This is a genomic window from Paenibacillus sp. sgz302115 (assembly GCF_056120445.1).
Window position 1 is genome coordinate 230685 of the sequence record NZ_JBVYOK010000005.1, and the last position, 56346, is coordinate 287030.

At 49.2% G+C, this 56346-nt stretch carries 58 protein-coding genes (2 of these 58 running past the window's edge); 27 read left to right on the forward strand and 31 right to left on the reverse strand.

Going from position 1 to position 56346, the window contains the following annotated elements; all coding sequences use genetic code 11:
- The 3 genes from AC0LWN_RS13025 to AC0LWN_RS13035 all read left to right on the forward strand — a co-directional run.
- Window positions 1-168: the 3' portion of a helix-turn-helix domain-containing protein gene (locus tag AC0LWN_RS13025; protein ID WP_474665886.1), read on the forward strand. 183 nt of this gene lie to the left of the window's left edge; 168 of the gene's 351 nt are visible here — the last part of the coding sequence; its start codon lies off the left edge, out of view; the stop codon is at window positions 166-168.
- 14 nt (window positions 169-182) lie between these two features.
- On the forward strand, window positions 183-542 hold the full coding sequence (locus AC0LWN_RS13030; protein ID WP_474665888.1) for a helix-turn-helix domain-containing protein: 360 nt from the start codon (window positions 183-185) through the stop codon (window positions 540-542).
- 102 nt (window positions 543-644) lie between these two features.
- Window positions 645-1124: a helix-turn-helix domain-containing protein gene (locus AC0LWN_RS13035; protein WP_474665890.1), complete on the forward strand. Its 480-nt coding sequence runs from the start codon at window positions 645-647 to the stop codon at window positions 1122-1124.
- Window positions 1125-1945: 821 nt separating this feature from the next.
- On the opposite strand, the gene AC0LWN_RS13040 is transcribed toward AC0LWN_RS13035, so the two are convergent.
- Complete coding sequence (locus tag AC0LWN_RS13040) at window positions 1946-2698, reverse strand: alpha/beta hydrolase family protein (protein ID WP_474665892.1); 753 nt, start codon at window positions 2696-2698, stop codon at window positions 1946-1948.
- Between the two features lie 290 nt (window positions 2699-2988).
- Here AC0LWN_RS13040 and AC0LWN_RS13045 point away from each other — a divergent pair, with 290 nt between their 5' ends.
- Window positions 2989-3252, forward strand: coding sequence for a BrnT family toxin (locus tag AC0LWN_RS13045; protein ID WP_474665894.1), 264 nt, complete (start codon window positions 2989-2991; stop codon window positions 3250-3252).
- Between the two features lies 1 nt (window position 3253).
- Window positions 3254-3610, forward strand: coding sequence for a CopG family antitoxin (locus AC0LWN_RS13050; RefSeq protein WP_474665896.1), 357 nt, complete (start codon window positions 3254-3256; stop codon window positions 3608-3610).
- Between the two features lie 130 nt (window positions 3611-3740).
- Here the strand turns inward: AC0LWN_RS13050 and AC0LWN_RS13055 are convergent, their stop codons facing one another.
- From AC0LWN_RS13055 to AC0LWN_RS13085, 7 genes are all read right to left on the reverse strand, one after another.
- Window positions 3741-4451, reverse strand: a complete 711-nt coding sequence (locus AC0LWN_RS13055; protein ID WP_474665898.1) for a DUF421 domain-containing protein — start codon at window positions 4449-4451, stop codon at window positions 3741-3743.
- 84 nt (window positions 4452-4535) lie between these two features.
- Complete coding sequence (locus AC0LWN_RS13060; RefSeq protein WP_474665900.1) at window positions 4536-5222, reverse strand: hypothetical protein; 687 nt, start codon at window positions 5220-5222, stop codon at window positions 4536-4538.
- Between the two features lie 92 nt (window positions 5223-5314).
- The gene (locus tag AC0LWN_RS13065; protein WP_474665902.1) at window positions 5315-5482 is read right to left on the reverse strand and encodes a hypothetical protein; all 168 of its coding nucleotides are present in this window, start codon (window positions 5480-5482) and stop codon (window positions 5315-5317) included.
- A 13-nt stretch (window positions 5483-5495) separates the two neighbouring features.
- Window positions 5496-6140, reverse strand: a complete 645-nt coding sequence (locus tag AC0LWN_RS13070) for a hypothetical protein (RefSeq protein WP_474665904.1) — start codon at window positions 6138-6140, stop codon at window positions 5496-5498.
- Between the two features lie 226 nt (window positions 6141-6366).
- On the reverse strand, window positions 6367-7740 hold the full coding sequence (locus AC0LWN_RS13075; RefSeq protein ID WP_474665906.1) for a sensor histidine kinase: 1374 nt from the start codon (window positions 7738-7740) through the stop codon (window positions 6367-6369).
- Between the two features lie 10 nt (window positions 7741-7750).
- Complete coding sequence (locus tag AC0LWN_RS13080) at window positions 7751-8428, reverse strand: response regulator transcription factor (RefSeq protein ID WP_474665908.1); 678 nt, start codon at window positions 8426-8428, stop codon at window positions 7751-7753.
- A gap of 26 nt (window positions 8429-8454) precedes the next feature.
- Window positions 8455-9507, reverse strand: coding sequence for a DUF4097 family beta strand repeat-containing protein (locus AC0LWN_RS13085; RefSeq protein ID WP_474665910.1), 1053 nt, complete (start codon window positions 9505-9507; stop codon window positions 8455-8457).
- A gap of 180 nt (window positions 9508-9687) precedes the next feature.
- On the opposite strand from AC0LWN_RS13085, the gene AC0LWN_RS13090 reads away from it, so the two are divergent.
- The 3 genes from AC0LWN_RS13090 to AC0LWN_RS13100 are packed head-to-tail and all read left to right on the forward strand — an operon-like array spanning window position 9688 to window position 12327.
- On the forward strand, window positions 9688-10062 hold the full coding sequence (locus AC0LWN_RS13090; protein WP_474665912.1) for a BlaI/MecI/CopY family transcriptional regulator: 375 nt from the start codon (window positions 9688-9690) through the stop codon (window positions 10060-10062).
- Between the two features lie 20 nt (window positions 10063-10082).
- Window positions 10083-11708: a M56 family metallopeptidase gene (locus AC0LWN_RS13095; RefSeq protein ID WP_474665914.1), complete on the forward strand. Its 1626-nt coding sequence runs from the start codon at window positions 10083-10085 to the stop codon at window positions 11706-11708.
- 40 nt (window positions 11709-11748) lie between these two features.
- Window positions 11749-12327: a class I SAM-dependent methyltransferase gene (locus AC0LWN_RS13100; protein WP_474665916.1), complete on the forward strand. Its 579-nt coding sequence runs from the start codon at window positions 11749-11751 to the stop codon at window positions 12325-12327.
- 100 nt (window positions 12328-12427) lie between these two features.
- Here the strand turns inward: AC0LWN_RS13100 and AC0LWN_RS13105 are convergent, their stop codons facing one another.
- The 6 genes from AC0LWN_RS13105 to AC0LWN_RS13130 all read right to left on the reverse strand — a co-directional run bounded on the left by AC0LWN_RS13105 (window position 12428) and on the right by AC0LWN_RS13130 (window position 17512).
- A complete protein-coding gene (locus AC0LWN_RS13105; protein ID WP_474665918.1) occupies window positions 12428-12937 on the reverse strand; it encodes an SRPBCC domain-containing protein in 510 nt (169 codons plus the stop codon).
- Window positions 12938-12963: 26 nt separating this feature from the next.
- Complete coding sequence (locus tag AC0LWN_RS13110; RefSeq protein WP_474665920.1) at window positions 12964-13287, reverse strand: ArsR/SmtB family transcription factor; 324 nt, start codon at window positions 13285-13287, stop codon at window positions 12964-12966.
- Window positions 13288-13448: 161 nt separating this feature from the next.
- Window positions 13449-14417 (reverse strand): mannonate dehydratase, encoded by a 969-nt coding sequence (locus AC0LWN_RS13115; protein WP_474665922.1) that lies wholly within the window; start codon window positions 14415-14417, stop codon window positions 13449-13451.
- A 34-nt stretch (window positions 14418-14451) separates the two neighbouring features.
- On the reverse strand, window positions 14452-15762 hold the full coding sequence (locus tag AC0LWN_RS13120; protein WP_474665924.1) for an ABC transporter substrate-binding protein: 1311 nt from the start codon (window positions 15760-15762) through the stop codon (window positions 14452-14454).
- A 23-nt stretch (window positions 15763-15785) separates the two neighbouring features.
- Window positions 15786-16628, reverse strand: coding sequence for a carbohydrate ABC transporter permease (locus AC0LWN_RS13125; protein ID WP_474665926.1), 843 nt, complete (start codon window positions 16626-16628; stop codon window positions 15786-15788).
- Window positions 16625-17512 (reverse strand): carbohydrate ABC transporter permease, encoded by an 888-nt coding sequence (locus AC0LWN_RS13130; protein ID WP_474665928.1) that lies wholly within the window; start codon window positions 17510-17512, stop codon window positions 16625-16627. Before AC0LWN_RS13130 ends, AC0LWN_RS13125 begins: the two co-directional genes overlap by 4 nt.
- Window positions 17513-17824: 312 nt before the next feature.
- Between AC0LWN_RS13130 and AC0LWN_RS13135 the strand changes: the two genes are divergently transcribed.
- Window positions 17825-18727 carry an RraA family protein gene (locus AC0LWN_RS13135; protein ID WP_474665930.1) on the forward strand — a complete coding sequence of 301 codons (903 nt, stop codon included), beginning with the start codon at window positions 17825-17827 and terminating at the stop codon, window positions 18725-18727.
- A 12-nt stretch (window positions 18728-18739) separates the two neighbouring features.
- Here AC0LWN_RS13135 and AC0LWN_RS13140 read toward each other — a convergent pair whose 3' ends face one another.
- Both AC0LWN_RS13140 and AC0LWN_RS13145 read right to left on the reverse strand, forming a co-directional pair.
- Entirely contained in the window at window positions 18740-19936 is a 1197-nt protein-coding gene (locus AC0LWN_RS13140; protein ID WP_474665932.1) for a helix-turn-helix domain-containing protein, read from the reverse strand.
- Between the two features lie 37 nt (window positions 19937-19973).
- Window positions 19974-20618 (reverse strand): GntR family transcriptional regulator, encoded by a 645-nt coding sequence (locus tag AC0LWN_RS13145; protein ID WP_474665934.1) that lies wholly within the window; start codon window positions 20616-20618, stop codon window positions 19974-19976.
- 157 nt (window positions 20619-20775) lie between these two features.
- Here AC0LWN_RS13145 and AC0LWN_RS13150 point away from each other — a divergent pair, with 157 nt between their 5' ends.
- Entirely contained in the window at window positions 20776-22164 is a 1389-nt protein-coding gene (locus AC0LWN_RS13150; RefSeq protein ID WP_474665936.1) for a DUF2252 domain-containing protein, read from the forward strand.
- Here AC0LWN_RS13150 and AC0LWN_RS13155 read toward each other — a convergent pair.
- Together AC0LWN_RS13155 and AC0LWN_RS13160 are read right to left on the reverse strand one after the other, a co-directional pair.
- A complete protein-coding gene (locus AC0LWN_RS13155) occupies window positions 22126-23841 on the reverse strand; it encodes an Imm51 family immunity protein (RefSeq protein WP_474665938.1) in 1716 nt (571 codons plus the stop codon). The genes AC0LWN_RS13150 and AC0LWN_RS13155 overlap by 39 nt on opposite strands.
- 109 nt (window positions 23842-23950) lie before the next feature.
- Complete coding sequence (locus AC0LWN_RS13160; RefSeq protein ID WP_474665940.1) at window positions 23951-24409, reverse strand: Lrp/AsnC family transcriptional regulator; 459 nt, start codon at window positions 24407-24409, stop codon at window positions 23951-23953.
- Window positions 24410-24580: 171 nt separating this feature from the next.
- Here AC0LWN_RS13160 and AC0LWN_RS13165 point away from each other — a divergent pair, with 171 nt between their 5' ends.
- Both AC0LWN_RS13165 and AC0LWN_RS13170 read left to right on the forward strand, forming a co-directional pair.
- On the forward strand, window positions 24581-25753 hold the full coding sequence (locus AC0LWN_RS13165; RefSeq protein WP_474665942.1) for a serine hydrolase domain-containing protein: 1173 nt from the start codon (window positions 24581-24583) through the stop codon (window positions 25751-25753).
- 23 nt (window positions 25754-25776) lie between these two features.
- Complete coding sequence (locus AC0LWN_RS13170) at window positions 25777-26982, forward strand: MFS transporter (protein ID WP_474665944.1); 1206 nt, start codon at window positions 25777-25779, stop codon at window positions 26980-26982.
- A gap of 146 nt (window positions 26983-27128) precedes the next feature.
- Here the strand turns inward: AC0LWN_RS13170 and AC0LWN_RS13175 are convergent, their stop codons facing one another.
- The 4 genes from AC0LWN_RS13175 to AC0LWN_RS13190 form a co-directional block, all read right to left on the reverse strand.
- Window positions 27129-27539, reverse strand: a complete 411-nt coding sequence (locus tag AC0LWN_RS13175; protein ID WP_474666078.1) for a tetratricopeptide repeat protein — start codon at window positions 27537-27539, stop codon at window positions 27129-27131.
- A 175-nt stretch (window positions 27540-27714) separates the two neighbouring features.
- The gene (locus AC0LWN_RS13180; protein WP_474665946.1) at window positions 27715-27999 is read right to left on the reverse strand and encodes a DUF4183 domain-containing protein; all 285 of its coding nucleotides are present in this window, start codon (window positions 27997-27999) and stop codon (window positions 27715-27717) included.
- A gap of 67 nt (window positions 28000-28066) precedes the next feature.
- Window positions 28067-29215, reverse strand: coding sequence for a DUF4183 domain-containing protein (locus AC0LWN_RS13185; protein WP_474665948.1), 1149 nt, complete (start codon window positions 29213-29215; stop codon window positions 28067-28069).
- A 346-nt stretch (window positions 29216-29561) separates the two neighbouring features.
- The gene (locus AC0LWN_RS13190; protein WP_474665950.1) at window positions 29562-30800 is read right to left on the reverse strand and encodes an ATP-binding protein; all 1239 of its coding nucleotides are present in this window, start codon (window positions 30798-30800) and stop codon (window positions 29562-29564) included.
- A 206-nt stretch (window positions 30801-31006) separates the two neighbouring features.
- Here AC0LWN_RS13190 and AC0LWN_RS13195 point away from each other — a divergent pair, with 206 nt between their 5' ends.
- Window positions 31007-31774, forward strand: a complete 768-nt coding sequence (locus AC0LWN_RS13195; protein ID WP_474665952.1) for a DODA-type extradiol aromatic ring-opening family dioxygenase — start codon at window positions 31007-31009, stop codon at window positions 31772-31774.
- Window positions 31775-31852: 78 nt separating this feature from the next.
- Here the strand turns inward: AC0LWN_RS13195 and AC0LWN_RS13200 are convergent, their stop codons facing one another.
- The gene (locus tag AC0LWN_RS13200; protein ID WP_474665954.1) at window positions 31853-32338 is read right to left on the reverse strand and encodes a GyrI-like domain-containing protein; all 486 of its coding nucleotides are present in this window, start codon (window positions 32336-32338) and stop codon (window positions 31853-31855) included.
- A 100-nt stretch (window positions 32339-32438) separates the two neighbouring features.
- Window positions 32439-32723, reverse strand: a complete 285-nt coding sequence (locus tag AC0LWN_RS13205) for an alpha/beta-type small acid-soluble spore protein (RefSeq protein WP_474666080.1) — start codon at window positions 32721-32723, stop codon at window positions 32439-32441.
- Between the two features lie 226 nt (window positions 32724-32949).
- On the opposite strand from AC0LWN_RS13205, the gene AC0LWN_RS13210 reads away from it, so the two are divergent.
- Both AC0LWN_RS13210 and AC0LWN_RS13215 read left to right on the forward strand, forming a co-directional pair.
- Window positions 32950-33522, forward strand: coding sequence for a hypothetical protein (locus AC0LWN_RS13210; RefSeq protein WP_474665956.1), 573 nt, complete (start codon window positions 32950-32952; stop codon window positions 33520-33522).
- 170 nt (window positions 33523-33692) lie between these two features.
- Window positions 33693-34232, forward strand: coding sequence for a hypothetical protein (locus AC0LWN_RS13215; protein WP_474665958.1), 540 nt, complete (start codon window positions 33693-33695; stop codon window positions 34230-34232).
- Between the two features lie 69 nt (window positions 34233-34301).
- On the opposite strand, the gene AC0LWN_RS13220 is transcribed toward AC0LWN_RS13215, so the two are convergent.
- Both AC0LWN_RS13220 and AC0LWN_RS13225 read right to left on the reverse strand, forming a co-directional pair.
- The gene (locus AC0LWN_RS13220; protein ID WP_474665960.1) at window positions 34302-35273 is read right to left on the reverse strand and encodes a hypothetical protein; all 972 of its coding nucleotides are present in this window, start codon (window positions 35271-35273) and stop codon (window positions 34302-34304) included.
- A complete protein-coding gene (locus AC0LWN_RS13225) occupies window positions 35263-35841 on the reverse strand; it encodes a sigma-70 family RNA polymerase sigma factor (RefSeq protein WP_474665962.1) in 579 nt (192 codons plus the stop codon). The genes AC0LWN_RS13220 and AC0LWN_RS13225 overlap by 11 nt, the downstream gene beginning before the upstream one ends.
- A gap of 205 nt (window positions 35842-36046) precedes the next feature.
- On the opposite strand from AC0LWN_RS13225, the gene AC0LWN_RS13230 reads away from it, so the two are divergent.
- From AC0LWN_RS13230 to AC0LWN_RS13265, 8 genes are all read left to right on the forward strand, one after another.
- Window positions 36047-38611, forward strand: coding sequence for a hypothetical protein (locus AC0LWN_RS13230; protein WP_474665964.1), 2565 nt, complete (start codon window positions 36047-36049; stop codon window positions 38609-38611).
- On the forward strand, window positions 38608-39783 hold the full coding sequence (locus tag AC0LWN_RS13235; RefSeq protein ID WP_474665966.1) for an efflux RND transporter periplasmic adaptor subunit: 1176 nt from the start codon (window positions 38608-38610) through the stop codon (window positions 39781-39783). The genes AC0LWN_RS13230 and AC0LWN_RS13235 overlap by 4 nt, the downstream gene beginning before the upstream one ends.
- Entirely contained in the window at window positions 39780-40475 is a 696-nt protein-coding gene (locus AC0LWN_RS13240) for an ABC transporter ATP-binding protein (RefSeq protein ID WP_474665968.1), read from the forward strand. The genes AC0LWN_RS13235 and AC0LWN_RS13240 overlap by 4 nt, the downstream gene beginning before the upstream one ends.
- Complete coding sequence (locus AC0LWN_RS13245; RefSeq protein WP_474665970.1) at window positions 40472-41644, forward strand: ABC transporter permease; 1173 nt, start codon at window positions 40472-40474, stop codon at window positions 41642-41644. Before AC0LWN_RS13240 ends, AC0LWN_RS13245 begins: the two co-directional genes overlap by 4 nt.
- Before the next feature lie 66 nt (window positions 41645-41710).
- Entirely contained in the window at window positions 41711-43159 is a 1449-nt protein-coding gene (locus AC0LWN_RS13250; protein WP_474665972.1) for a sensor histidine kinase, read from the forward strand.
- Window positions 43156-43851 carry a response regulator transcription factor gene (locus tag AC0LWN_RS13255; protein WP_458965017.1) on the forward strand — a complete coding sequence of 232 codons (696 nt, stop codon included), beginning with the start codon at window positions 43156-43158 and terminating at the stop codon, window positions 43849-43851. Before AC0LWN_RS13250 ends, AC0LWN_RS13255 begins: the two co-directional genes overlap by 4 nt.
- A gap of 228 nt (window positions 43852-44079) precedes the next feature.
- Window positions 44080-45288 carry an AAA family ATPase gene (locus AC0LWN_RS13260; RefSeq protein ID WP_474665975.1) on the forward strand — a complete coding sequence of 403 codons (1209 nt, stop codon included), beginning with the start codon at window positions 44080-44082 and terminating at the stop codon, window positions 45286-45288.
- A 38-nt stretch (window positions 45289-45326) separates the two neighbouring features.
- Window positions 45327-46106 carry a PD-(D/E)XK nuclease domain-containing protein gene (locus tag AC0LWN_RS13265; RefSeq protein ID WP_474665977.1) on the forward strand — a complete coding sequence of 260 codons (780 nt, stop codon included), beginning with the start codon at window positions 45327-45329 and terminating at the stop codon, window positions 46104-46106.
- Between the two features lie 62 nt (window positions 46107-46168).
- On the opposite strand, the gene dhaK is transcribed toward AC0LWN_RS13265, so the two are convergent.
- Both dhaK and AC0LWN_RS13275 read right to left on the reverse strand, forming a co-directional pair.
- Complete coding sequence (dhaK, locus tag AC0LWN_RS13270) at window positions 46169-47929, reverse strand: dihydroxyacetone kinase subunit DhaK (RefSeq protein ID WP_474665979.1); 1761 nt, start codon at window positions 47927-47929, stop codon at window positions 46169-46171.
- A gap of 1 nt (window position 47930) precedes the next feature.
- A complete protein-coding gene (locus AC0LWN_RS13275; protein ID WP_474665981.1) occupies window positions 47931-49067 on the reverse strand; it encodes a glycerol dehydrogenase in 1137 nt (378 codons plus the stop codon).
- A gap of 171 nt (window positions 49068-49238) precedes the next feature.
- Here AC0LWN_RS13275 and AC0LWN_RS13280 point away from each other — a divergent pair, with 171 nt between their 5' ends.
- A complete protein-coding gene (locus tag AC0LWN_RS13280) occupies window positions 49239-50249 on the forward strand; it encodes a PocR ligand-binding domain-containing protein (protein ID WP_474665983.1) in 1011 nt (336 codons plus the stop codon).
- Here the strand turns inward: AC0LWN_RS13280 and AC0LWN_RS13285 are convergent.
- Window positions 50244-50873, reverse strand: a complete 630-nt coding sequence (locus tag AC0LWN_RS13285) for a hypothetical protein (protein WP_474665985.1) — start codon at window positions 50871-50873, stop codon at window positions 50244-50246. The genes AC0LWN_RS13280 and AC0LWN_RS13285 overlap by 6 nt on opposite strands.
- Window positions 50874-50997: 124 nt before the next feature.
- On the opposite strand from AC0LWN_RS13285, the gene AC0LWN_RS13290 reads away from it, so the two are divergent.
- Together AC0LWN_RS13290 and AC0LWN_RS13295 are read left to right on the forward strand one after the other, a co-directional pair.
- A complete protein-coding gene (locus AC0LWN_RS13290) occupies window positions 50998-51852 on the forward strand; it encodes a response regulator (RefSeq protein ID WP_474665987.1) in 855 nt (284 codons plus the stop codon).
- Between the two features lie 10 nt (window positions 51853-51862).
- Window positions 51863-52774, forward strand: coding sequence for a class I SAM-dependent methyltransferase (locus AC0LWN_RS13295; RefSeq protein ID WP_474665989.1), 912 nt, complete (start codon window positions 51863-51865; stop codon window positions 52772-52774).
- A 34-nt stretch (window positions 52775-52808) separates the two neighbouring features.
- Here the strand turns inward: AC0LWN_RS13295 and AC0LWN_RS13300 are convergent, their stop codons facing one another.
- Both AC0LWN_RS13300 and AC0LWN_RS13305 read right to left on the reverse strand, forming a co-directional pair.
- Complete coding sequence (locus tag AC0LWN_RS13300) at window positions 52809-54083, reverse strand: glycosyltransferase family 8 protein (protein WP_474665991.1); 1275 nt, start codon at window positions 54081-54083, stop codon at window positions 52809-52811.
- A gap of 124 nt (window positions 54084-54207) precedes the next feature.
- Window positions 54208-55245: a sugar phosphate nucleotidyltransferase gene (locus AC0LWN_RS13305; protein WP_474665993.1), complete on the reverse strand. Its 1038-nt coding sequence runs from the start codon at window positions 55243-55245 to the stop codon at window positions 54208-54210.
- Window positions 55246-55419: 174 nt separating this feature from the next.
- Here AC0LWN_RS13305 and AC0LWN_RS13310 point away from each other — a divergent pair, with 174 nt between their 5' ends.
- Window positions 55420-56346, forward strand: partial view of an erythromycin esterase family protein gene (locus AC0LWN_RS13310; RefSeq protein ID WP_474665995.1) — the 5' portion only. It continues 441 nt past the right edge of the window; only the first 927 of its 1368 coding nucleotides appear in the window; the start codon lies at window positions 55420-55422; the stop codon falls past the right edge of the window.

Sequence of the window (56346 nt, forward strand, 5' to 3'; positions counted from 1 at the left end):
GCTGTTGAAATTTTTCGTTTTGAGGATGAAACCGACCGCCGCAAAGCATTGGATGAGCATATGACTTTGATCAGTGATAGGAGTACAGAGGAAATAACAGCAATCACTAGAATTAATCGGGAAGTGATCGCTTCTCTGGATATGTCTGGAGACAGAGGCACTAAATAATGAGGTGAGCCAAGATGCTAGATGAATCCAAGTCAGAGCTTGTAAAAAGAATCGGAGAACGCATTCGAAGATTACGTAAAGAAATGAACCTATCGCAAGAGCAACTCGCAGAACGTTCAGGTTTACATACAAATTATGTGGGACAAGTCGAACGTGGAGAAAAGAACCTAACGCTTGAGACCTTGGAGAAAGTAGTTGGAGGTCTAGACGTATCGTTAGAGGAGCTATTCAGATACTTAGGGCCAATGGAGAAACAAGATGCTCTTGGACAAATTGTAGAGCTGCTTGTTGAACGTCCGTCAGAGGATCAGAAGATGGCGCTTAGTGTGTTGAAGTCAGTTATGGAGTGGGAAGAGAAGAAGCATAACCTTTAGAAAATACTGCAAAGACTATATTCCCCGTTTAATATTGAAATTGGCTTACCCTCGCCGCTAGTAATGCTAATGCCCTCGTAACCTTTGGAAAAGGTGATTATCATGACAGACTTACGGAATACAGTCGGAGACAGAATTCGGGCTATTAGAAAAGCAAAGGGATTAACACAACAACAGTTAGCGGAACTATCCAACTTGGATGATGCATACATAGGTGCAGTAGAACGTGGAGAACGGAATTTCTCTATTGATACATTGGAGAAAATAGTAGTCGCTCTGAAAATTCAACCAACAGAATTATTTCAAAATCATGATGATCTGAGTGAGGTTGAAGCCACACAGCAAACAGCAATTGATCAATATGCGGCGGCTGTTAGTGAGCTGAGTATTAAACATATTGAAACTTTGATGAGAATTGTTAGTGAGGCTGTTGAAATTTTTCGTTTTGAGGATGATACCGACCGCCGTAAGGCGCTAGATGAGCATATGACTTTGATTAGTGGCAGGATGAGTGCTGAACCCTTAAGCTTACCCAAAATATTGGTAACCGAATACGAGAGCCGAGAGCTCGACATTGGTTGAACACATAAGCTCTGGTGAAAATTAGCAGAACACGATAGAATGCTTCTTAGGTGGCGAGGCAACGGGCTCACTTTCGAGGTCAATAAATGAAAAGAATGAAAAAGCTGATTAGATGGATTAAAACAAGAATAGCCACCCTTACACCGATCTTTAAGACGATTGGAGTTTGGGCGGCAATTCTTGGTCCCGTATTTTACGCTTTATATTGGGGTATCCGTCTAATAGCGATGTTAATTGGAAACCCCTTTAGTTAGTTAGGCAATAAAAGACGGTGTATGGTGGTTAAGCTTAAACTCCGCGGAAGGCAATCTTACTTGGCGGTTAGAACCTTCCGCAGCCCCGCAAATTCTATTAGGTGAGCCCGTTGCTATAGATACACCACCAGAAGCCGTCTCCTTTACCTAACTATATTCTCGCCAAAATGAAAAAGACTCATGCACAGCAAAAAGACCCTTACTTGGCGGTTAGGGTCTCCTTGCACTCGAGGTCTTACATGAAAAAAATATATGTGTCTCGGTCACCCGAGTATTACCAAATTCTGAAGAAAACTAACTCAATAGCTATCTACTTCTATGATAAGTAGAACAATTATTTGTGTCAAGTAAAAAGAAAATTATTTAACTGCGGGATATACCGTAGCTTCGATAGGTCTAACCTGAATGATGGACCCGGGATTATTTGGCCCAGAGCCAGGCAAGAACCGAGAAAGGCATTCACATTGCCCGATCATGTTTCTAAATTCATAGGGCTACAAAAAGGGGCTGTACCAAACTCCACAGAATGGATGTTTGAAACAGCCCCATTAACCAATGAAGCCTTCCTTATAAATATCTATGCAGCCACGCAACAACAGCTTCGAACATTTCCGGGGGTACGATGTGCCCGGTTCCTTCATATTCAATGTATTGATAATCCTCTTTATCTGGCGCGATCCTGCGGATTTTGGCGTCCAACTCCCTCGCACCCCGGATGGAGATCACCTCGTCCTCCACACCGTTCTGGACCAGCAGCGCTTTAGGTAGTAGACGCTCCAGATGGAGCAGAGCATCTATTTCGCGTAGCCTCGAGTTGAACTCAGAGTCTTCCTGCAAAGCCGCGCTCGAAGGAAGTACGTCCCAGGTTGGGGAGGCGATCATAGGGGCCAGAACTTTAATCCGGTCATCCTGAAGCGCTAGCATGAAGCTGGTGAAGCCACCCATGGAGACCCCTGTAATGCCGGTCCGCTGTGTATCCACTCTGGGATCGCCCTGCAAATCGTCAATAATCGCCCGGATATCCTCAACATTGCCGCATACCATGTCTAAGCAGGTTTTTTTGAAGGCATCCTGACCCCCAAATAAGGCTTCAAAATCCGCCGGTTTCCGCTCCCCATGCAACCGCGCATCAATCAATACCGTGAAAAAACCCTCCTCCGCCAGCCGGACCCCGTAAGCGATATCGCCCATCTTCGATCCGGTGTAGCCGTGCATAAAGAACACCAGCGGAGCCTGGACCAGCCCTGGCTGATACAGCATGACAGCGGGGACACCCTTGTCGGTTACACGATCATGCTCAATAATTACCGTCTTCTTCATCTCATTTCCTCCTTGTTAGCAGAACTGTTTCCTCACAAGACACAGCGCACTGTTGGTATAAATTTCATCATAGTTTATAACTCTCGTATTGTCGATGAAATTAGATCTCTCCTATATTAAGATTTCCTTCTCCGCCTCTTTAGGAGAAGCTTGTATTACCGCAAACACTGTTCTCTCGGCCATAATTTCAACAGATTTTCTGAATAATTTATTAGAAATTAATCTTCGATGAATAAAATGTGCTACAATTGTATATACAATAAAATATACACGATTGAGGGGAAGCCTTAGTGGTATTCAGTTGGGACGAAGAAAACATAGAACACATTGCTCTTCATAACGTTGAACCATTCGAAGCTGAAGATGCTTTAATGGACCCACAAAGGGTAAAATTTTTTGCGCATAGTGGAAATTCAGGGGTTATTGGTGCAACTGAGGACGGAAGACGGTTGGTCGTGATTTATGTAAAAAAAGTAAGAGGAGTAATAAGAATCATAACTGCACGTGATGCTACTGAATCTGAGACTAAAATATACAATAGGAGGAATCGCTAGTATGAAAATAATTACTTCCAGAGATGAGATTCCAGAAAATATGAGTGAGCAAGAAGCAGCCGGATTTTGGTCGACTCACACAATGAGCGAGGAGTTATTGGAGGCTTCCATCATAGAAGACGAAGACTACGATTTGCCAAAAAGGAAATCTGTATCTATTTCTATTCGCATCGATGAAGACTTACTTGTCCGAATTCGTTCCATAGCCAGACAAAGAAAAAAAGGTTATCAAACCCTTATCAAAGAATTTTTGATTGAACGAACGTATGAAGAGGAAAAAAAAATGTCCCTTTTAGAAAGGGATAATTTCGCATTCAATGAACTCGCTTTTAAGGAAGTAGCAGCAACAAAATTATAAGCAATCGGCTGCTTGCCTAGATTATATCTGCTCCCCCTCAGCGATTTTTGTGAGGGGGAGCTTTGTCTTTCAGACTAATTAGCTCCATCAGTCACCGAGCAATCCGCCAATTCCCCCCAACCTCTCACTGCTACTCCCGATCCACCGGCTGCTGTATCCCGTCCTCATAGAAATCGAACACGAGCTGCTGGTGCGTGCCTTTTACCGCATAGAACACATCTGCCAGCATTTTTCCCTTATGCTTCTTCCGCAGCTCATTCTCCAGCCACTCCCGGGTCAGTCCGTGCGGCTTCAGATTGTCCTCCACCAGTTTGCCATCCATAATCAGCTCCACAGGGAAAGCCTGCGCACGCAGAAGAAGCCCCATATACTGCTTGGTTACGGGCTGGTAAGCTTCCTTCCTTAGAACAGAAACCCGACCGTTATCTTCAAGCACAGCATATTCGACCTCTTCGATATTAAAAATCTCCCTCTCCCTCAGCGCCTGATCGAGCGAATCCAGCGTATAGTGAATCTTCCGCATGTTGGCTTCCATGATTTTGCCTTCTTCGATCAGGATAGTGGGGGAGCCGGAGATCCAGCTACGCATTTTACGGCTTTTGAGTGCAATGAAGGAGAGCAGGAATGAGGTGGCCGTGATTACAACAATGGACAGGACAAGATAAGACGATCTCAGGCTGATATTAAACGCCAGATTCGCCGCCAGGGAGCCCATCGTAATACTGGTTACAAAATCATTGGATGTCATGTTCGACAGAGTTTGCTTGCCTAATATTCTGGGAATAAGCAGCAAAAGTCCCACTGCTACAATTGTCCGGATCAGAATTTCTACATAGTTCATGTTCAAGCCTCCTCCCCCCATTATTTCCAAACCGCTTCAAAAGAAACAGCAGGGCGTGGGAATCCGGGGAGGAAGGTCCGTAGATTATGGTATAGCTTCCATTACATGCTTGCTGAAATCAGGCTTGAACTTTTGTTCAAACACAGCCTCATTGCCAGCGCCACCACCTTGTTGAACCAATAACAGGCCGTTCTCAACCTTTAATTCGGTTTTCGGCAAAAAATAGGACTGGTCAGAAGTACCTTCCCGGGTAAGGAACTGTAATGGAAAAGCCCCTTCTTTAGATACATCGATCAGATAAAAAGATATCCCATGACAATCCTTATAGTTCGGCGCTATCACGAAGACGTCATGCTCAGGAAACGCCAGCTTTTTCAATTGAATGGTCTCATTCCGTGGTTGAATGAAGCTGGTCAATGAGGATAACGTCAGCTCAGTAACTTTATTAGCTGTATCTGTGAACTGTACCTTATACGTACCGCTAATCTTGTAATCTTCTGCGGTACCATAGCAGCTTGGAGCACCTAGTTTTTCAACCTTCTCCGGGCCAGTAGACTGGATTTCCAATTTCCCGTACTGGGATTCCCCGGCTGCTCTTACTTGTGGAGTAGTTGCTGGAGATGGGGAAGGACTGGAAGAGGATTCTGCCATTGCCGCCGCAGTATGCGGGGTAGCGCTAACGCTATTTTGTTGCTGCTCAGATTTGGTGCATGCCGTGGCAAAAACAAGCAAAGACACTCCTAAAACAGACAGTAAAATACGCTTTAACATAAATTTTCACCCTAGACAAATATATCATTTTTTCCATTTACTATGCAATCAAAGAAAAAAGAAGCGGGAGGTTGTCCCACTTCTTTTAACAGTTATAGCTTTTCAATAACTTCTGCCTGGAAAACATTTCGAATTAATTGACCTGCACCTTCTACAATGAGGTCGAAGCTTCTGGCTTTACGCAGCAGCTCCACATACTGATCCTTGGGTATCGTCACCTGCAGGTCTTTGTTCTCTTTTTCACATCCGCAATCAGCCATACATGTCATCCCCTCAAAATGAAATATTGGTAAATTTATAGAGGTTCGGGTCACTGCTTTGGATATAGTTGTATACATTTAGACAAGTGTTATTGCTGCCGTTGATCGTAACGTACAAGCCACTGTACCCTGCGGTTGCCCATATTCTTTTGGTAGAAGATGAATTTTCAGCATAGGTGTTGCTGGAGCAATATGAAGAACTGGTTGTGTTATCCACATCGTAACCCGCTGAAAGGGCATTGCATGCTTTGGTAAGTCCGGCCGATGTAGCTATGCCGCCATGTGAATAAGCCGATTGAACACAAGGATAACCCGCTATGAGCAGATGGGCATAAGCCGTAACCCCTTCAATGAGGTCGGCAAATTTATATCGTTTTCCAGGAGTGGATACTCCCGGAATGGTAGAACCTTTATAACCACAAGTAGAATCCATATTGCCGGGGTTATTTCGTGCAGCAAATTCACTCAGACTCCAGCCCATTTCAAACCCCCATTGCCCGAGTATGATGCTGATAGGCAACGCTCCGTAATAGGGACTCAAATAGGATTGATAGGAAACCCATTTCGCAAGATCCAGAACTGCAAAGTTATGCGTGAATGAATCGGTGTAGGGTACTGTTCCAGTGACAAAGGTGTTGATATTCGATGCACAAGGCATTCTATATTCCTCCTATTATTGTATTCTTCCGGAAGGTAATAACATTTATATGCCACTCTATCTTTTTTGCTATCAAAATTATAGATTCGGGCTGGAAGATAAGTAGAATTCCTATATAACAAAAAGAGGCTATCCCGGCCAACGCAATGGCTTGTGGGACAGCCCCCAATAATCTTATGCTCTTGTCTATTGAACCTAAGCTGCAAATGCTCTGCGAGGGTCTCAGCTATCCCCCAATGAACCGCAGCGTTACTGTCGTACCTTGCCCTGGCGTGCTGCCGATGGCGATAGAGCCTCCGTGCCGCTCCATGATGGCCTTGGCAATGGCGAGTCCCAGGCCAGAACCGCCCTGGGTCCGGCTCCGCGAGGCATCCGCGCGGTAGAAGCGGTCGAAGATATGCGGAAGCTGCTCGGGAGATATCCCGATTCCTGTATCAGCCACGCTTAAGATAACCTGCCCATCCGCTGCCAGGTGCCTGATTGTTACCGTTCCGCCTTCGGGCGTATACTTCAGTGCATTCTCGACAATATTGCGCAGCACCTGATAGCCCGCACCTCCGGGCATGCGGATCAGCAGCGCCTGTCCGTCCGGCAGCCCGTCGTAATCAAGCTGCACTCCGGGATTGACATGCACCGTCTGAGGCAGCAGCTCGCGCAGAGTCTCCCGAAGGTCACAGCGCTCCTCTCCACCGTCCATAAGCGGCGCTTCTGCTTCGGCGAGCAGCAGGAGCTGAGCAATCAGCTCCTTCATTCTCCGGGTCTCATCCATCATGAAGGCGAGCGATTCGTCCAGCACCTCCGGCGATTGCTTGCCCCAGCGCTGAATCATGTGCGTATGTCCCTCGATGATCGCGAGCGGGGTCTTCAGCTCATGCGAGGCATCCGCGATGAAGCGGCGCTGCTGGTCGAAGGAGCCCTCCAGCCTATGCAGAAGCCCATTGAAGGTCTCCCCGAGCTGGTGCAGCTCATCCTCCGCAGCAGGCACATGCAGCCGCCGGGACAAGCTGTTCGTCCCGATGCTCCGCACCTCGCCGATCATGCTACGGATCGGCTTCAGCGCCGAGCGGGCGACGACTCCTCCGGCTATGACGGCCATGCCTGCGGCCAGGAGCAGGCCGAGCAGAAGCAGTCTGCCGACCTCCCGCTCTGCCGTCGCACTCCGTGAATGTCCGCTGTCCGTAAGCCGGAGGCGGACGGTACCGTATACGAGCAGTGAGAGCTCCTTCTCCGCCTTGTAATTCACGGTGGCATCCTCTGCTCCGCCTGTTCCCGCCTCTGCAAGCACCCTTCCGCTTGAATCGAGTATCTGCAGCAGTTGCCCCTCATCCAAGTCTGAGGCGAATGACGATAAATCCGGCTTCAGTACCGCCGCTGCTCCACTTCCTCTACCAAGGCCCGGCTTAAGCAGGGAAGGCAGGAACTCCACCTCGCCGATCTGAAGCTCGAACTGCTTCAGCTTGGCATCCAGCAGTTCGGCCTCCTGGGTCTCTGTCCAGTGCTTGAAGGTAATGTAGACAAATCCACTGACAAAACCCGCGATAAGAAGAGCTGCCAGCGCAATGGATGCACTGACTTTGCGCGAGAACGTCCATGCCTTCATTCGCTCACCTTCAGTCTCTTAGAATATAGCCGCTGCCACGGACGGTATGGATCAGCTTGTCTTCGAACCCTTCATCTACCTTCATGCGCACGTACCGGATGTAGACATCCACAACATTCGTTTCACCCTCATAGGAATAACCCCATACGAGATTCAGCAGCGCTTCACGGTTCATCAGCCGGTTCTTATGCGCAAGCAGACAATGCAGCAGCTCGAACTCGCGCTGCGAGCATTCGATCTCTATTCCCGCACGGGTGACGCGGTGCGAAGCCACGTCGAGCATCAGATCTTTCGCATACAGCACTTCTTCCCCGGCTTCCGCCACATGGAGCCTGCGCTGCAAGGAACGCATGCGCGCAAGAAGCTCTTCAATCGCGAACGGCTTCGGCACATAATCATCCGCTCCGGTATCCAGCCCCCGTACCCTGTCGCTGACCGTATCCCGGGCAGTCAGCATAATAATCGGCGTCTGTTTGACCGCCCGTACACGCTTGCAGACTTCAATTCCATTAATCCCGGGCAGGTTCAAATCAAGCAGAATCAAGTCAAAATGCTCCTTCAGCGCTTTATCCGCCCCCGTAAAGCCATCGCCCGCGACTGTGATGTCATAGCCTTCATAGGAGAGCTCCAGCTCCAGCAGGCGGATCATGGCGATTTCATCCTCGATGATCAAGACACGTTCCTTCAATCTCTTTGTCCACCTCTTTGCACTAATCAGTTCTTCTTCAATAACGACAGCTCCGCCATAGACTCCACATCAATCCGGTACGTGCCCTTACCGATCCTCCCGGTTGCCTTGTGATTCTTCACGGTCAGCGGGAAGTCCGTCTCGATCTCACCGAAGGAGGATTTCGCATCCACCTGCACGTCTGCGCTGCCGGGCCAGGCCAGCTCCACATTACCGAACATCGTGGACACCTTCCAATTGCCGCCGACCTTTTTGCTGGCTATGTCAATACTTCCGTTTGTGGCGGTAGCTTCTATAGTGGAGAGCGCATTCCGGGCAGTCAGGTCGCCATTCGTTATCTTCATCTCCAGGGGACCCGAGATCTGATCGGCCTCGACATTTCCATTGGTCAGTGAGATGGTCACGCTTGCTGCAGCATCGGACACATCCACGCTTCCATTTACCAAATGAAGAGAGATATCGCTCTCAATGCTGGAGGCCTCGATGTCACCGTTCACAGTAGATAATTTGATTTTACCTGTGTTAGAAAGTTTTGACAAAGTAAGATTGCCGTTCTCCTCCTTCACCTCCAGATCAGCCTTCAGCTTCTGCGGCAGGGTAACCGTCAAATTAATGCCGGGATAATGCATATTTCCATAAGATTCACTATAGGTCTTGATCTCCAGCTTCGCGCCTTTGCTCACCCGCATGCCTGTCTTGTCTGCCGCCCGCTTCGCTTCCTCTTTGGAAGCCTGATCTACATCCACGGTCATATGAATTTCAATGTCCTTGACATTGCCCTCCTGGATATCAATCGTTCCATTGGTATTCGCGATAGAGACACTTTGTGTGCTGGACGGCACATTGACGCGGGTGGTGCCTTTGTCAAAAGAATACCCTCCTAGCGAAGTCCTCGTCACTGCCTGTGAAGATACCGTAACCGCAGCGGCGGTGGGAAGCGGCTTAGAAGCCGGTACTGGGGCTGAAGATTCGAAGACTGACTCAACCACTTGCCGTGATTCGGCCGCCCCATTTCCTATATAGAATACTACCGCGGCCACAGCAGCCCCTGTCAGCAGCAATTTCCATGTGTTTTTCATATTCCGTTCTCCTCCATTCATTGTAATTACCTTTAGAGTAAGGCATGAAGGATGAGAAAGACTTTGCAGGCAGATTAGAATTTGATGAGAGGATTTCCAGGGCAGTTGACAAGGGTGGATTACAAGTGTAATATCTGATTTGTGATTACAAGTGTAATCAATTAAGCGAGGAGGGTTAGTATGAGCAATGTTCCCCGGATATCCGATGCGGAGTGGGAGGTGATGAAGATTCTATGGACCCACAGCCCGCGAACGGCAAATGAGGTCATTGAGGCTTTGGAGCAGACCACGGATTGGAAACCGAAGACCATAAGAACACTGATCACGCGGCTGGTACAGAAGCAGGCGATTTCCTATTCACAAGAAAACCGGGTGTATTCCTATTTTCCGCTCGTTACTGAAGACGAGTGTGTGAAGTCGGAAACCGATTCGTTCCTCAAAAGAATCTATGGCGGCGCCTTCAAGCCGCTGCTGGTCAACTTTCTGAAGGAAGAGAAGCTGTCCGCAGAAGATATTAAAGAGCTGAAAAATATCCTCGACGGCAAAAACAAATAATATTCAAGGGAAGGATGTATGTGAACCGAATCAGCGAAGCGCTCTTGGCTCTCTTCCATCAGGTGTGGACAACGTCCGCTATGGCCGTTGTACTGGTGCTCTTGATTGCCGTGCTGCTGGGTGTGCTTAAGCATCATTTGAAGCCGCGCTGGCATTACCTGATGTGGCTGCTCGTCATTGTGCGGCTCATTCTGCCCTGGGGACCGGAGAGTGAATTCAGTATTTATAATTGGATCGGAAACTCTGCGCCTGCCCCCGTGCAGACGGGACCGGCTGCATTGCAGCCCACGGCTGCCGTGCACGAGACGATCACTCAATTCATCTACCCGTATTTATGTATTGTGTGGCTGGCCGGAGCAGGCTTGCTGGGCGTCTATTCCATTACAGTTAATCTGAGGTTCGCCCGCAAGACCAGGAAGGAGATCACCAGGGTGACCGATGCACGGCTGCTGCGGATTTTTAACGAATGCAAGCAAATGATGGCTACCGAAAAATCGATCACCCTTGCGGAATCCCCAAGTGCAGCCACTCCATCCTTATACGGATTCCTGCGCCCGCAGCTCATTCTGCCACAGGAAATCGCCAAAGGGCTGAATGACACTGAGCTGCGCCATGTTTTCCTCCATGAATGGGCCCATAGGAGACGAAATGACATCTGGGTCAACGGCTGTATGCATCTGTTATTGATTGTGCATTGGTTCAATCCGTTCCTCTGGTATGCAGCCAGCCGGATGCGTGAGGAACAGGAGATCGCCAGCGATGCGCTTGCACTCGACTGCCTTGCGCCTGATCAGCGCCTGGGCTACGGACATACTCTGATTAAGCTGCTGGAGAACCTCTCTCAGCCCCTTCAGCTTGCGGGAAATGTAAATCTCGCCGGCAACAAAAAACAATTGCAGAGGAGAATTCAAATGATCGCACGCTTCAAATCGAACTCTTACCACTGGTCGGCTCTTGGAATCGCAACGCTGATATTCATAAGCGGGTGTACCCTGACGAATCCCAAGGACAGCGAATCCGCTTCACAAGCTCCCGATTATGCACTGTCGGATAAGCAGTCTGCCACTGTCCCGCCCGCACAATCCAGCCCAAGTGCAACGGCCGCTCCAACAAGTAAAGCTGATACGACCGGTGACGTTACTGGAAATGCTTCAGGCAATGCTTCTGGCGATGCTTCGGCAAAAGCTTCCGGTGACAAACAGCCCCAGGTAACTGCAGCACCGGCGGCTTCTGAGGAGGCCGTTCTGTCTCCCGCTCCCGTAGCGCGAGGTGAAGGCACTAAAGCAGCGGCTCAGGCTAAAGCGGATCAGAAGCCTATGGTTGTACCGGCGAATCCAAAGGAACGCTCCCGCAGCGCAGCTTCCGTTCCAGCAGAGCTGAGAGCTGTTGCAGGTGCGAGAAGCTCAAGCATTTCTGCTCCCGCTGAAACAGAGCCGAGAGCCGTCGCGGGCACGAGAAGCTCAAGCACTTCGGTTCCCGCTGAAGCAGAACCGAGAGCGGCCACAGGTGCGAGAAGCTCAAGCACCTCTACCTCCCTTGAAGCTGAGCCGAGAGCCGCCACAGGCACGAGAAGCTCAAGCACTTCGGCCGCCGCAGAAGCCACAGCACCGGCGCTTCGTCCAAGTGCTGCGGCCAAATCGCATTAATTCAAGTCCACTGGTATTATAGATAGGAAAGGAGGCAGGTATGCCTATCGTAGACATCATTCCATGGCTCCTTGCGATTGGAGTCCTGCTGTCCGTACTATCTATTGTGCTGCAGAGCTGGCGCAACGGGATATCCCCCATGCCCGCTTCCGGGACGGTAAGACAGGCCGTAGCCGGAGAAGTGAGCCGGATTCCGGGGTATGCCAATATCGTAGAGGCCGGCTCCGGCTGGGGTACGCTGGGTCTGGAGGTTATTCGCCGTTGTCCCGGCAAGCGGCTGACCGGCATTGAGAATTCAAGCATTCCTTTATGGGCTTCCCGGCTGCTGGCCGGGATAGCTGTGCGTACGCTGCCTGCTTCCGGTGCCGGAGAACAGCTTCATGGAAGGCTGCGCTATGTCCGGGGAGATATTTACCGCAGCTCCTATAAGCATGCCGATATTGTCCTCTGCTACTTGTTCCCCGGCGCGATGGCGCGGCTGGCGGACAAGTTCAGACAGGAGCTGCCTCCCGGCGCGGTCGTGATCAGCGTGTGCTTCGCCCTGCCGGGCAAGCAGCCGGTCCGCACGGTAACCTGCGGAGATGCACTGCGGACCAAGGTGTACGTGTACACTTTTTAATCAGCTCACCAATAAGTTATCGCAATTCCCGCCACAAAAATGTCCTTCAGGAGAAATTCTCCCAAAGGACATTTGCGTACTATTTAAAGGTTTCTTAGATTTATTGAACCGACTGCAAATGCTCGGCAAGGCGGTCCCAGGTTTCGGTAATGCCTTGTTCCATACCCATATCCATGACTGTTTTGAGCGCTTCGGCGGAAGCGTATTTCGACCGGCTGATAAGCTTTGTTTTACCGTCAAATTCTTCGAAGAGCATCGTAACCAGCGTGGAAGGCATGTCTGCATTTTCGTTGCCTTCGGCATCCGAGAAGTAATCGACGTAGACGATTTTCTCCCCCGCAATAATTTCCTGGTATACCCCTTTGCCCCAGGATTCCATTCCGAAGAAATCCCCTTGCTGCTCGTCAATACATTTCATACAGTAATGCCAAACGCCGCCCGGACGAAAATCAACCGTGCACACCGGAAGTGTCCAGCCGCGCGGCCCCCACCAGTGTTTCAGATGCTCCGCCTCGGAGAAGGCTTTGAATACAAGCTCACGCGGCGCGTCAAACACACGCTCCAGAATCAGTTCCTGACCTTCCACCTTGGAAATCATTTTGTTCGACATTCAAAATCCCTCCTGAAATCATTTTGTTATTTGTTTTCTTCGGATTGCAGTTTCTGCAGGTAATTCTCCAGGTTGTCGAAGCGTTCATTCCAGACCTTGCGATAGGCCGCGAGCCAGACATCGAGTTCCTGCAGCGGCTCCATCCGCAGCCGATAGTTCCGGCGATTGGCTACAGCCTCCACCTCCACCAGCCCAGCCTCCAGCAGGACACGCAGATGCTTCGAGGCCTGGGGCTGCCGGACTCCGAGATGCTCAGCGATATCGCCTACAGTCATGGGACCGTCCTTCAGAAGCTCCACTATCCGCATACGGGTGGGTTCGGCCAGTGCGCTAAACGTCATTATTTCCATAATTCTGATGTTCCTTCAGTAAATAAGTTTTTACTTGTGGTACGTCTATAATATACTCGATAAGGAATATTCCGGTCAAGGAATATTTAAATTTTTTTCTATTTCAAAAAAAGAAGGACCCCCGGTACGAGCGGAGTCCCTGCAATGAATTCAGATCGTATTTAATGCTTGTACCCGACAGCTTCCATCAAACCGATGATATAGCCGTTGCCGAACAAACGGCCCAATACCTCATAGCCTGAATTAGTATTCGGCTCACCGGCCATGGTCGGTACATGATCTGCACGAATGGGACCGTCGAAGCCGACCTCACGGTATGTTTTCATAGCCTCGTACATATCGGTTTTGCCATTGTCGTGGAAGGTCTCGTGGAAACGCTCAGCCGTACCGGAGACGTCGCGGAAATGGACGAAGTTAATTTTATTCTGCTTCCCGAACTGCCGGATCACGGACGGAATATCCTCCCCGGCTGCCGCAAGTGTTCCCTGGCACATGGTAATCCCGTTGTTCGGACTCGGCACCAGGTCGATGGCCCGCTGAAGGGCTTCCGCGCTGCGCAGGATGCGGGCAATACCGCGTATGGGCGAAACGGGTGGATCATCTGGATGCAGAGCCAGCTTGACGCCCGCTTTCTCGGCAACCGGAACGATTCTTTCCATAAAGTATTTAAGGTTATCCCATAGCTGATCTTCTGTCACGACACCAAATTCCGTCAGCGGCACATCCCGCATGGCCTCATGATCGTAACCGGAGACAAGTGCTCCGCCGCGGGTCTTCATCTCGGTCGAGGTGCGGAACCAGCCGAACCCGGCCATGAAGTTGTAGCAGTACACAGGAATGCCTAACTTGCCCATATTGGTAATCAGTTCTTTGAACCCCTCTATTTCCTCATCCCGGCCGGGAAGCCCGAACTTGATCTTATTGCTGGGCGGCATGCTCTCAATGACCTTGACAGCCAGGCCGTGGTCCGCATACTTCTTCTGAACCTGAGCCAGAAAATCATATTCGGTCAGCCGGTAGCCCGGCTGCTCATGCAGAGATATTACGGCATCATGAATTCCGAGCTGCTTGGCCAGCGACCAGAAATCACTGGGATCATCGTGAAAAAAGTAGGCTTCTGCCAGTTTCATTGCTATACCTCCAAACGTTTATTTTGCAGTCAGTTTAAGAAGCGCTCAAGCTGGATTCCGTATCTTTTCCGGCCTTCTCAATAATATCATAAGCTTTTTCCAGACTGGTCTGGCCGAACATTACCTGCTCCATCGTGTCTTTGTAGGTTTTGACGAAATCGGCCCATCCCGGAGGCGCCGGGTAGAACGGGAGCGCTTTATCAACGGCCTTGTTATAGAGATCGACACCCATTTTATCTCCGGCCGACAAGGTCGGTTCAATGGCCTCGAAGACTTTCTTATTGATTGGAATACCGCGGGTTGTGCCGAGAATCTTGCCTGCTTCCGCATCGCTGATGAACCATTTCAGGAACGCTTTGGCTTGCTCCTTATTGTCCGATTTGCTGCTGATGGTCAGATAAATCGTAGACTGGGCCCAGCCGCCGCCGGCAGAACCTACCGGATTGTTCACGGTGTCCAGTTGACCCGGCATCATGCTGTCCAGTGCGCCAATGGCGCCGACCGGAACGCCGCGGGTCATGATCGCGCCTGAGGTAAGCGGGTCATTCTTCAGATCATTTTCGACAAAAGAGAACATCGTCTGCGCATCAGGCACAACGCCTTCTTTCCGGAAATCGGCATACGTCTGATTGAACTTGAACCACAGCTCTTTATCGAGACTGAACTTTACCCCATCCACAAACATCGGGCCTTTACCCATCGAGGTCTGATAGCCCTGATACCAATCCCAAATGTTGCTGTAATCGCCAATTGCATATTTGCCCTTCGGCAGCTTCTCGCGCCCTTCTTTCGCAAAGGCAAAGAAGTCATCCCACGTCCAATCCTTGACCGGCAGCTTGATGCCTGCGGCCTCTAGTGCCGGTTTGTTGAAGGCGATGCCTGTACCGTTGTAGCTGATAGGAACGCCGTACAGCTTTCCGCCAATCTTCGATTTTTCCAGCACCGCAGGGTCAATAAACTCTTCCAGCTTCATATCGTCCAGCGGCTCCAGCGTTCCCCGCTTGACATAATCCTGGATATAAGCCGCATCCATCTGCAAAATATCCGGCAGCGAATTAGAAGCCGCAAGTGTAGGCAGCTTCTTCCAGTATCCGTCCCAATCGGCATACTGGTTGCTGAAGGTGATGTTCGGATTCTTCTGGGTATATAGCTCGGTCGCCTTCGTGGTTGCGTCATGGCGGGTCTGTGAGCCCCACCAGAAGAAGCCGAGCTTGGCGCTTTTGTTAGGTGAATTGTCCGATCCGGCGGCGGAATTATCCCCGGTGTTCGAACCACCGCAGGCGGTAAGGGCCAATGTCAATGACAGCGGAAGTGCAAGGCGGGCTAATAGGCTTCTTTTGTTCATGGTTACTTCCTCCTTAAGATGTATTATCCTTTAATGCCTGTAGTTGCAATGCCTTCTACGAAGTAGCGCTGTGCGAGCAGGAACAGCAAGGTTGATGGCAGTACGGACAGCAGCGACATGGCGAGCAGTTGTCCCCACTGTATATCGAATTGGTCGATGAACATCCGCAGGGCCAGGCCGACGGTATATTTATCAATCGTGCTCAAGTAAAGAACCTGTCCGAAGAAATCATCCCAGCTCCAGATAAAGGTGAAAATCGCTACAGTCACCAGGGAAGGAACGATTAATGGAAGGATGATGCGGAAATAGATTCCATACACAGATGTGCCGTCAATGGTGGCTGCCTCATCCAGCTCGCGCGGAATCCCCCGGATGAACTGGACAAGCAGGAAGATAAAGAATGCGCCGCCGCCGAAGAAATGCGGCAGAACAAGCGGGATATAGCTGTTCACAAACCCCAGGTTATTGAACATGATGTACTGGGGAATGATGGTGACCTGATACGGCAGCATCATGGTCAGCAGCATAATCGCGAACCAGAATTTATTTAAAGTAAAATTAATCCGTGCAAAGCCGTACGCGACCAGAGAACTCGTTAATACAGCACCTAGCACGTTCCACAGCTCCATCACCAAGGTATTTCTGAAGAAGGTGGCAAAGCTGTAATCCCGCGAGAAATTCCAGCCTTTGGTGAAGTTCTCCCATACCGGATTTTTGGGCCAGAGCGTAGGCTGCGTCAGCTCCGCAGTGTCTTTCAGCGATGCGCCAATCCACCAAATCACCGGGTACAGCATTAGAATGGAGGCAAGGATCAGCCCGCAGTGGATTAGCAGATTGTTGCGCCGTTCGGCAGCTTCCAGGTTCATTTATTTGCCCCCTCTTCGTAGAATACCCACCGCTTGGAAACGACGAAGTTGATTGCCGTGAAGATACCGATGATCACAAGCAGTATCCAGGCCAGAGCAGAGGCATAACCCATCTGGAAATTACTGAAAGCCTTTTCATATAAGAACAGCGAGTAAGTGTAGGTTGCGTTCGCCGGCCCGCCCTTTGTAATAATGAAGGCTGAGGTGAACATTTGGAATGAGCCGATAATGCCGAGAATCAGGTTGAAGAACATGACCGGCGAGATCAGCGGCAAGGTAATGCTGAAGAACTTGCGGAATACGCCTGCCCCGTCAACACCGGCTGATTCATACAGCTCTTGCGGGATCTGCTTCAGCCCGGCCAGAAAAATAATCATGGTTGAGCCGAATTGCCACGTATTCAGCAGAATCAGGGTACCCAGTGCCGTGCTGGGATTGGAAATCCACGCCGGACCCTGTATGCCGATCAGGCTTAGCATCTGGTTGATGTATCCCTCCAGGCCGAACATGTTGCGCCAAAGGACGGAAACCGCAATGCTTGCACCAATCAGTGAAGGAAAGTAAAAAGCCGTTCGATAAAAGTTGATGCCGCGAATTTTCCGGTTCAGCATGATTGCAATTAGTAAAGAGAATGAAAGCTTCAGCGGAACTGAGATAAATACAAATATAAAGGTTACCGTCAACGACTTGCGGAACACGGCATCATTCGTGAAGATATGCTTGTAATTATCCAATCCTACCCATTGTGGAGCATCAAGCAAGGAATAATTCGTAAACGATAAATAAAGCGATTGCAAAATGGGCCATAGCGACAGCAGCAAAAACCCGATTAACCAAGGAGAGATAAACAGATAACCGGCCAGGTTGTTGCGATAACGTCTCACCCCAATTGAAAACACCCCTTTTCTTTTGTGTAATCCTTCCTCTGTGGTTCGCCTTCCCGTTCAATATAGCATTCCAATTTCACCCCGAGTAGCAGTGAAACTTATGATGGAAGAGAGAGAATTTTACGCATTTTGTATATAAAACGGGGGCCTTCCGGCTATATTTCCAATTCCGAAACTCCGGCCATAATTAACCGGGAGAAATCTACGATTTGAATGCAGAAGTGTGTAACTTTAGCGGATAGACGCTCTATAGGGGGGACGGTATCATAGGAAACGGAAAGAGAACTATACGGGAGAGGCGGAGCTGAAATGTTCGATCGAGCGGAGGATATTCTGAAATGGACCGAGAAGTGGGAAGGAGAGCGCTACGAAAACGGAAGGCCCAAGGTACCCGATGACATCTTGCGGCGTATGCGAAAAATTACGCTGGAGGAAGCATGGGGGCCGCTGTGGAACAACGGATATAAATTTCAATTTGAAGGCGGCTTCAAAATCGTCCACCCAGGCCGGGTAATGGTGGGAAGAGCCGTAACAGCCGTCATGGTTCCTACCCGTCCCGATTTGCATGAAACGCTGACGGCAGTTGGTGAAAAAGAGGGATACAGCGGCTTCTATAACCAATGGGTCATTGATTCCCTTGGCGACAGTGATGTGGTAGTGGTGGATATGTTCGACAAGGTTCACCTTGGCACCTATGTGGGCGGCAACCTCTCAACAGCGATCTCCACCCGCACCCATACCGGCGGCGCCGTCATTTGGGGCGGAATCCGCGACAACCAGCAGGTGGTGCAGATTCCAGATATCAACGTATTCTACCGGGGATCTGATCCAACAGCAATCGCCGATGTCGTGATGGTGGGAATGAATGTCCCTTGCCGGATTGGCCAAGCCATCTGCCTGCCGGGAGATATTGTATTCGGCACACCAGACGGCGTGATCTTTATTCCGCCTCACATGGCGGAGATTACGGTGGTACAAGCGGAGAAAGCCCAGGTTCGGGACATCTTCGGCTTCTGCCGCCTTCGTGAAGGCGTCTACACAACAGCGCAGATTGATTCACCTTGGACGACTCCAATCTGGAGTGACTTCATCGCATGGTTCGGGCAGGATGAGAGCGCAGCCGATTACCGCCATCTGAATTGGGACGAAGAGCTTGCTGAGGTTCGTGACAGGGAACAGAGAGGGGATGCGGGACCACAGGTGCGGCTGTAAGCCGCCCTGTTTCTATGTCAGGCGGTTAATCTTGAATGTTATCGGCAGGGGCAGACGGTTGACCGAATCCCGGTATTCACTCGGGGTGAGGCCAACCTTTTGTTTGAACAGCTTGCTGAAATAACGGGGGTCCTGATAGCCGATGCTCTCGCATATTTCGTAATTTCGAAGATCGGTCTGTTCAATCATCGTTTTGGCTTTTTCGATACGGATATCCGTCAAAGTTTCAATGAAGGTTTTGCCTGTACGGGTCTTAAATAGCATGCTCAAGTAGTTGGGCGTTACAAATACCCGGTCGGCAAGGCTCTGTAGGGTGACATCCCGGCAGTGCTGGGTCATAAATTCAATAGACAGCTCTATCAGAGAGCAGTCCTGATTTTTGTGCAGCTCCTTGAACTTCAAAATATCCAAAATCATCTTCAATGTGAATTCCTTAAGCGAAGCAAGCGTATCACAGCGGGTTAACTGCAGCAGCGGCAGATCAAGCGTGTGCACTGACAGGTCCTTGCGGGCAATCAGATTCTCAAGCTTAACTACCAGCCTCATGGAGGCGGAGTAAAAGACTTGGTGGTCCGCCGGTCTGCCAACGGCAAGCTGGCTGTACAACTGGTCCAGCAATGCGCCCAGCAGAGCGCCATCCCCCTCATTGCAGGCATGTTCAATAACGGCTTCCTCTTCAGAGCAAGGATAATCCGTGCGGGGAGCATCAGCTTTCTTGGAGGTATACAGGTAAATGCCGGGGCCCTGGTAAAATTTCTCGTTCAATGCGGAAACCGCTTGGCCTAGAGACTTATGAAGACTTCGCAAATCAGGACAAGGAAGGCCGACACCTGCGGAAAAAGAGACGGAAGACACTCCAGCAGCAAGACTCTGCAGCTCGGTCAGAAATGGCCGGTCCTGCCATGAGAACAAGCAGGCGATCTTATGCTTATCCATGGACAAAAACACCATTCTGTCGCCATAAGTACGGTCGAGCTGGTCCAAGACAGCATTTCTGCTGATACCCGTCTCTTCAGCAGAGCCTGAGAGGACAACCTCAAATAAAGCAATCGCACCATTCGTACGGCACGGTTCGGGGAACAGCGCTATTTCCATTGCTCCCAGCCGTAGTGACGGTGCTTCAACCTCATTCAGCAGAGAGGCAAAAAGGCGGTCACGCTGCATTCTTTGTATGGCCTGGCCGAATTCATTCAGTAACCCGATATGCATTAATAACATCCCCTTGCTTCTGATATCCTGCTTCTAGTCAGAAAGAAATGATCTTATAAGCATGCATGTGTTCCAGGAAGCGGGCCTCTGCAGCAGAAACGTCTCCATTCCTAAGCATCTGGAGCAGGATATGATGCTCCTCCACCAACAAATCGGTTGTATGGAACTTGTTCGAAATGGCCATGAACCGCATCATCTTCGACTTAATCCGTTCCCACGCTTCAAGAACTGCACTGTTGCCGCACAGCTCATACAGATAACCGTGAAACTCCATATCCCATTCCAGAATTTTAAGCATATCTCCTTGTTTCACCGACTCATCCATACAGCGGATGATTTTCTCCATATGCTCATAATCGTCCGCCCCCATTAGCGGCATTGATTTTCTTACTGCATAGCCTTCAATCATCTCCCGCAGCTCGAAAATATCATAAATCTCTTTGCTGGTGATGGAAGCCACCACAGAACCTTTATTGGGTGTTCCTATAATCAGTTCCTCAAATTTCAGACGCTCCAGAGCTTCCCGGACCGGGGCTTGACTGACTTCGAACCGCTTAGCCAAATCCAGCACGAGCAGCCGTTCACCTGGTGAATATTCGCCGGAGAGGATATCGCTCTTGATTCTGAGATAGATCTGGTTACTGATTGAGGTATTAAGTAGAACCGGCTTAATCTGCTTCATTTTGTCCTCCGCTAATCACATTATCGTTTATCGATAATATGATTATAACAAGTGACAGCGGTTACATCAAGAGCCAAATCTATTAGGCAAAAATTGCGAAAAAAGAAGATTCAGTCTATGATTATTTCAATTATTTATAGCCAAAGGAGCGCCAATCATGATCGACAAGTCCATAACCGAAGGAGTCATTCGCACACGCATGAAGCTCCGCAAGGATCTACTAATTTCCATCTTTGATGAATTTGACGGCAGCATTATGGGACTGAATACGGAGAAGAGAGCGGAGAAGTATTTGAAAATGTCACAGAACGCTTTTTCCTTTTACCGGGGCAGCGCGTATTTGTTCTATTTCGATACGACCCGGCAATACTTTCCCTATCATACGGCAGAAGACCGGCCTACCTGGATTCAGGGAGACCTGCACTTTGAGAACTTCGGCGCGATCCGCAGCGAAGACGGAGATATCGTCTATGACGTCAATGATTTTGATGAGGGATACGTCGGTTCCTATCTGTACGACCTTCTGCGCATGGCAAGCAGCATCGCCCTTGTAGGCAGACAGTTCGGGTATGGCAGGGAAGAGCAGCTAAGCTTCATCGCAAGCTATGTTCATGCGTATTTCAAGCAGATCCGCCGTTTCGCCCAAGGCAAGGACAACCCCGAGACCTTCATTATGGATGAAGACTCGGCCAAAGGCCCCGTGAAGAAGCTCCTGCGCAAGCTGGAGAAACGCAGACGGGCTCATTTTCTGGAAAAGGTTACGGCCCAGATGCAGTCCGGCAGAGTGTTTCTGGAGAATTCCGAGCTGGCTGTCCCTGGAGCAGCGGAGCAAGCACTTCTGGAGAAGGCCTGGCCCTCCTATATTGAGACCGTTAACGCCCGCAGCCTGAACGGGGAGCATTACCGGATGAAAGACATCGCCATTAAGCACGGGTCGGGAACCGCGTCTATCGGGCTGGACCGTTATTATATCCTCATTGAGGGTGAGCAGGAAAAATTGGATACCGACGACACTATACTCGAAGTAAAAGAGGTTCGTGTGCCGGTTCCGGCTTATTTCATACCTTATTCCGAAGCCTTCTGGAATTCCTTCGAGCATCAGGGCAAACGTGTAACAGCTACGCAACAGGCGATGCACCATAAGGCAGACCCTTATCTGGGCTATCTGACCTTGGAGGAACGGCACTTTTATTTAAGAGAACGCTCCCCTTATAAAAAAAGACTGAAGCCAAAAGATATCAAAACTGCGGAGGATATGATTCGGGTGCTTGAGGTGATGGGCTGCTTAACCGCAAAAATGCATGCCCGGGCCGATGCCGATGTGAACCAAGGCATTCTGACCTATCATAGTGAGCAGGAAATCGCCAAGGCTATGGGACCGGACCCGGATGCTTTTGCCTCTTATCTGTCGCATTGGGCTTACGCTTATGCTAATCAGGTGGAGAAGGACTATGTTATGTTCACGGAATGGTTCCAGGAACGATTCCCCGCGAACGCAGTGGAGCCGTCAGTCCAGCTCGGCACGGGAGAACAGGTCCTGAATTAGCGCCTCATTCTCGCAAGCCTTTTTGAACCCGGCGGCAAAGCTAAGAATAGCTTCCTTATTGCTGGAATATGCACAGAACATATCAGCTTCCGGGTCAAAATGGATGGAGTCCGCCAGCTCCGGCATTTGCTCCTGCAAGAACACCTCCGCGAGGGAAGCCCAGTCATAGCCGCTGCCTTCGAAGCCTTCGTCTGCCCGCATGCCGAACAGCCAGGATTTGTACGAGCCGGCATTTAGAATGACCGACATCCCGCCGTGTTCCTGCTCAACCAGGATGAACGGGGTTACGCTTACGGCCGCAGGCACGGCTATGCTGTTCAGCTTGTGCAGCAAGTCCTCTCTCGCCTCATCCGTGAAGGCAAGCGCACCACCGAGTTCGACAATCCTTGCTTCGCGAACCTGCTCGTCCAGCCAATCCGAAATGAACGAAGGCGCGTAGCCCCCTGTTCCGAATTCGCCGCCGAACGCGATCATTTTCGAATACACCTCCAGGTAGTCTACCCGGTTCGTGTCCGGGTAGGCTCTGGTATAGAGCCAGAACTGCACAGCGTACATCAAGGTGGACCGCTCATCGGCATGAAGAGAAAAATGCCCTTTTTCTTCTACAATCTCCGTACAGAGCGTACGGATTACACCCTCTATATCGTCTACCTCCGTAACACTGCCACACAGCTCCGCTAGCAGGGGTGAAAAGGCTCCCCTCGCAACCTTCCGCAGAGCCTCTTCCTTATCCGCTTCGGACGTATCGTAGACCTCCTCATTTACAAGTCCGCGCACAAAGCTCTCGAAGTCCTTTGCCAGAAAGGTAATCTCGTAGTCCGCTTCCTGATCCACATGAATCACCGCCGGTTCGCCGTCTCTGCCGCAGGCCCGGTAATCGAGCATGATCACATCATGCCCGGCGGAAGGACAATCCCCGAAGACCACACCAATATCGGGATAACCCCACTCCTCGATCATGAAGCGGCTGCCTAAGTCTCCGCACAGGGAATAGCGCTTCTCCCGTCCGATACCCATAATTCCTGTAATCGCCACATGGTCTTCTGCCCAGGAGGTCGCTTCCTCGGTAGGGAAGCAGGTGTTGTTGGGAACCCCGCCATTATGCTGCTTCATCATCCCGATATAAAAGGCCGGCAGCTTATAGCCCAGCTCCTGCTCAACCGATGCAATCAGCTCATCCGTAGGCGGCTCGGACACATAGGATTTCAAGGCATAGGCGCTATCCTCCCAAAAGTCCGCGAATTCCTGCGGATCAAAGCGGCCCCCGCCCGAAGGTCCGCTACCTGTCTGTGCTGCAGCAAAACGCTGCCGCTCCCGCATCTCCCGCTTGGCCGCACTCCGGCTCCAGTCAAGCAGATCCAGGATATCTTCATCGCCGGGTTCAAGCTCGTCGGCCCGCTCGAATGCCTGTACCGCTTGCTCATATTGTTTCAGGTAGTAGTAGGAATACCCTGCGCGGTAATGCCACACCGGGTCCTGCTTGCCGGGACCGGCAATGCTCAGCAGTTGCTCCAGCGCCTCCTCATACCGTTCCAGATTGTTGAGCGCTCTGGCTAATAAGCCGACTAGCGTGTAATCTCTCTCCGGTTCAGGAATGTCCGTGATCGTCTTGACGATGCTGGAATGTTCATCTTCTTCATGCCACGCCGCGAGCTGATCTAGTAAATTTTTTTCCATAATGTATGTACCTCCTCTGCCGTTTTTATCTATTCCCCACTAAAAACAGGAGCTAAACAATCTTACATAATGACCTCGCATTGGGTACAATACAGCCCCCTAGCTGCTGCTAATCCAGTAAATTTACGTTTGTCTCATCAGGCGAAGGAATTAGAAACTTAGGCTCAATAGGTGATGACATTACGATCAGGGTCGTATACGTGCCGTATTTATCAGATTCGATCCCGAACGCCTCAAGCCCCTGCGTGGAGTCAGACATCACCTTTAACAGATAATTGTGTTCTCCACTGATGCGGTAGCATTCGACGACATCGGGATGGTCACGGCAGAAATCAAGGAAGCCATAACAATCTCTTGTACGAAAAAGCATATAGGCAGCAGATGACCTTCCGATTTTCTCAGGGGAAATAATGGTCCGGTACTCGCTTATAATTCCTTTTTCCTCCATGCGCTTAACTCTTTCCGTTACTGCGGGTTGCGACAGTCCAACACTCTTCCCCAGCTCCGTCATGGAAATTCTCGCCTGGCCTTGAAGATGAAACAGGATTTGCTTATCAATAGAGTCCATATTTGACCACTCCTTTAATATTAAGGTTTGCCATCTGAAACTCCGTTCTTTTTAACGTTTTATGTGGATTTTATCTTTATTGGCTTATGTAATCAAGTCTGCTGATTTTATATAATGTGCTTACAATAGTAAAGCGGCCACCACTTTAACTATAGCGAAAGGATGTTGAATATGCACTATTCGAACATAATTAACCCTGACCGGCTCCCGGAACGCATCAATCAAGTAGTTGACAAGACGTTAACCGATAAGCGCCTGGCCGGTGCTGTCATCAAGGTAGCGATGGATGGGAAGGTCGTATACAGCCGGGCCGCCGGCTTTGCCGACCGTGAGCTGAACCTGGCTATGCGGGAGGACGCCTTGTTCCGGCTCGCATCGGTTTCCAAACCCATTACCTCTACGGCTGCTCTGGTGCTGGTTGCCCAAGGCCGGCTGAGCCTTGATGAACGCGTGGACCGCTGGCTGCCGGAATTTCAGCCACGCCTTACGAACGGTGAAGCCGCGGCAGTGACGATCCGCCACTTAATGACACACACCGCTGGATTAACCTACCGCTTCTTTCAGGAAGAGGGTGGTTCCTATGAGCAGGCCGGTGTATCCGATGGCATGGATCAGCCCGGTATCACGCTCGAAGAGAACCTGCGGCGTATTGCTTCTGTCCCGCTCTTATATACGCCAGGCACGAAGTGGAGATATTCTATCGCAACAGATGTGCTGGGGGCTGTGATTGCCAGAGTCACCGGTTCCACACTCAGTGAAGCCATCCATTCACTCGTGACCCGGCCGCTCGGCATGAACGACACCGGTTTTGTTGCAATCGACCCGCAGCGGCTGACCACGGCTTATGCCGATGACGTTCCGGGGCTGCGGCCTTTAGCTAGTCCAGACAGCCTTGCCTTTGTAGATGGCACGGCGGGCTTCAGGCTCGCCCCAGGCCGGGCGCTTGACTCTGCCGCCTTTCCTTCCGGGGGGGCCGGCATGGTCGGCAGCGCCGGGGATTTTCTGCAGCTGCTGGAAACCTTGCGCAAGGGTGGGGCGCCCCTGCTGCCAGAGTCCCTGGTTCACGAAATGACCACCAATCAGATTGGTGATCTGCCTATGCCCTACTGGCCAGGGAGAGGTTTTGGCTTGGGGATTACAGTGCTTAAAGACCCTATTGCCGCAGACACTGCGGAATCCCCTGGCACATGGCGCATGGGCGGCACCTATGGCCATTCGTGGTTCGTTGATCCTAAGCAGCGGCTAAGCGTGGTAGCCTTCACCAATACCGCACTGGAGGGCATGTCTGGCCCGTTTACAGTTGACCTATGCAATGCCGTCTACGGCAGATTAAATAATGAATGAACAACACAAGAGAGGGGTGCGAAATGAGCAGCGGATTAGCTTCATCCTCACAGCAAGTCTCCAGTCCGGCCGTTTCTGAGCGTCTCCCCTGGACTGGGCTGCTCGCCCTGGCTATGGCAGGGTTTATCTGTATACTAACTGAAACGATTCCCGCCGGATTATTGCTCCAGATCAGTAACGGGCTTGGAGTGACGGAGGCCATGGCAGGTCAACTGGTTACCCTGTACGCCCTGGGCTCGCTGCTTGCTGCAATTCCTTTGACTACCGCAACACGCGGATGGAGACGGCGGCCCTTGCTGTTGACATGTATCCTTGGTTTCCTTGTATTCAACACCGTTACTACGTTCTCTTCGAGCTATCCCCTGACGCTTGTGGCCCGTTTCCTAGCAGGTGTATCCGCTGGTGTCCTATGGGGAATGGTCGCAGGCTATGCCCGGCGCATGGTACCGGAGCAGCTCAAAGGCCGGGCTATGGCCGTTGCTATGACAGGAACGCCGCTTGCTCTGGCGCTCGGTGTCCCTCTCGGAACCTGGATAGGTGATCTTGCTGGCTGGCGCAATGTCTTCGGCATCCTGTCACTGCTCGCGCTGCTGCTGACCGTTTGGGTGCTCTGGAAGCTGCCGGACTATCCGGGAGAGGCCGCAGACAAGCGGCTCCCTCTCCACAGGATTTTCACTGCCCCAGGAGTACGGCCGATATTGTTTGTCGTGCTGGCCTGGGTCCTGGCCCACAATATCCTGTATACCTATATAGCTCCTTACCTTACTCAGGCCGGGCTTACCGGGCAAGTAGACTTGGTGCTGCTTATTTTCGGCATTACAGCGCTTCTTGGCATCTGGATGACCGGGATCTGGATCGACCGCCACCTGAGACTGCTGGTTCTGATCAGCATCGCTGCATTTGCCTTGGCGTCTATCCTGCTTGGTATGGGCGGCAGCCAGCCTCTCGTGATTTATCTGGCGGTTGCCGTATGGGGGTTAACATTTGGGGGAGCGGCGACGCTGCTGCAGACAGCAATTGCTATAGCTGGCGGGAAAAGTGCAGATGTGGCTCAATCAATGCTCGTGACAGCATGGAATCTGGCCATTGGAGGCGGTGGTGTGGCCGGTGGTATTCTGCTCGAAACAACGGGAGTTACTTCTTTCCCTTGGGCGTTGTTTGTCCTGCTAACCCTTGCACTTCTGGTTGCCTGGCGCAGCAGAGCATACGGATTTCCTTCCGGAAGGTGAACATGACAAGAAGAAGCGGCTTTGCCGCTCTCTGAAAGAGGGGGCGTCCCGTTGATGGGACAGCCCCACATTTGAGTTCCGGGAGCGGCCGGACCGCCTGTCCCGCAAACCCTGGCACTCGCCCGCCCCCTATTATTCCCCTCAATCTACTCCTCTTCCTCGGCAGCATCGGAGTTCGCTGCAGTGGCAGCCTCGTTCCGGCTCCATTCGAGAAACTGTATGGTATCCTCGTCCTCAGGGTCCAGCTTATGCGCAATCTCAAATTCCCTGATTGCATCCTCAAGCTGATCCAAATAATAGTGGGCATAACCTACGCGGAAATGCCATAGCGGGTCCTTTTTCCCCTGTTCGGCAGTTTTCATGAACCACTTCAGCGCTTCCTTGTAACGTCCCAGATTATTCAGCGCTCTCCCCAAATGAGTGGCCAGCTCGTCATCAATCAATATCGTAGGGGTTTCTTTGATCCGGTCTACGATTTCTTGATACTTGTCCTCCTCATGCCAAGCATTTAGTTGCGCGATAAGTTCATCTCTCATTGCTATGCCTCCTGGTAAGATTTCCTGATAATTTTCTGCTCAAGAAATACTTTACCATTTCCTTAGGGACTTTCCCATTGCAGCCGTCAACTGACTTCCATATAATCAAAAAGCTATCCCCTGGCATCTTGCGACGCTGTAGGGGATAGCCTCTTGAGAGATTAAAGATTTGTGAAGATAGAAATACAGTTAGTGATTAGTTGATAGTGAACTCAATAACCACGGGAGTCCCTGGATTGAGTGTATCGCCATTTGGAATGGTGATTGCAGTAGTGGTAACTGATGAAGTATCACCCGTCTGAATCTGTCCATTGAGGTACAGATTGTAAAACGCTGGTGCTGTCGGGAATGCAGTCGCAGCCGCGCCGGCATCATTCGTTGTGGCAGTAGCAAGAATGTTGAACGTAGCGCCTGTGCCTGTGCCACTTGCGATAGTGGCAGAGAATCTACTAACTGTTAAAAATGGTTTTACGAAAGCCATGTTCTTCACCTCCTCTACTCTATCTTATGGTAGTAGAAGAGGAAAGTGAGGGCGAAGCAGTGTCCAATTACGAAACCAGCGCAAGGAACCGCAGAAATTGTAAAATAATTGGCGTACCTGCATAGATCACGCCACTACCCGGGTTGAAATTTAAGGCAGTTGTACTCACGCTGTATGTGCCGCCTTCTTGTAATATCCCATTGACGAAAAGATCGTTATATCCATTTACACCTACAGCAGGAAAAGAAACAACCGGATTACCATTATCATTAGTAAACTGATTAGCTGGAATAACTACAGGATCAGTCAGTACTAAATCCTCGCTTGGTATAAATAGGTATCTATTTACAGAAGGTACGATAGTGACCCCGGGGAGGGGGCCAAGCGGTCCTTGGGGACCCTGAGCTCCCGCTGTCCCTTGCTCTCCCTGCGGGCCTTGGGTTCCGGGCGCTCCCGTTGTTCCCTGCGGACCTTGGGTTCCGGGCGCTCCCGCTGTCCCCTGCGGGCCTTGGGTTCCGGGCGCTCCCGCTATTCCTTGCGGGCCCTGGGTTCCAGGCGCTCCCGCTGTCCCCTGCGGACCTTGAGCCCCGGGCGCTCCTGCTGTTCCTTGCGGGCCTTGAGCTCCGGGCGCTCCCGCTGTCCCTTGCGGGCCCTGGGCTCCAGGCGCTCCCGCTGTTCCTTGCGGGCCCTGGGTTCCGGGCGCTCCCGCTGTTCCCTGCGGGCCTTGGGTTCCGGGCGCTCCCGCCGTCCCCTGCGGGCCTTGGGTTCCGGGCGCTCCCGCCGTCCCCTGCGGGCCTTGGGTTCCGGGCGCTCCCGCTGTCCCCTGCGGGCCTTGAGCCCCGGACGCTCCCGCTGTTCCCTGCGGGCCTTGGGTTCCGGGCGCTCCCGCTGTCCCCTGCGGACCTTGAGCCCCGGGTGCTCCCGCTGTTCCTTGCGGGCCCTGGGCTCCGGGTGCTCCCGCTGTCCCTTGCGGATCTTGAGCTCCGTATTCTCCCGATGCTCCTCGCTCTCCCTGCGGACCTTGGGCCCCGGGCGCTCCTGCTGCTCCCTGCTCTCCCTGCCGACCTTGAGCTCCAGGCTCTCCTGCTGTTCCTTGCTCTCCCTTCTGACCTTGGGCTCCGGGCGCTCCCGCTGCTCCTTGCTCTCCCTGCGGGCCCTGAGCCCCGGGCGCTCCCGCTGGTCCCCGTTCTCCTTGATACCCCCGTGGCCCTCGCAAACGCCGGGGGACATAAACATAAATTTTCGTTCGTCCACATCTCTTCCTTCGGATTAATTTCCTTTTCGGAGTACAGTGCTTTGATTTTTTTCTGTTGATGATTAGTTTTTTTCTTTTATATTGGAGAGATTTTTTCCGTACGGTCTTATGAAGCTTGGAGCACTTCACATAGAAACACCTCCGATTTATTTGGCGTTCTACTCAAAGAATTACAATAAGGTACAAAAAACCATTCCTCTTATGCCTATACTATGTCATCGACCAGTTCCAGGAATGGACTTCTGTCCAATCAGCAGTAGGCTGAAATCCAATTCTTAGTAAATAGGCCCTGAGCGCCCGGTCATCTTTAGGTCGGGATTGTAATGAGGAAGGTCGTGCCTTTGCCTTTCTCACTCTCAACCTCAATGACCCCTTTAACTTTATCAATTGTACTGTAGACCATGAGCATGCCCAGACCGGTTCCTTCTTCCTTGGTAGAATAATATGGCTTGCCCAGACGCGATATTTCCTCCTTCGTCATTCCAATTCCGGTGTCCTGGATACTGATGATGATATTGTGCTTTTTTTCGGATATATCAATGAAAAGCGTGCCGCCTTCCTTCTCTTTCATCGCTTCAATTCCATTTTTATATAAGTTGATCAAGCATTGCTGAATCTGGTTCCTGTCATAGCTTTTAATTAACGTATTATTGAAACTGAACTGGACGTCCACTTTGTGTATGGTGGCATAGGGCATAATGATATTTTTGGTATACTCCGCCTCCGCCTTCATGTTGGATTGAACCATGTTCTCCGATTGCGGCTTGGCAAAAGAGAGGTAGTCGCTGACGATTTTTTCCGCGCGGTTCAGCTCTTGCAGAGATAGCTCCACATAACCTTGTTGCTCTTGGGTCAGGTTTGTTGATTTATTTAATAGCTGCAAAAACCCGCTCGTAACTGTAAGCGGATTCCTTATTTCATGCGAAACACTAGCCGCCAGCTCACTGACGACATTCAGTCTTTCCGACTGCAGAATCCGGTCACGGTTCTTAAGATTGGTAATGATCCGCTCCAGTAAAATCATCAGGATGCACATCACCACAACATGAGTTGCTACCGCATCAAGAGTAAGGATCCAGAATTGATGGTCTAAGGTCTCCACAAGCATGCTTAAAACAACCAGGTAACATCCCATCGTAAAAAAAGAAATGACAGTTGCCCAAATAATCCGGGCTTTAGAGCTTAGCTTGAGGAACTTGCTACTAAATGCAGGCACCAGAATCAAAACGGCTGTTGAAAACAGAAAGGAATGGATCGTTCCCTCTCCGCCTATATAGAAACGGTAAATATTTAATATCAGATATAACGGAAGAACATTCCTGTACCCGCCAAATAGAGCTACGATAATAAACGGAATATACCGCAGATCAAAAATAAACCCCATTTCCAGTTGAATCGGCTTGGCAATACAGAGAAGCATCGTCACTGCCGACAGCAAAACAATAATCTTTCGACTATAGGAATAGGGTCTATTTTCAAAGAAAATCAGAACAAACAATACCGGAAACAGCAAAAACAAGAAATTCAGCAGCAGGGTCTCTAACAAGGGGTAACTTCCTTTCGGCTGGTGTTAACACTTATTCATTATTATAAGTAAATTTTCTGTTATTCCCAATAAAATCTATGGAAAATTATTCTTCACATAAATAAATCACTTTACGAAATCAAGTATGTATTATATATTATATTACATATAGTAAGTAAGTGAATTTACCGAAAGTAACCACACTTTAATCTAAAGGAGAATTTACAATGATATCCCCGCTCTTTGTAGGACACGGTTCACCGATGATGGCCATACAGAACACACCTTGCACGGATTTTCTTCTCTCATACGGCCAGTCGCTGAAGCCCAAAGCCATTGTTATTTTCACTGCCCACTGGGAAACCGAGGTGCTTACCATTTCATCTACGGATGATGTGTATGAGATGATCTATGATTTTGGCGGCTTCCCGAATCAATTGTATCAGATCAAATACCCTGCCAAAGGCTCGACTGCCCTGGCCCAATCCCTTGCTGAACGCTTCAGCGCGAAAGACATTCCTGTTCAGTTCGATACCAAGCGGGGACTGGATCACGGGTCCTGGGTTCCGCTCTCCCGGATGTTCCCGGTCCCTGATTGCCCGGTGGTTCAAATATCTGTGAATCCCTACTTGCCGCCTGCTCAGCAGTACCTTATTGGCGAAGCCCTTCGCGGACTGGATGAAGAAGATATCCTGATTGTTGGCAGCGGCGCAACCGTGCATAATTTCCGCACCATGAACCCGGATGCCACGGCCCCCGACCCTCAGGCTGTCGCCTTCGATGATTGGCTGATCGAGCATATGCGCAAGCAGGATTTGGACAGCTTGTTCAACTATATGTCGCTAGCTCCAAATGCCCGACTGGCCGTGCCTAGACCTGAGCATTTCGTTCCCCTCTACATCGTGATGGGCAGCGGCAATCCGGACCGTCAGCCCCAAGAGGTTCACCGGAGCTATGAAATGGGCTCGCTCAGCTATTTCTCGGTTGCATTTTAAGTGAAGGCAGCACATAGAAAAAGCAAAAAAAGACACTGGGATGAAATTCACCCTAGTGTCTTTTTGTATGGATCAAGCTTATTTTACCGCAATATAAACCTGCACTTCGTTAGCGCCGGGGTCAAGATTCCGGGACGGATAGAGTTCAAAATCGCCTGTGTACGTTCTTAACTCCGGCGATTTCTCGAAATATGCCCAGATCTCTCTCCACACCTTAGGAACCACTTCATTCATCGGGCCTTTTTCCGCCGTAAATACGAGATACTTGCTTGCCGGAATCACTACATAACTGAGCTTATCGTCCGGCTGAGACGCTGCTTCTTCACTAGCTTCATGTCCAATAACCACTGTATAAGCACCGCTTGCGTCACTTTCATAATCCGTATACAAGGAATAGAGAGGTTCGGAGCTGCCCATCCCCGCCCGTGATGCCAGGCTGCTGGTAAAATAGGTGTCCCATAGTCCCGGTAACAGCCCATTCGGCCCTGCTTCCACCTGATTTGTAGTGCGTGTGCTAACGCCAAGCAGTCTGATTTCCGGCTTTTCAACTGTATAAATAGACATCGTTCATCCCCTTATCCTTGTTATAAGGCCATTATAGCCGGGAGAAGTGGACAACATTATGTCATATTCTTGGTTATCGGGTTTCGATTATTAACGATTTTTATGATTTCTCCTTGTTCGCTAACTGCTCTTGGGCGAGCCGGATCATTTCCCGAACCATGGACCCGCCGATTTTGCCGCCAATCTGGCCCGCTGATTCTGTAGTCAGACTGCCATTGTTGCCTGGCTGCAGCGGTACACCCAGCTCTTTTGCCACCTCATATTTCACATCGTCCGGCCGGCTCAGGTCAACATTATAGCCTTCCTGCTTCATCACATTTGCTTTAAATGTCTGCATCCCCTGTTCTGCCCCCGGCACCACATATCTCCTGTTTCTACGGGCCATGCTAACCACTCCCTTTAGCTCTTTCCCCTTAACTTGCCCCGGGGCAGAAGTTTTCATCCCGCTTCCTCCGCGAACTTTATAGTTAACGCAAGTTGTAAATACAAAGTAATTTTTACTTTTATAGTAAGATCGAAGAAAACAACAACAACGATTTAGGGAATGGATCAGTTGTTGTTTTTCATTCCCTTCGTTTCTTCCAAAATTCATTTTCAAGGAGACCAAATCTATGCCACATAAACTGTCGTCAACACATCTGATTAACCAAGCTGATACTTCGATTTACTATCCGAACACTTCAACTTCTGCTTTTACTGACACAAGCTTTTACTCAAAGTGCGGTAAAACGAGTGCAACCGGAACAATTAAGCAATATGGATGTGCCATTTGTTCTTTAGGCATGTACATCTTATACAAAGGCGGTTTGTCCAACGCAACAAAATCCAATGTCTATTATGCCGTTGTGGAAGCAACCTCAAAAGGCACAAACATCGCCGCTGATTTTACGGCAAGCAGCTTTACAGCAAAAATCGGCAGCCAGAGCATCGGAGTCACCATTACCAAAATAACCGACGTTTCCGAAGAAGCAGAGAACGGCAACATCTGTATGGTAAGACTTAAGGAAGGAAGTAACTCGCATTATGTAATCGTGGACGGGTTCAATACCGCAGCTTCGGGTTTTGAGAGATATCTTGTTGCCGACCCAGACGGCGGCACTCAGAAAACGCTGGCTGACACCATGAGAAAAAGAGGCTTCACCGTCGCTGCTTCAGTCATCACTGAGAAATATAAGCTTAGCTAAACACGTTAGCCGTGGGCATGGATATCCTGCCCCCGGCTTCCTTTACCTATAAAAATGCTCGTAATAACACTTTGTTTAGCGAATGAGCACTTCCTTTGTCACCCGTGCAGGTAGCCGCTGCCAAAGAGCGAATTACTCATACCAACACTACCTGAACTGGAGGAATCGAAATGGAAATTCTGAAAACAAAGGATGCCGCAGAGCTGCTGTCCGTTAGCCAGACAACGATCAAACGCTGGGCTGCCATGTTCCCTGATTTCTTTCCAAAGGACCGGTTTGGACATTACATTTTCTCAGAGCAGGAAATCAGCCTGCTAGGGTCTATTAAAGACCGCATTACTCACGGGGAAGCCCTGGAACGCATCCATCTAACCCCCGTGAATGACGGGCAACAGCCCAAGTTGCTGCAAGAGAGCCGGGTCTCGCACACGCAGGATAAGCCAATGGAGGATATGCTGTCCCGGATCAATGATATCGAACGCTCACTCGACCATAAAGCGGACGAAGTCGTCTCGTTTCAATTGCTTCAGCAGCGCGAGGAGCTTGAGGACCTGCGGCAAATGATCAAGCAATTGGCGGTATCCCTGGAAACGATCCAGAATGGCCAATCCCCCTCTCCGTATGCAGAGCTCCACCCCGTTGCAGCCGTGAAGCTCTCGACCCCGCCAAGGAAGCGCGGCTTGCTGCGTTCCTTTTTCTCATTTCTGTAGTTTTGGATTTAACAACAAAGAACGGTTGACCCCATTATTCATGGAATCAACCGTTCAATTTTTGTCTATTTAGAACAAGCTCTTAGCGGCTTCAATCAATTGTTCCTTGGTCATCGTCTGGGAATCGGTCTGTACGTGATAGGCCACGGTTTTGCCGCCAGCTTCACTCAGCCACGTTACATCCTGATGCTTAGGACTCTCCCCGAGCAGGGATTGATCGTCCATCAGATAATGTGCGGTTAGATCTCCTATTTTGATCTCCTCGTACACTGTATTGGGCGGAACCAATTGAAGCGCCTTGGCTCCGGGAGCACCGTCTGCAATTTGCCAGGTCAGATAGAGCGACTCATTGGCCGCATTGCGGTATACAGAAGTGTAGGTCTTAATAAAATCTTGGGACGCATCGGTCTTACGCCACAGCATCCCACTCCCCGACTTCTTGCTTTCAGCCTTCATCTCATCCAGAAGCTTATAGGCATCCACGCCGAAACTGAATTGGTATGGCGAGGTTTCCATGCCTTCCACGAGCTTGAAGGTTCCCAGAAATGTGTCAGGAAGCTTCTCCCCGATACTGCGCTCCTGCAAAGCTGCCTTCCATGTGTCTAATGGAAGGACGGCTGGTTGATTAATACCGTATACAATGGGAGTTCCCTGAATCTCGCGGTCATAGTCTTTAAGATATACAACCGCTGTTTCTCCGGTATTTAATTGTGCCTTCACTTCCGCAAGCGAACCGCGAATCTTTGTCACATCCTCTTGCTTGAACTGCAGCTGCTGCTCTGTTTGATAGCTGACAGAGAGCTTCTCCTTATTATCCGTGAACAGGAGCTTACTGCCTGCATAGGCAAAGCCACACAGCATGACAAAAACAACCGCAAGCAAGACGAATTTAGGCATTTTTCTTTTGGTGGACATGAATGGTTCTCCCCTTTGCTGCATCACCTGCTGCCTGTATTCCGCCATAATCCGGTCATCCAGGTCGGAAGGACACACCCGGGAATCCCGCTCGAACGCCTCTACCAGTTGCTGTTCAATAGACAAAGCCATCCCCCTCCTTTCGCAACCCCTGACCATCAAATTGGCGGCGCAACTGCTTAAGCGCATGATGATGTCTGGATTTTACTGTGCCTAACGGTATCTTCAGCAATTCGGAAATCTCCTCCAGCGAGCAATCCTGATAGTAGCGAAGAACGATAACTTCCCTGAATTTGAGGGACAGCGTCTGCAGAATCGGAAGCAGTTCGAGCTGATCATTCAGAACAAGGAGCTGTAGCTCAGCAGCGGGATCGGATGATTTGGAGGTGGTGAGCTTCAGCTTTTCCGCGATGCGAAAAAGGCGCCACTCCTTCCGCTTCCAGTTTCGTACTTGTCTGACAATCAAGCCGTTGAACCATGAAGTGAAATTTTGTTCTGAATCATAATTCTTCAGGCTTCTGAACAGCTCCAAATAGACTTCGCTCATAATATCCGGAGCGTCTTGCTTGCTCGGAGCGAGATAGCTGATTAACCGGTAAGCATGATCACGTGTTGCTTCGTATACAACTTGAAATGCTTGTTCATCACCTTGGCTCATCCGGATAAGCCACGGGTTCAAGTCTAAGTCCTTCATAGGGCCGGCCTCCATTCGGGTCTTACAACGGATATTGGCTCAATATTCCAAAAAGGTTCAATCCGTCTGCGAAAAATTACCAATGGTTCAATTTATAAAAAGTTTAACTTCTGTTTAAGTTTATATCGAACTCTCCGCTTCTTTATTTATCCCTATTTTAAAACTGCCTTTTATGATAGGGCTATGAATATTAGGAGGGAAGAATATGAAGAATTACCGTGCCTACGCCGTTCTGCTGGCAGGAGCGATTGCTGTTAGTCAGCAGCCCGCCATACCGGCATTTGCGGCACCCGCCAGCATTCCTACAAACAAAACCAACCCGCAGAATACCGATGCTCTGGCTAAGCTGGCCTCTATCTCCATTCAGGCTGGCGTCAGTGTGAAATTGACCGATCTGCAGCTTGCGAAGGAGGAAACCGGAAATAGCCTGACCTATACACTGACTTATACCAATACAAGCGGCAGTCCTTATAAGCTTTTCAATGGATTCTCAAAAGTCACAACCCCTGAAGGCATAGAGATCAAAAGCAACGCTGTACCCGAAGATAAAAACAAAGTGGAAGTAGCCCCCAAGGACCAATTATCCGTTACATACTACGTGAATGTCCGCAAGACGAACAAGCTCAGCGGGATCAAAATTTCGATGTTCGGCTGGGACTTCAGCGGCTCCGACTACCAGAAGAAGCTGGGCACCTTTTCCATCCCGGCAACATATTCCTCATACGTCCAGCGGGGCCAGAGTAAGAAAATCACCATGAACAGCTTACCGGTATCCCTCAAGCCGGATACTCTGCAAATCTACCATTTCAACAGCAAAGCATATGCCAAAATCGCCTTAAGCCTGACAAATCTCGGCTCCAAGGTAGTGAACGCTCCCGGCTACAGGGTATACCTGGAGTCTTCCGGCGGCTCCATGTTCGAGCTTGCGCTAAGCGACACCAGCCGCGACTATAAAGTGCAACCCGGGGAGAAGAAGACCGTCTACTACCTGACTGAAATCCCTTCCTATACAAATACAAACAATATGTCTCTGTCCATCACCAAGGAAAATACAGAGCTTAAAGTGAACCTGCCTGTGGCCTCCTTCAAACTGCCTGCTGCAACATCTCCAAACCTCAGCGTAGCTTCGTATGCGACGAAGAAGCTCAGTATCAACAGCAACACCGTGGAGACACAACTGAAAAAAGCCTCCGTCACGGTCAAGGGCGACAAGGCATTATGGAATCTGCAGTTCTGGGTAAAAAATGCCGGCAACAAAGCAGTAACCCTGCCGAACTATGATTTATCCGTCAAAGCGTCAGAGGGTTATACTATCCCGGTAAATTCCAAAGCTTTCACTAGCCTTACACTGAAGCCGCTTGAGGAGCGGATTCTCCAGTTCTCCGCAGAAGTGCCGCTTGAGCTGAGTCAGGGAGCCCTTCAGCTTCAGTTGGTGGAGCCGGCAGCCGAAGGCAAGATCATCTTCCCTACGGCCTTTTACCAGATTCCTTATAAGCTGGAACAGGACCGTTACGTAAATTCAGAATATATACTCGACAACAGCTACGGAACCTTCGGCATCAATCTGGAATCCATTGAGCGTATGCCTTGGTCCGCTGAAGATGTGGTTGTAGCCAAAGTCCGCATCCGCAACACCAAAGCTTCCACGGTTACAATGCCTTCGCTCACCGGGGCGATGAAAGCCGGAACCCATGATCTGGGCAGCTCGGTTCAGGTCGTTGCAGCCGATTCAGACCCTACGCTGGCTTCAGGGGAGAGCGCCAGTTATTATGTGATCGGCAAGATCCCTTATGAGCTTAGCTTCGAGCAAATCAAAATCGAGCTTACCAGCGGTTCCGGCGATACGGCGGAGTCCTTCCTCTCATTGAACACAAGACAGGTGGCTGCTGCGGCCCCTGCGGTAGACCAAGGCAAATCGTTCCACATTGAAACGCCGGGCAAACGGGCGGAGATCAAGGAGCGCCGGACCACTGTATATCCCGGAACGAGCAAGAACATCGTGTACACAGAGCTGGAAATGAACAGCGAGGAGACCCGTAAATCGGATCAGGCTAAGCTCGTAGCGTACTATAAGACGCCCGGCGATGATTATTACGAAGCGGAAATCAGCCAATCGGAGCTGGGGACCGGACCTAAAGGCAAAAATCTGGTAACCGTGTGGAGCAAGCTGCCGGTGTCAGTAGACACCTCCAAGCTAACTCTCTATGTCGGGGAAGGCGTGAGCGAAGGCAAGCTTACGCTGCCGAGCGGAACGCCGACGGCTTACATCAACACGGTGGCGCTCGCACTGAACAAGCAAACACCTGCTCCTCTTACCGCTCTTAGCGGCGGTGTAGAACTGTTCCCTTATAGTCTCACGATAACCGGGGCTACAGGAACATTGAATGAGGGCCAAGACACCCTCTCAACCAACCTGACCTACAGCCTGGGCAAGAGCAGCATCTATGATATGGGAGCCTATGGACATAAGCTGGTTGTGCAGCTAATGGACCCTTACGGCCAAAGCCAAGAAAGAACACTGACACTCGGTACGGATCTTACACCAGGACAATTCATGACCTATTCCACAACCTTCACCAGCAGCTTATATAAGACGCTGAAAGGCGGAAATTTCATTCTTAATCTGTACGACGAGTTCCAGGGCGAGCGAATCAAGCTTGGAAGCCAAACCTACAATTTGACCTACGTCCCGACACCAAAGACTCCCGAGCCTACAAGCACCCCTGCCCCTAAGGACAGCACTAACACGAACGGTGGAGGATCATTATGAAGATAAAAAAAGGGGTCTGGATATCGGCTGTAATCATTGCGCTTGTGGCAACAGGTACGGCGGTATATACCTTATCGCCAGACAAAAGCAAGCAAGAAGCTAAAGTAACCGTCAAAACAACCGCGGTGCAAAAGGGAGACATCTCTGTCATTGTCAAAGGCTCCGGCTCTGTCAAAGCCACACACTCAGAAACCGTCTTCGCCAAGGATCAGGGGAACGTGGCCCAGGTATTTGTCAGCACAAATACTCGGGTTAAGAAAGGCCAGGTCTTGATGACGTATAAAGCGACAAATGTAGATAGCAGTCTGAGGCAGCAGCTTAACACGCTAAGGCAGAATCAAAACGCGCTGCAGGACAAACAAGACCAGTATAAGAAGCTTGTAATGGACGGCGCGGCGCAGGGTGAAGTGGACACGGCGAAACTGGCCATTGAAAGATCCAAGGAAGATATCGCGGCGACCGAGGCTGAAATTGCAGCGCTGCACAAGGATCAGACCCCTCGCGCCCCATTGACCTCACCGATGGATGGAACGATTACCAAGATTAGCGTATCTTCAGGCGGAGCAGTCGTTAACGGCGCGGAAGCCTTCAAAATTACTGATTACCAGAATCTGAGCGCAACCATCCGGGTTGACGAGCTGGATATCCCAAAGATCAAGCTGGGAATGGCTGCAACGGTTAAACTGGATGCTCTGGCAAATAAGCTCTACACCGGCAAAGTGGTCGCCATTGCAAATGAAGGCAAGATTACAAACGGTGTATCCTTATTTGATGTCACGATCCGCCTCACCGATCCCGGTGAGGTAAAGGCCGGAATGTCAGCGCAGGGGACAGTCCAAATCGAAGAGAAGAAGGGGATTCTGGTGCTTCCTATTGAATCCGTAACCCAGAAGGGCGAAAAGTATTTCGTTCAGGTATTGAACACTACGGCGAAGACAACGAGCCCGGACATAGCCCCTGTACCTGAAGAAAAGGCCGTTACCGTCGGCGTTCACGATGAGAGCCAGATTGAGATCACCAGCGGGCTGAAGCTCGGGGATCAGGTGGTTATTCCGACCGTTATCGCGCCTAGCGGCACAAGCTCAGGCTCCCAGGATCAGGGCTTCTTCGGCGGGGGCGGGGAAGACATCGGGAACGGCGGAGACGCTCCAGCCGGAGGGGGTGGACTATGAGCGGTGAACCCTTGATCCGGATTGAAAATATGGTCCACGGCTATACGATGGCAGGCGAACGGATGACGGTATTAAAAGGAATCTCGTTTACGATCAGCCACGGAGAATTTGTGGCAATCATCGGCCCGTCAGGGTCAGGCAAATCAACGCTTATGAATATGATCGGCTGCCTGGACCTTTCCAATGAAGGAAGCTATTCTCTTGACGGGCAGGATGTCAGGAAGCTGTCAGATAACCGCATGGCGAAAATCCGCAACGAGAAAATCGGATTTATCTTTCAGAGCTTTAACCTGTTGCCGAAGCTCTCCGCTGTAGAAAATGTAGAGCTGCCTCTGATTTATCGGGGCATGGCCCACAGGGAAAGAAGAAAACTGGCCGAGGTGGCACTGGAAAAGGTAGGGCTTCACGAACGGATGCATCACCGTCCCAGCGAGCTGTCCGGGGGGCAGCAGCAGCGGGTAGCCATCGCCAGGGCGCTCGCGGGCAATCCCCCCATGCTTCTCGCGGACGAACCTACCGGGGCGCTGGATACGAAGACAGGGCAAGAGGTGATGCAGATGATCAAGATGCTGAATGAACAGGGGCATACAATTATTCTGATTACGCATGATCTGGAGATTGCCAAGCAGGCGAAACGGGTCATTCGGATTCAGGATGGAAATCTGGTAGAGGATCGGAGAAATGACGAATGATCTTTTTTCAAAGCATACGCATGGCGCTTATGAGCATCATCGGCAACAAGGTTCGTTCGTTTCTTACAATGCTGGGAATCATCATCGGAGTGTCATCGGTTATTCTGCTTGTATCCGTCGGACAGGGCGTTACCGGACAGATTTCAGGTCAGCTCAGTGATCTCGGCACCAACCAGATGGCGGTAATGATCACAGGGCGGGGAGCGGTCAACTCACTGGAATATGACGAGGTGATGGCCTATGCCAAGCTCCCGGGTGTAGATCTCGTGTCCCCCAGCATCAGCAGCAACATTACAGCCAAATACCGTACCAAGAATAAAACCGTCCCGCTTGAAGGGGTAACACCAAGCTACGAGAAGGTGAAGGATTTCCATGTCCAGTCCGGCAGATTCCTGCTCGATATAGATAACCAGTACCGGCAAAAGGTAGCGCTGATCGGTTCGTCTACCGCCAAGAAGCTATACGGTACGGAGAATCCGGTGGGGCAAGATATACAGCTCAATGGCAGCACCTTCAAGATCGTTGGATTATTGCAAGCAAAAGGCACATCACTGGCCGGATCGAATGATGACAAAATCCTCATCCCCTTAGCTTCGGCTGAACGGCTGCTTCAGAGTAAAGGCATTCAGAATTTCACCATCAAGGTACTGACCGATAAAGACGTTAAGCCTGTCAAGAGCAGGATCGGAAGTATCCTTGACAAGAAGTTCCTTAAAGCTAAAGATGCTTACTTTATTTACGACTCCAAAGAGATCATGGATACTGTCAAAAAAACCACCAATACCCTTTCGATCGGACTCGCAGGAATTGCCGGAATTTCCTTGATTGTGGGCGGAATCGGGATCATGAATATCATGATTGTCTCGGTCAACGAACGAACAAGGGAAATCGGCATCCGTAAAGCCATTGGCGCTAAAAAGCGGGATGTGTTATTGCAGTTCATGATTGAGTCCATCTTCTTAAGCACCCTTGGCGGAGTGATAGGGATTGGCGCTGGATTAGGATTCACTTGGTTAGTCGGCAAGTTCACTTCATTACAGGTGGGCTATGCCTGGAATATGGTTACGATTTCGTTCTTGTTCTCCCTCTTTATCGGTGTATTCTTCGGACTATTGCCAGCCAACAAAGCAGCAAGACTCCGGCCGATTTATGCACTGCGCACGGATTAACGAACCGGGGTATTATGATATGATTGAACAAGTAGAAACGGCTACATGAAAGGATTGGGGAATGGTATGACCATTAAACGGCGCTTGTTCATTTCAAATATCCTGATGATTATAATCCCTGTACTCATTTCCCTGCTTATCATCTTTGTCGGCGGAGAAATTATTTTTCGAGCCACGCAGGATAGCGTTCAAAAAGATAATCAATTCTATGACTCGCGCGGTGATCTAATTCAGCGGGCTAAGCAATTTCTTGAGGACGGAAACGAACAGGAACGGGAAAAAAACAAGGCAGCGCTGGAGAAGATATTGGAAAAAAATGAGCTGAGTCTGGATATTTACTCTTCTGAAAAGAGTCTTTACAGCTTCGGTACCCTTAACAGTCAGTATACCGGGGAGCTTACCAGGGCGATTTGGGCATTGCAGGGAGAGGGCTCCGCCTCCCTCAAAAACGAAGAAGCATACGCAGAGAAGATGAAAGTTAACGGCAAGACGTATACAGTGATCATTTTCAACATCATATCTGATTTCAACTATAAGGAGGTCCCGCCTGAGATCATTACGTTCGGCATTTTATTTCTGCTGGGCACCATAGCCGCGATTGTCTTAACGAACCGTTTTCTTACCCGGTTTGTGTTCAAGCGGATTAAGCAGCCCTTGGATACTTTGGTGGATGGCGTTCATCAGCTCAGGGACGGCAATCTGGATGTTAGAATCCGTTACGAGAACAAGGATGAATTCGCCTCCGTCTGCGAGGATTTTAATGATATGGCCGTACGCCTGAAAGAATCTCTGCAGCTTATACAGAAACAGGAGGAGAACCGGAAGGAGCTTCTTGCCGGAATATCGCATGATCTCCGCTCTCCGCTAACCTCTGTCCGGGCCTATTCAGAAGGCTTATTGGATGGTGTGGCCCAGACACGGGAATCTCAAATCAACTATATCCGCATGATTAAAACCAAAGCCGAGGACATCGACCGGATGGTGGCCAAAATCTTTTTATTTTCAAAAATGGACCTGGGGGATTATCCGTACGATCCGGAAGCCCTCGAAGTCAATCAGGAGATATTATCATTGGTTAAAGCTACGGCCGAAGAATATAGAGAAAACGGGCTGGAAGTGAGCATAACTGCTCTAGCGGACAATGTGCTCATCTTCGCAGATCCGGTACAGCTTAACAGCATTTTTACTAACATTCTGGAGAACAGCTTGAAATATAAGAATAAAGAGCAAGGTCATGTAAGCATACGTACTGAAGTCAGGGGCAGCGAAGTCTATATCTTTGTGTCCGATGATGGGCCCGGTGTGCCGGAGGAAGCCCTGGAGAAATTGTTTGACGTATTCTACCGCAGCGATCCTTCCCGCAAAAATCCCAATAAAGGCAGCGGATTAGGACTTGCGATAACGGCAAAGGCAGTGGACCGGATGGGCGGAAGTATTCATGCTGAGCCCTCTTCGGCAGGCGGTTTATGTATGGTGATCAAGCTGCCACTTCTAAGCAAAGGGGCTATAGCATGAAGAAAATATTAATTATTGAAGATGATAGTGCCATCGCTTCGATAGAACGTGATTATTTGGAGATTAACCAGTTTGCGGTGGAGATCGCGGAAGACGGGATAACCGGGGTAGAAAAGGCGCTATCGGGACAATTTCAACTCGTTCTGCTCGATCTGATGCTGCCGGGCGAAGATGGATTTTCCGTGTGCCGCAAGCTCAGAGACAAGCTCGACATTCCGATCCTGATGGTTACAGCCAAGCAAGAGGATATTGATAAAATCCGCGGTCTGGGACTCGGAGCCGATGATTATATCATCAAGCCTTTTTCCCCAAGTGAGCTGGTCGCCCGGGTCAAATCAAACCTGGCACAATATGAGCGCCTCAAAGGCGGAAATGTAACGATGGCCCAGAGCAGCAGCATTGAAATGGGCCCGTTCGTAATCAATACCCAGTCGCATAGAGCCTATCTTAAAGGCCGGGAGCTGGATTTGAAGAAAAAGGAATTTGATCTTTTATATTTTCTTGTAGTCAATGCAGACATCGTGTTCAGCAAAGATTCATTGTACGAGCGGATTTGGGGCTATGACGCCGTAGGCGATAATGCCACAGTAGCCGTGCATATCAACAGACTCCGCGACAAGATCGAAGAGGACCCGGGCAATCCGAAGTATATTCAGACGGTCTGGGGGGCGGGGTATCGGTTCAAGCCATGAGGCAATTGGCCTCTCGCTTACTATTGCTCCTTAAGCTCGAACTCCTCCAGGGTTTGGTGATTATTGCCTTAGTATAATGTGATTTTAGTGTTTTTTAGAGATATTTAGATGGTTTAACCCTAAAAGGTACCCATTATGCTTTTATTACGTTAATTTTAGGGTTATACTTGTTAAGAAAATGGTTTTTACATCTGCACTATAAAATTAATCAGATTAGGGGTGAGTACTATGAAATTAAGAGCAAGGGATGTTTTTATACCTGGTGCCTTCCCCAGATACACTTATATTTCGCGCCAATCTTCTGAATATGACTTAACATACGAATTTCGATTAACACAGTCTTTAAGCACGGTCGGCTTTCTTACTTCGATTGTTGGTCCCTCGAAAACGGGAAAAACCGTATTGTGTGAAAAAGTGATTGGACAGGATAAAATCGTAGACTTTACAGGAAATGACTTCAAAGAAACTGAGGACTTTTGGGTGACCATAGCCAGAAAAATTGGACTACCTCTAGAAAGCGGTCACACTGAGCATAGAACAATTGAAGGGCAAGGCATAGCGGGTACTACGGAGGGGATCGTATCTTCTGTAACAGAATCGTATCGCTCAAATAAAGATAAAGTCATTCAATATTTTATAGAAAAAGATTTGGTGCTTGTGTTGGATGATTTTCATTACGCTTCCCCTAGTATGCAATTTGAAATTGCTTATCAGTTGAAAGACGCCATCCGCAAATATTTCAGAACGGTCGTCATTTCTCTCCCCCATCGATCCGATGATGCGATTCGAAGAAACTCAGACTTAAGCGGAAGATTGAATCTGATTAATATTGAGCCTTGGAATACCGATGAATTGCGGGAAATTGCCGTAACGGGATTTCGTCAACTTGGTATGGATATAGATCCTGCTTTAGCTAATGACATGGCCCAGGAAAGTCTATCGTCGCCTCAGCTCATGCAATCTATTTGCTTAAACATTTCTCTTATTATGGATCTGGACAATAATGAAAATCTGGACAGACTCGACCATCCAATGCTTGAAAAAGCATATAAAATGACCTCCCTAAATCTTCTCTCTTACAAGGAAGTCGCAAGAAAGCTCAAAAATGGTCCTAACCCTAGAGGGCAAAAGAGAAAAACCTATCCTATAAGTGGTGTTGAACAAGCTGATATTTACGAATTGCTTCTAAAAGCTATTGCAGTCGACCCGCCGAAAGTTAGCCTTCTCACTGATGATATCAAAAGAAGAATTGATGATCTGTTAGGTGATGCTGTTGATAAGCCAGATCGTTTAAAGATCAAAAATACAATTGATCAAGTACAGTCGATTATTCAAGCCAGTGAACCGATGTATCAGGTATTCGAATATAAAGACGATGAAGTTTACATACTAGAACCTCTATTTTTGTTTTATTTGCGTTGGGGTAATCTTAGCTGAGTATTTACCGTCCGGGATTGTTGGAGAGGGGAATTTTCTTGGAAACGTTAACCGTAAGCAAAGCTGAGGCAATAAAAGTCATACAAGATCAGATTGACGAATGCCGGCAGATGACTCAGGATTTTCAATTTTCTTCATGGAAAATGAGTACCTGCACCCTTCTAGAACGCATCTTTTCCGATCAGAAAATTGCACAAGGATTAGCGTTAAAGACCTATTCGGGCAAAATTAACGAAGCTAGGCCACAAGGGATATCCTACTTAGAAACCTTGATTCGTAATATTAATCAAGGGCTATTCGATCCTATTAGGCCTCAAAATGAAATTGACAAAGAGCACTTCCATCTCATCATCCGTAGAATCCTTAATAATTTTTATAAGCATATCGAAGAAATGTACCAAAAGCCTGTTCATGGCAGAGGGACATTACAAACAGCCGATTTGAGTAAAATTATTCTCGGGAATGAGTATGATGTGCAGCGTATGCTTATTTCGTTAATTCGCCCTATTTTCCCTGATGCAAGAGTTGAAATCTATGGGGACGGAGGATATAAAAGCTATCGCTATGATATCATTTTGGATGCTTACGAGACTATTATAGAGGTCAAATGTTCTCGGCCATCAATGACTGAACGGCAACTCACTGAGGAGATCGGCTCTGACTCTTTTCATTATCAAGGAAAATACATATATTTCTTTATCTACGATAAGGATAAAGTAATTGGAAATGTTGATGCTTTCTGCAAAGCATATAGTCAGACACTGGATACCCATGATAAGCAAATTGAAACGTTTGTAATCCAGCCAATAAGTATATAAAAAGGATAAACAAAGCCTGGTTAGCTATGTTTCAAGCTAATCAGGCTCCATAATTCATCTCCTTATTGCATCGCCTTCGCAAGCCCGGTGAAAATAACGCCCAGTGCAAAAGCGCCCGCGTCGGGATAACCGAGGCTTCTCTCCCCGACTGTACCGGCTCTGCCCATTCGGGCTACGATGTCTCCGGTCTTCTCCGATCCTTCTACAGCGGCATTTGCTGCCTTGGTCGAAGCCGTGTGGAAGTCTTCGCCTTGATGTGCGCTGCGCTGCCACGATTCCGCGTAAGGAACCAGCGCGTCGATGAGCGTCTTGTCACCGACGACTGCCCCTCTGCCAAAGGCTCTCTCCCCTGTGTCTTGAATGCCCTTCACCGCAGCGCCCATCATATCGGCGAACTCTTGCATGGACAGCTCTGTCTTGGTCCCGGCATATTTGCCGGCAGCCCGGAAGCCTGATCCCCAGATCGGACCGGAAGCCCCGCCGCAATACTCCATAATAACCAGCGAGCAGGCATCCAGGAAGCTCCCGATATCCGAAGCGTGGTTTTGGACGATATCCGGCCATTCTGTCTTGAGTTGCTTGAACCCTTTGGCTACGCTCATTCCAAAATCACCGTCCCCGGCATGGGCGTCCAGCTCACAGAACGGAACCTCATTCTCAATAACGATTTCACTCATTTTATCCATACTGTAAATCAGATTGTTTAGAGAAAGCTTATTTCCTGTAATCTTTGCGTAATCGGCATTCGTCTCGCATTTGAAGGATACCGCCTGCTTCTGTTCCGGCTCCTTAACGGTCTCAATGTAGCTAACCGGCTCGAAGGGTCCCTGCAGGAACAAGGCGGGCGTGTGGCACTCGTCGGCGAGCAGCTCCTTCAATTGATCGTCCAGTTGCATGAGCGACAGAGATGCCCCTGCCATATCTATGCTCGTCATGAAATTACCAGCCAGCACGTTATACACTGTTACTTGTCTGGCCTGCAGTTCGCGCATTACCGAGTTGCTCAGCAAATACAATTCCTGAAGCGGGGTAGCCCCGAAGCCGTTAACCAATACGGTAACCTCCCGGACCGGATCACCGGCGGCACTTAAGTTTTCCAGCAGGGCAGACACCATTCGCTGAGCCAATTCATCGGCCGGCACCATAGGTTCCTTGCGGATACCCGGCTCACCGTGAATGCCGACCCCGTATTCCATTTCACTCTCCCCAAGCTGGAAGGTTGGCGTTCCCTTCGCCGGGACCGTGCAAGAGGTGAACGCGAAGCCGATGCTTCGGGTATGATCTATGGCCTTTTGAGCCGCAGCTTTTACCTCGCTCAAGGACATTCCCCGTTCGGCTGCCGCACCGGCGATCTTGTGCACCAGGACCGTTCCGGCCACACCTCTTTTACCTACAGTGTAGAGGCTGTCTTCAACGGCAATATCATCATCGACCTTCACATAATCGACCTCTATGCCGTCTTCGCCCGCAAGATAAGCCGCGTTTTTGAAATTCATCATATCGCCGCTGTAATTCTTGATAATTAGCAAGGTTCCCTTCCGGCCTGCCGTAGCGCGGATAGCCTGATACACTTGAATTTGTGAAGGGGAAGCGAAAATATCACCGCACACGGCAGCATCCAGCATCCCTTTTCCGACAAATCCGGCATGGGCCGGTTCATGGCCGCTTCCGCCGCCGCTGATTAACGTTACTTTCTCCTGATTCAGGTTTTTCTTCTGGATGATTTTGTACTTGCTGTTGAACTCCAGGCTTGGATAGGCCAGCACCAGCCCGCTGCACATCTCTCTGACCAAGGTTTCTGGCGTATTTATTATTTTTTTCATCTCATACCCCTTGTTCCTTCTTATAATTTTGTCCGAGCTGGTCGGCTACCCGAATGGCTGCGGCAACCGCTTCTGCCGTAACAGGGAAGGGCATCGAGTGAATCGACTCTTCCGGGATACAGGCTTTTTGGGCTACATTCAGCAGTTCTTCCTGCGTTACACTGTCCACTCCAATGTCGGCAAGGCAGACCGGAAGGCCGACGGCTGTGCAGAATTCCAGCACCTCGTTCAACTCGCTCTGGGGGGCATTCTCCAGCACCAATTGGGCGATGGTACTGAACGCCACTTTCTCGCCATGATAGTAGTGATGGGTTCCTTCGAGCGAGGTCAACCCATTATGAATGGCGTGGGCAGCCGCCAGGCCGCCGCTTTCGAACCCAAGACCCGACAAAAGAATATTGGCTTCAATAATATTCTCCAGCGCAGGCGTAACCAGATTGCAGTCACACGCTACCTTCGCATGTATTCCGTCCTTCAACAACGTTTCGTAGCAGAACTTAGCCAGCGCCAGCGCCGTATTCGTTCCCCTCGCCTCTCCGCACACACCTTCACGAACGCCGCAAGGCAGGCCAGCATTAACCTTCGAGTAGGAGCTTGAAGTCGCTCTGGCTTCAAAATAAGTGGAAAGCGCATCCCCCATACCAGCCACCAGAAATCTTGTCGGAGCATTAGCAATTACCGTTGTATCAATCATGACCACGCTTGGGCTTTGCTTGAAATAGGCGTAGTCATCAAACTGTCCTTCAGGTGTATACAGGACGGCTGAATGGCTTGTCGGCGCATCCGTCGCTGCTATTGTCGGCACGATAATCAAAGCTTCGCCTTCGGCTACGCATTTAGCAGTATCAATCGCTTTTCCCCCGCCCAGTCCAATCGTACAGGAGCAGGAATTCGCCCGGGCAAGCTCCTGAAGCCGTGAAACCTCCTCCCGTGAGCATTCCCCACGAAAATTACTTTCAACCAGTGTGATCTTAAATTTATCTGCGGTGTGGTCCAGTTTGGCTTGTACCCGCTTCACATCATCCGGGTGGGCGATCAGCAGCGCTGAATCTCCGAAGGTCTTAACGAAGTAACCCAAGTTAAACAGCTCATCTTCACCTTGCACATATTTGGTTGGGCTGATAAAAGCTTTTCTCATCGTAACTCCTCCTCATAATTCTGCTTTAGGTCAAGTATAGTCTGCCCATTGTCGGCAAGCATTGTACTTTACGAACTAATAAAAGCGTTTTCAGATTGTGTTTTCTTGTTATATACTCAATCAATAGTAGAATCTTGCACTTGATCCATGAAGACAAAGGAGCGTACACTCATGAGCAATCCGCTGTTCAACCTGGAGAACATTATTGATATCGAGAAATGGCATATGCTTCAGGACTCCCTTGCACTGGTCACCAAAATGGCGATTATTACCGTCAATTATAAAGGCGTTCCCGTAACCAAGCACAGCTACTGCCAGCCCTTTTGCCAGGGAGTGAGGAAGGATGATATGCTGTCGCCCTATTGCCAGAAATGTGACGCAAGAGGCGGACTTGAGGCTGTGCGGCTGAACGCCCCGTATATCTACAAATGCCATTTTGACATCATTGATATCGCCATCCCGATCATTATTGATAATCAATACATCGGGGCCATTATGGCCGGACAGATCAAGCTGCGCGATTCGGATGAACAGCTTGAGCGATTGGTCTCGCGGCCGCCGAACACTGGGGCAGAGAGCAAGTTCAAGGCGCTGGAAGAAGCATATGCGTCCCTGCCAACCTTGTCGTATACAGAAGTCTCGACCATCGCGGATATGTTATTTCACCTTTGCAATTACATTGTTGAAGAGGCTATAACTAAGAATACAACAATACAAATGTATAAAAAAATGGACCTCGCTCCTCCTTCCGGCCAAACCTACGACAATCTTCAAGCGATTCAAAGCGAGCTGTCCCATACGCTGGTTGAACATTCGCTTAAGGGGCTGACCCTCAAGCAATTCCGCCCATCCAACCCGCTGCTGCAGCCGGCCTTTGATTATTTCTATGAGCATAAGAATAAAAATTTCACCTTGCAGGAGATGGCCAAGCAATGCCATATAAGCCCCAGCTATTTCAGCCGGATATTCGCGAAGGAAACCGGGGAAAATTTCTCTTCCTTTGCACCCCGGCTGAAAATCGAGTGGGCCAAGCAACTGCTGGAGACTACCGACCAGCCCGTGAATCAAATCAGCGATGCGCTGGGCTTTTGCGATGCGGGATATTTTATTAAAACATTCAAGAAGTTCGAGCATCTCACCCCTGCCGTGTACCGGAATATGCACCGGAATCAACAGCTATAACTTCAACGCTTTAATTAATGCCTTGGCGGCCTTACGTACAGTTGGTTTGCCGTGGTCTGCATAGTCATGCGCTAACTGTAGAATCTCTTCAGTTAATGAGGGCGCACTTATCCCGGCGCTACAAAGTCCGGCAAGTGCCCGGCCCAAATGTTTGCCTTCCCAAACCTTCAGTGCCTCCCTTAAGTAGGGATAGACCAACAGGGCAGCTTCTTCGTTAGCTTTTGCCAAATTCCCCAAAGCTTCCACCGCGTAATCGCGTACGATTGTACTGGAGTCTTTCCGGATGATCTGAGCCAATTGCGGCAGAAGAACACTGGTTTTTTCCGGCATGAGTTCTATTGTCAAGGCAACAGCATGCATAGCCTCCCACCGTACTCTTGTCACTTTGTTAGACAGCAGCGGCACCAACAAGTCAATGTAGGGCGAAACCAGCTCAGGACGGCGCTCCGCCACTTTTGTCATTACCTCACAGCAGTCGCCAAGCAGTACGGCCCCTGTCCCTGTAAGTGCCTCAGCCACTTCCTCAAGCAGCGCCGGGTGATCCAGACATTGCTCGGTGACAGCTCGATTGGCTTCCTGAGACCGGTCGCCCACCTGTGAAGACATTTGATTTATGATTCCCATAGGCACATCCCCCAATCAATCTTTAACTGATATTTTATCGAAGCTTATTGACTCTCGTGTAACTTGAGGGTGTACGATTAATTCAACAAATATTTTCACTGGAAAATTATTAAAGGAGCGTACCATGTATTCTATAGGTGAGATTTCTAAAATCGTTAATATTTCCATAGAGGCATTAAGATATTACGATGAGATTGGTCTATTAAAGCCATGTCATATTAATAAAACAAATCGGTACAGATATTACTCACAAGACCAAATAAGGGATTTAATGTTCATTCTCGAAATGAAAGAATATGGCTTTAGTCTGGATGCTATACGCGAGCTATTATTTAGCAATAATCCAAGCAGGATCGAAGTGGCATTAAGGAACAGATCTCATGAGCTCAAAATGGAACACGATAAAATCATAAAAACCATACAGCATTTAGAGCGAAGGCTTGGAGTCCAACATATGAAGGAGACCACTGTTCTAATTGTTGATGATGTTCCTTTTATGCGTAATGTGCTCGGCGATATTCTCAATAAACACGGCTACACTGTTATAGGTCAAGCTTCTACTGGTGAAGAAGGGATTCTTAAATTCGACCAATTAAAACCGGATATTGTCATTATGGATATTCATATGCCGCCAGGACTTGATGGAATCCAAGCAACCAAAAAAATTATGGAGATCAATAATAAAGCTAAAGTATTAATGTGTTCTGCCAGAGGGCAGTTTGATAATATTCTGAGCAGCATATTGAGTGGCGCCCAAGCTTTTGTTGTGAAACCTTTTCAAACAGAATACTTGCTGGATGCAATGTTTGGACTGCTTCAGGAGGGATACAATTATAAAATCGATTTAGTCTCGAAATGGATTTCAGATGCTGACATAGCTACAAGGCACTCTGATGAGTCTTTATCACAAGAGGACATTAACAGATTATTAAACACCTGTTCCTTAAACGCATCTAATCTGAATGAACAACTGACTTAATGATTTGGAGATGATTATAATAGAAAATTATCATTGGAACAACAAGATTGAGTATTTAAAATCATCCAGAAAATCAATGTGGAATACGGATTACCTGGAATTTTTAGTGGAGCGGGTTTGGAAAATAAATCAGCCTGTCAACTTGGTCGATTTCGGTTGTGGAATTGGTTTCTTAGGTGCATTGTTATTACCGATTCTCCCGAAAGGAAGTACATATACAGGCATTGATAAAGGTAGACAACTGCTAAAAGAAGCAAAATCTATATTTGCCCAATCCCCTTATGAGACACATTTTATTGAAGCAGACTTAATTGATTATGTGCCTGAGGAAAAATATGATATTGCTATATGTCAGTGTGTACTGCAACATATTCCTGATGCAATAAAAATTCTAAATAAGATGAAAGCTTCAGTATTTTGGGGTGGTATGGTTATTTGCATGGAACTGAACCGGGATATTTCGAATGCAGGCTTGTATTTTGACGGTCTGGATTACAGTAAATTAAATGCGCTAGGTGTTGTGCAGAAATTGAGACGAATTGATTTTGAGAGGTGCGGCAAGGATTTTGGTATAGGAATTAAATTGCCATACTTCATGCAAAAGATTGAACTTGAGGATATCGGTGTGAGAGTGAATGATTATGTTAACTTTGTCAATCCATTGGGAAATAAGGCTGATCATCAAGTCAACTTAGAATCGTATTTATCAGCATATGCTACTGTGATGGAAATAAATGAAGGAAGTAAAGGCGCTTATGTAAGCGCCCTCATAGATCGCGGACTAAGTGAATCCGAGGCAATTTGTGCTTTTGAATGTGAGTTAAGTATCGCTAATTATATGACCATACATGGGGGTAAAGCATTTATTATGGACGTTACTGGTATGCTGATTTCATATGGAACAAAAAGAAACCACTCCTAAAAAGAAGTGATTTCTTTGTTCGCTTGCATATCCCTTATGAGGTGCGCTTTAACGTGCGGGTTGTGCGATGTGAGCTTTTTTTCAGCAGGACCTTCTTTACTGCATGTTTGCTCTTCTTGCGGACTGACCGCAGCTTCTTCGTTGCTGAGCGTTGTGTTTTTTTCTTCATTGCCAATTTACGTTTGAGCAGCTTCCGCCGCTTTATGGAACGGTATTTGGCGCGAAGCATTTTTTTCTTTTTAAATTTCAGTCTTAGTCTTAGCCGCACCCGTCTTAATTTCAGCCGTCTCAGCCGTAGTAATCTCCGGCGGCTCCGTCTGCGGGGCTTCACGGAAATAATCTCCGGGACTGCTAACGGGACTGGAGCTGCTGCCGGAACCAGAACTGCCTCGGGAACGTGAACCACCGCTTCAGGGGCCGGATTTACCGGAGCAGGCAGCTCCGGCGGCGCAACTGGAGGTTCTCCCTGCGGCATTGGGGCGGGATCAAGCGGGATGTTGACCGGCTCCGGCTCATATACCGTCTCACGTGCCGGCTCTCTGCCCCACGGGGTCATGGCCAGATATTTAGCGTATATCGGCGCTGCGGGTGAATCACTATCCCACCATTTTTCTTCCCCGGCGAAGTGAACGATTTTTTGAACCATGTCGAGTTCAGGTTTAGCGAACGTATTGAACCGCTGGTCCAGTTGCAAATAGTTAGAGCTGTAAATGGCATTCAGCACATCCTGATCCGGCATGGTCATCATTGGATGGACGCGCAGGAAATTGAGCATTTCTTCATACCAGGTCGGTTTATTGCGGATATTATTCAGATCAAACAGAATGACCCCTGAGTTGAAATACAGGTCCGCACGAAGACCAAGTGAATTAAAGTACTCAAGCAAATTTTCACCCTGATCCAGCACTGCGCCCAAATAACGGTCTCCAAGGTCGATGCTCCACAAATCGTTAATATCCATATTGACCAGGATGTCGCAGTCCAGATAAATAACCCTGTCTGCCTGAATAAATAACGGAAGCAACAAACGGTACATACTGGCTATGGTCCAATAGTTAATTTTATGCACACCGGAAGCAACCTCTTGCAAATCTCCAGGAACAGAAACATGGTAAAAATTAATGTTGTGATGAAAAATATCCACCATCTGCGTGAGCTTTGCCTTGTTCTCATCACTTAAGGTATCATCATGTACAATGTGCACATTGAGCGTCTGCTGGGTATTGCAAAAGATTGATGCCAGAACAACCCCCGCATGCTCCGTATACCTGCCGTCTTTGTCGTTAATCGTCAATAATAATTCAATCATCTTCAAGAATCACCTACCCCTAAAGTATTTTCTCCGCATAGTTGCCTGATGCATTAGACTACTTTAAGTGTATGTGTCCACCTGGATGAATGGATTGGACTAATCCCCAGTAAACATTTGATTATTATGAATCGTTTTGCGGGTCAGGATTTAATCTTATGACTGTAGCGCGATCGCCCAGGATATGACTGGCAGGCAGCTCCTGAGTTTCCTGCTCAGCCAGATGAACACGTGATCCAAATACACTTCCCTCCGCATGAACATGAGACAATGACACCCGATCCGTCAAAATGCTGTTGATCAGAATGCAATCCTCAACGACGCTATTCGGACCAATATACACATGCGGTCCAATGACACTGTTCTTTACGCGGGCGGTCGGATCAACTCTAACCGGAGGAATCCACTGCACCGAGCTGTCCTGCCCGGATGGCACTGCAAAGTTGTTCGGATCACGATCCATCTGGTACCGGTTCGCCCCAAGCCAGCGTTCATGGGTCCCGATATCAAAAAAGGGTGCAGCCGTTACACTGTACGCAACATGCCTGCCTTCAGAAATCAACATTTGAATGGCATCCGTCAACTCGTATTCGCCGCGCGGAGAAGGTGTAAGTCTCTCAATTGCCGGCCAGATCGCCCCAGTGAATACATATACACCAACAATAGCCAAATTGGATTTGGGCTGACGCGGCTTCTCTTCCAGACTGACAATCTGTCCATCTTCAATCATGGCGACTCCAAAGTGCTCCGGCTCCTTGACCTGCTGGAGCAGGATCGAAGCCGCAGATTTATCCTTGTCCAGGGATTGGATCAATGGCTCTAAATCCCCTTCATACAAGTTATCGCCAAGCATTAATAGAAAAGGGGAATCCGCCATAAAAGACTGCGCGCTGCGGACTGCATCCGCCAGTCCCTGGGCTTCTTTTTGCAGCAGGTAAGTTAAAGAGGCATTCCACCGCCCCCCGTCTCCGATCGTTTCCTGGATCTCTCCTTGCGAAGGGCTCACTACGATTCCTATTTCGGTAATTCCGGCAGCAACAAGCTTGTTAATAATAGAGACAAGAATATATTCTCCGTTAACGGGTAACATGCACTTCGGTTTGGTATACGTCGAAGGCTGCAGTCTCGTTCCTCGGCCAGCACACAAGATTAACCCTTTCATACACATGCCCCCTACCCTTAAATGAGTTCTTTACATTTTATGCACAAGCTATAAGAGTGCTTGGATGTATATCTAGCAATTGAAACCTATTAATCTATCCTTTATCAAATCTTTATTTACTCCTTCTATAATGGGGGCGAAAGTTGTACATAACCCATTTGAGGAGGAGCATCAATGTCTATGAAGTTAAACTGGAACCGAAGGGTAATCGTTATCTTATCCCTACTTCTGGTGCTGCTGTCCGGCCAAAGCGCTTTTGCAGGGAATGCACCGAAGTCCACTTCGAAGCCGCTGGCCTATGCGCATGAGATTAAGTCACTCAGCGGAGAGGACTATAGCGATTTGGCTTTTTTAAAGCCGCTTCTGGCTGGGAAAACGGTGGTCAGTCTGGGCGAGAATTTTCACCGGGTAGCCGAATATGCAAGTATGAAGACGAAAATGATTAAATATTTGCATGAAGAGCTGGGATTTGATGTTATTGCCTTTGAGTCGGGCCTCGGCGATGCCGAATTCATCAACAAACAAGCCGATCAAATGACAGCTACGAAGATGATGCAGTATTCCGTCCTGCCGGTCTGGCATTCCAAGGAGACACTGGAGCTGTTCAACTATATCAAGAAGTCTCGCAAGACAGCCAAGCCGCTGGAGCTGGCCGGTTTCGACAACCAGTTCACTTCGCCTTTGCTAACCTATGGAGTGAGCGACTTTATCTCCACACAGGACAAGGAGTATGGCAAAGCCTTTCAACAGTTTGATCTGCAGGCGATCACCGATTTCTATGAGATTATGAATAAATATGGTTTGGCTCCTGAGAACAAAGAGTATACACAGGGCATGGAACAAGTCATTCAGCGCAATGTGCCGGAATACGAAAATTATATCCAGTACATCAAGGAACGTCGGAAGCAGTTCGCGGCGGCGTATCCAAAAGATCCTTATATCGTCGATGTTGTTCTGAAATCGCTGGAGGACCGGGTGCAATTTTTGCAGAATGGCTTGATTACCAATGTGCAGGAAGCCTACGAGTCGCGCGACCGTGCTATGGCAGAGCATGTGGAATGGCTGATGAAGGTCAGATATCCGGGCAAGAAGGTTATTTTG

Excerpts from the sequence above, each read along its gene's own strand:
- AC0LWN_RS13280 (WP_474665983.1), top strand. The coding sequence starts at position 49,239 with ATGAGCAATCCGCTGTTCAACCTGGAGAACATTATTGATATCGAGAAA.
- AC0LWN_RS13055 (WP_474665898.1), bottom strand. The coding sequence starts at position 4,451 with ATGAACTATGTAGAAATTCTGATCCGGACAATTGTAGCAGTGGGACTT.
- AC0LWN_RS13085 (WP_474665910.1), bottom strand. The coding sequence starts at position 9,507 with ATGAAAAACACATGGAAATTGCTGCTGACAGGGGCTGCTGTGGCCGCG.
- AC0LWN_RS13040 (WP_474665892.1), bottom strand. The coding sequence starts at position 2,698 with ATGAAGAAGACGGTAATTATTGAGCATGATCGTGTAACCGACAAGGGT.
- AC0LWN_RS13180 (WP_474665946.1), bottom strand. The coding sequence starts at position 27,999 with ATGGCTTTCGTAAAACCATTTTTAACAGTTAGTAGATTCTCTGCCACT.
- AC0LWN_RS13100 (WP_474665916.1), top strand. The coding sequence starts at position 11,749 with ATGCCTATCGTAGACATCATTCCATGGCTCCTTGCGATTGGAGTCCTG.
- AC0LWN_RS13295 (WP_474665989.1), top strand. The coding sequence starts at position 51,863 with ATGATTATAATAGAAAATTATCATTGGAACAACAAGATTGAGTATTTA.
- AC0LWN_RS13150 (WP_474665936.1), top strand. The coding sequence starts at position 20,776 with ATGATCGACAAGTCCATAACCGAAGGAGTCATTCGCACACGCATGAAG.
- AC0LWN_RS13035 (WP_474665890.1), top strand. The coding sequence starts at position 645 with ATGACAGACTTACGGAATACAGTCGGAGACAGAATTCGGGCTATTAGA.
- AC0LWN_RS13140 (WP_474665932.1), bottom strand. The coding sequence starts at position 19,936 with ATGCATATCGGGTTACTGAATGAATTCGGCCAGGCCATACAAAGAATG.
- AC0LWN_RS13135 (WP_474665930.1), top strand. The coding sequence starts at position 17,825 with ATGTTCGATCGAGCGGAGGATATTCTGAAATGGACCGAGAAGTGGGAA.
- AC0LWN_RS13210 (WP_474665956.1), top strand. The coding sequence starts at position 32,950 with ATGCCACATAAACTGTCGTCAACACATCTGATTAACCAAGCTGATACT.
- AC0LWN_RS13290 (WP_474665987.1), top strand. The coding sequence starts at position 50,998 with ATGTATTCTATAGGTGAGATTTCTAAAATCGTTAATATTTCCATAGAG.
- AC0LWN_RS13225 (WP_474665962.1), bottom strand. The coding sequence starts at position 35,841 with ATGAAGGACTTAGACTTGAACCCGTGGCTTATCCGGATGAGCCAAGGT.
- AC0LWN_RS13245 (WP_474665970.1), top strand. The coding sequence starts at position 40,472 with ATGATCTTTTTTCAAAGCATACGCATGGCGCTTATGAGCATCATCGGC.
- AC0LWN_RS13260 (WP_474665975.1), top strand. The coding sequence starts at position 44,080 with ATGAAATTAAGAGCAAGGGATGTTTTTATACCTGGTGCCTTCCCCAGA.
- AC0LWN_RS13070 (WP_474665904.1), bottom strand. The coding sequence starts at position 6,140 with ATGCCTTGTGCATCGAATATCAACACCTTTGTCACTGGAACAGTACCC.
- AC0LWN_RS13300 (WP_474665991.1), bottom strand. The coding sequence starts at position 54,083 with ATGATTGAATTATTATTGACGATTAACGACAAAGACGGCAGGTATACG.
- AC0LWN_RS13120 (WP_474665924.1), bottom strand. The coding sequence starts at position 15,762 with ATGAACAAAAGAAGCCTATTAGCCCGCCTTGCACTTCCGCTGTCATTG.
- AC0LWN_RS13145 (WP_474665934.1), bottom strand. The coding sequence starts at position 20,618 with ATGAAGCAGATTAAGCCGGTTCTACTTAATACCTCAATCAGTAACCAG.
- AC0LWN_RS13060 (WP_474665900.1), bottom strand. The coding sequence starts at position 5,222 with ATGTTAAAGCGTATTTTACTGTCTGTTTTAGGAGTGTCTTTGCTTGTT.
- AC0LWN_RS13050 (WP_474665896.1), top strand. The coding sequence starts at position 3,254 with ATGAAAATAATTACTTCCAGAGATGAGATTCCAGAAAATATGAGTGAG.
- AC0LWN_RS13250 (WP_474665972.1), top strand. The coding sequence starts at position 41,711 with ATGACCATTAAACGGCGCTTGTTCATTTCAAATATCCTGATGATTATA.
- AC0LWN_RS13155 (WP_474665938.1), bottom strand. The coding sequence starts at position 23,841 with ATGGAAAAAAATTTACTAGATCAGCTCGCGGCGTGGCATGAAGAAGAT.
- AC0LWN_RS13285 (WP_474665985.1), bottom strand. The coding sequence starts at position 50,873 with ATGGGAATCATAAATCAAATGTCTTCACAGGTGGGCGACCGGTCTCAG.
- AC0LWN_RS13200 (WP_474665954.1), bottom strand. The coding sequence starts at position 32,338 with ATGTCTATTTATACAGTTGAAAAGCCGGAAATCAGACTGCTTGGCGTT.
- AC0LWN_RS13205 (WP_474666080.1), bottom strand. The coding sequence starts at position 32,723 with ATGGCCCGTAGAAACAGGAGATATGTGGTGCCGGGGGCAGAACAGGGG.
- AC0LWN_RS13115 (WP_474665922.1), bottom strand. The coding sequence starts at position 14,417 with ATGAAACTGGCAGAAGCCTACTTTTTTCACGATGATCCCAGTGATTTC.
- AC0LWN_RS13275 (WP_474665981.1), bottom strand. The coding sequence starts at position 49,067 with ATGAGAAAAGCTTTTATCAGCCCAACCAAATATGTGCAAGGTGAAGAT.
- AC0LWN_RS13160 (WP_474665940.1), bottom strand. The coding sequence starts at position 24,409 with ATGGACTCTATTGATAAGCAAATCCTGTTTCATCTTCAAGGCCAGGCG.
- AC0LWN_RS13110 (WP_474665920.1), bottom strand. The coding sequence starts at position 13,287 with ATGGAAATAATGACGTTTAGCGCACTGGCCGAACCCACCCGTATGCGG.
- AC0LWN_RS13105 (WP_474665918.1), bottom strand. The coding sequence starts at position 12,937 with ATGTCGAACAAAATGATTTCCAAGGTGGAAGGTCAGGAACTGATTCTG.
- AC0LWN_RS13030 (WP_474665888.1), top strand. The coding sequence starts at position 183 with ATGCTAGATGAATCCAAGTCAGAGCTTGTAAAAAGAATCGGAGAACGC.
- AC0LWN_RS13065 (WP_474665902.1), bottom strand. The coding sequence starts at position 5,482 with ATGGCTGATTGCGGATGTGAAAAAGAGAACAAAGACCTGCAGGTGACG.
- AC0LWN_RS13215 (WP_474665958.1), top strand. The coding sequence starts at position 33,693 with ATGGAAATTCTGAAAACAAAGGATGCCGCAGAGCTGCTGTCCGTTAGC.
- AC0LWN_RS13235 (WP_474665966.1), top strand. The coding sequence starts at position 38,608 with ATGAAGATAAAAAAAGGGGTCTGGATATCGGCTGTAATCATTGCGCTT.
- AC0LWN_RS13165 (WP_474665942.1), top strand. The coding sequence starts at position 24,581 with ATGCACTATTCGAACATAATTAACCCTGACCGGCTCCCGGAACGCATC.
- dhaK (WP_474665979.1), bottom strand. The coding sequence starts at position 47,929 with ATGAAAAAAATAATAAATACGCCAGAAACCTTGGTCAGAGAGATGTGC.
- AC0LWN_RS13240 (WP_474665968.1), top strand. The coding sequence starts at position 39,780 with ATGAGCGGTGAACCCTTGATCCGGATTGAAAATATGGTCCACGGCTAT.
- AC0LWN_RS13170 (WP_474665944.1), top strand. The coding sequence starts at position 25,777 with ATGAGCAGCGGATTAGCTTCATCCTCACAGCAAGTCTCCAGTCCGGCC.
- AC0LWN_RS13075 (WP_474665906.1), bottom strand. The coding sequence starts at position 7,740 with ATGAAGGCATGGACGTTCTCGCGCAAAGTCAGTGCATCCATTGCGCTG.
- AC0LWN_RS13305 (WP_474665993.1), bottom strand. The coding sequence starts at position 55,245 with ATGAAAGGGTTAATCTTGTGTGCTGGCCGAGGAACGAGACTGCAGCCT.
- AC0LWN_RS13125 (WP_474665926.1), bottom strand. The coding sequence starts at position 16,628 with ATGAACCTGGAAGCTGCCGAACGGCGCAACAATCTGCTAATCCACTGC.
- AC0LWN_RS13230 (WP_474665964.1), top strand. The coding sequence starts at position 36,047 with ATGAAGAATTACCGTGCCTACGCCGTTCTGCTGGCAGGAGCGATTGCT.
- AC0LWN_RS13195 (WP_474665952.1), top strand. The coding sequence starts at position 31,007 with ATGATATCCCCGCTCTTTGTAGGACACGGTTCACCGATGATGGCCATA.
- AC0LWN_RS13255 (WP_458965017.1), top strand. The coding sequence starts at position 43,156 with ATGAAGAAAATATTAATTATTGAAGATGATAGTGCCATCGCTTCGATA.
- AC0LWN_RS13090 (WP_474665912.1), top strand. The coding sequence starts at position 9,688 with ATGAGCAATGTTCCCCGGATATCCGATGCGGAGTGGGAGGTGATGAAG.